This is a genomic window from Sphingobacterium sp. JUb20 (assembly GCF_004342035.1).
Taxonomy (GTDB): domain Bacteria; phylum Bacteroidota; class Bacteroidia; order Sphingobacteriales; family Sphingobacteriaceae; genus Sphingobacterium; species Sphingobacterium anhuiense.
In genome coordinates this window covers 158985-216655 of the sequence record NZ_SLYV01000011.1, presented here as the reverse complement: position 1 = coordinate 216655, position 57671 = coordinate 158985, and the positions used below count along the sequence as shown (strand labels likewise).

The following is a 57671-nucleotide window of genomic DNA, read 5'->3' as shown; positions in this document are numbered from 1 at the left end:
TTAATGACCCGTTTCAATCGTTGGCTAAGCAGTTTGATGCCAAATTCTTCTTTTAATTATAATGAAGAGTTTTTCTATTTCTTAGGAATATTAGGTTTAGCGGTATTGATTTATATCTTTTATAAATTAATTTATTCAAGGGATAGCTTCTTCAGAAAAGACAATAAAGAGCCTGAAACAGAGGGTGTTCAAAATTTGGGGTGTGTAGAGAAGAATTTGATGAATACTGATTTAAAGCCCTATCTCGTTGATTCGATTAAGGATAGAAATTATACACTCGCTATTCGTTATATGCAATTGTTAAATATTCAAAAACTAGCACATGCTCATGTGATCAAGTGGAAGTATAGTAAAACAAATAATGATTTTGCAAATGAAATTTCAGACTCAGTTTTAAAAAATGAGTTTATTAAATGCACGCGGGTGTTTGAATATGTTTGGTTTGGTGATTTTAATTTAACTGCTGCCGATTTTGAGCGTTATCAACAAGATTTTAAAAATTTTCAATCTAAAATCTCATGAAAGGCTCGTTAAAATTTAGCGTATTTATTTTTACAATTGTATTTGGTGCAATTGGTATCATTGATCTAACGAGTAAGAAACCTATTATTTGGGACAGAACATTTGATCAAAAAGATAAAAATCCCTTCGGACTTTATGTGACCCATGAAGAGCTTCCACATATGTTTGACAAACAGGCGAAGGTTATCGATATTAAAGAAGATCTATTTACCTACTTTGAATCAGACAATAGACTTAATGCTCCAAAAGAACAGCTGTTGTTTATTTCAGAAGCGTTTGACCTTGGTGATGCTGTTAATAATCGCATATTAAAATTCGCGACAAATGGCGGCAAAGTTTTTATTGCTGCCGAGCAGATCAATCAAAAATTATTAGATACGTTACAGGTTGATTATGAATACTTCTATGATAATCAAGATGATATTGAGGAAGAAATAAAAGTTGAGCTTACCCAAGATGGGATACCTATTTCTTTTAATAAGAGTACTTTGGATTATTCGTTCACCAAACTACCAAAGTCTGCAACGATCTTAGGTGGTTTGCGCTATAAGGAACATTTGTTGCCGAACTTTATTTCTTTGAAAATAGGTAAAGGGAGCATCATGCTAAATATTACACCCGAGTTATTTGGTAATTATTATTTGTTGAACAATCAAAAGCAATATCAATATGTCGCCAGAGCTTTTAGCTATTTGGATGGACAGACTATTGGGTGGTATGATTTTAAGAGTAAATATAATGAATCGAAAACACCACTTCGTGTTCTGTTAAATCATATGGGATTGAGACAAGCATGGTATTTACTGCTAGTCAGCTTATTATTGTTTTTAATTTTTAAGAGCAGAAGAGAGCAGCGCGCTGTTAAAACAGTTCTTCCAGAACCTAATTTGTCTAAGCAGTTCTGTGAAACCATTGCAACATTATATTATGAAAATGGTTCTCCGGAAAATATGGTTCACAAAAAGATTGATTATTTTTTACATGATATTCGCAAAAAATTTCATGTTGATACATTGCTTATTCATGAAGAAGAATTTTTAGAGAACTTGTCTCAACGCTCTGGTGTCTCAAAAGAAATAACAGCAGAAATGATTCAATTGATAACAGAATGCCAAAAAGGAAGTCATTTTACAGAGCAAGATTTAAGAAATGTCAATACTAAAATAGAAGAATTTAAAGTTAAAGCAGAAATGTAATGAGTGAATTTGAAAAATATATGCCCTTTGAGAATCGGTTAGATTTGACGGTTCTATATGATAAAATGGCAGCTGTAAAAGCTGAAGTAAAGAAAGTGATTGTTGGTCAGGATCAACTCTTGGATATGCTATTGATTTCGATCCTAGCATCAGGTCACTCTTTGATTGAAGGTTTGCCTGGAGTGGCGAAAACATTATCTGCGAAATTGGTTTCAAAAACAATTGCTAGTGATTTCAAACGGATCCAGTTTACACCCGATTTAATGCCTTCAGATGTCACAGGTTCTTCTATTTTGGATTTAAAGACGAATGAATTTATTTTTAAGAGAGGACCTATTTTTGCGAATATCATCTTAATTGATGAAATAAATCGTGCTCCTGCCAAAACTCAGGCATCTTTATTTGAATCTATGGCCGAACGCCAGGTGACAGTTGATGGGGAAACTTATTTTTTACCGACCCCGTTTATTGTATTTGCAACACAAAATCCAATTGAGCACGAAGGAACTTATCGACTTCCAGAGGCACAATTAGATCGTTTTCTTTTTAAAATAGATGTTCATTACCCTGATCAAGAACAGGAGTTGTTGATTTTAAAGGAGCATCACTTACAAAAGGCGCAAGATAAAGAAGCGTTGGTTCAACAGGTCGTGTCTTCGCAAGAAATTGCTGATTTTCAGCGTTTGATCAAATCCATATATGTACATGATGAAATTTTGGTTTATATCGCTCATTTAATCTCTAAGACCAGAAACAATCCTAATTTGACATTAGGTGCATCACCTCGAGCTTCAATTGCTATTTTGGAATCTGCTAAAGCTTCAGCGGCACTAAATGGTCGTGATTTTGTCACCCCTGAAGATATTAAAAAAGTTGCTTTTGCCGTTTTAGGACACCGTGTTATGCTGACTCCTGAGAAGGAAATGGAAGGTTTCACAACAGATTACATTATTGATCAAATCATCGCTAGTATAGAAATTCCGAGATAATGAAGAAGCTTAAACAACTGTATTTCACAAATCGATTTTTTTATGGTCTGCTGACCATAGCAACATTTTTTGTTATTTCATTTTTTGTGAAAGTGTTGTTTATTCCTGTAGCTATTCTTTTTTGGATCTTAACTGCCGTGATGATCTGGGATTTGATATTCTTGTTTTCTGGCAAAGGGAGTGTTTCTGTGATAAGGAATTATCCAGAAAAATTTTCTAATGGTGACGAAAACCCACTTATTATCAGAGCCGAAAGTCGGTATCCCCGTCGGATATTCGTTCGTATATTAGAAGAATTTCCAGTGGAATTACAGGTTCGAGATAAAGATTTTGAAATTACATTATCCCCTTTCTTAGAAAAGGAAATTCATTATAGTCTGAAATTGACACGTCGGGGTATTTATTCTTTTGGAAAATGTTGTGCTATGGCTCGTTTTTTGGGTTTTTTTGAAAGAAGGTTTGCAACAAATGATACCTTAAGCATTCCATGTTATCCTTCTTTTATTCAATTACGTAAATATCAGCTTTTAGCCACGACCAACAGGTTGAATGAAATGGGTGTTAAGCGTATTCGAAGAATTGGTGCAGCCATGGAGTTTGATCATGTGCGTGATTATGTGCAAGGAGATGATTACAGAAGGATGAATTGGAAGGCTTCAGCCAAAGTTAAGAAATTGATGATAAATCAATTTGAAGAAGAAAAATCACAACCCATTTATAGTTTCATTGATACTGGACGAGCGATGCGTATGCCGTTTGAAGAGATGACATTATTGGATTATGCCATTAATGCTACTTTAGTTTTATCAAATGCGGCTATTTTGAAACATGATCGTGCAGGGATGCTTACTTTTTCAAAAGAGATCGGTAATCAGGTTGTTGCAGAGAAACGTAATAATCAAATGATGCGGATTTCAGAGGCACTCTATCATATTCAAACCGAATTTCAAGAGTCTGAATTTGGCAATTTATATACTTACGCGAATAAACATATTAATAAACGTTCTCTTATCTTTATTTACACAAATTTCGAAACTTTGGATGCTCTAAATAGGCAGTTGGCTTATTTAAAAATGCTCAATCGTTCCCATATCTTAGTGGTTATTGTATTTCAAAATACAGAATTGGATGAACTCGCGAAAAGCTCGCCGCACAGGACGATTGAAATATATAACCAAATTATTGCTGAGAAATTCATTTATGAGAAAAATCTCATTATTCAAGAATTGCATAGAAACGGAATTCAAACAATTTATACGGCACCAGAAAATCTAACCATTAATTCGATTAACAAATACTTAGAGATTAAAGCACGAGGTCTTATCTAATCTGTCTGTGGAGATATTAAACTACCATATCATAAAAACACAGCAGGCCCATCATATGATGAGCCTGCTGTGTTTATGCGTGGAATTCAGTTAAATGACTATAAACCAAAAGCTGTCTTTACCTTATCAATAAAATCCAGTTTTTCCCAAGTAAATAGCTCAACTTCAACTGTTTTTTTATCACCGTTAGAATTTTCAAATTCTTTCGTTACAGTTTTAGGGGTTCTACCCATATGTCCATATGCTGCAGTTTCCGAATAGATTGGGTTTCTTAGGCCTAATCTGGTTTCAATACCGTAAGGAGTCATGTCAAAAATTTCAGTGATTTTATCGGCAATTTGACTGTCGTTTAATTCCACTTTGCTTGTTCCATAGGTATTGACATAAATTCCCATTGGATCTTTTACACCAATCGCATAAGAAATCTGAACTAAAATTTCATCTGCAATACCTGCGGCAACTAAGTTTTTAGCAATGTGACGTGTTGCATAGGCAGCAGAACGGTCTACTTTTGACGGATCTTTTCCTGAAAAAGCTCCACCTCCATGTGCACCTTTACCACCGTAGGTATCAACAATAATTTTGCGACCTGTCAAACCTGTGTCACCATGTGGTCCACCAATAACAAATTTTCCTGTTGGGTTAATATGAAACTTGATATCACCATTAAATAATTCTTGCAGTTCTGGTTTTAATTGTGCTTTAACCCTTGGGATTAAGATATTTTTAATATCAGCTGTAATTTTTTCACGCATCTCTTCTTCTGATGAAAAATCATCGTGTTGTGTAGAGATCACGATGGTGTCGATACGTGCTGGTTTATGATCTTCCGTATATTCTAACGTTACTTGTGATTTAGCATCAGGGCGTAAATAAGTAATTTCCTTATTTTCACGACGTAATGCCGCTAATTCATACAGTAAGCGATGCGATAAATCTAAGGCCAGGGGCATATAGTTATCCGTTTCATTGCTTGCATATCCAAACATGATTCCTTGATCGCCGGCACCTTGATCTTGCTTTGCCTTACGGTCTACACCCTGATTAATATCTGCCGATTGTTCATGGATCGCAGATAATACACCACATGAATTTGCTTCAAACATATATTCAGACTTGGTATAACCAATGCGCTCTATAACTGCACGTGTTATTTTTTGAACATCTAAATATATTTTTGATTTCACTTCACCTGCAAGTACAACCTGTCCCGTTGTTACCAAAGTTTCGATTGCAACGCGTGCATCTTCGTCCCAAGCTAAAAAATTGTCAATCAGTGCATCTGAGATTTGATCAGCAATTTTGTCTGGATGTCCTTCTGAAACAGATTCGGACGTAAATAAGTAAGCCATATTACCTTTTTTAATATTATATTATAAGGATTTGCGAGGAGAGGTTGTTTCAATAGAAAAGTACTAAATAGCCTTGCTATATGATGGTTTTAGCACTTTTTTACTGTGGTTGCAATCTCCTGTTATATTCTCATTAAGAATATACTACGCAAATCAGTCCACATTTTTTATTGTCGACACAAAACTACAATACTTTCTGTTAAGTTTAAAGATTTCTTGTAGAATAGTTTAAAATAGCTGGATCAATCTTAATGGTATTTAAGAATTTTGACATTGTTTCAAGAAATTAGTGAATAAGCGTATATTTGATTTATGGGAAAACGTAAACAAATACTGTTTGTTATCAATCCGATTTCGGGAGGGAAGCGCAAAACATCTTTTAAGAAGCAGGTGTTGGATGTGCTTGATTTACAAAAGTTTGATCCTACTTTTCAGGAGACATCCTACGCCAATCATGCGTACGAAATTGGTTTGCGAGCTGTTGAAGAAAAGTACGATGCAGTAATAGCAGTAGGAGGCGATGGAACAATAAATGAGTTAGGATCTGCATTAGCAGAGAGCGGTATACCCTTAGGTATTGTTCCTGAAGGTTCAGGAAATGGGCTTGCCTTATATCTTGGTATTCCCTTAAATGAGACTGCTGCAATTCGTCGCATAAATCGATTTGAATTTGTAGAGGTTGATTGTGGCACGATAAATAATCGAAAATTTTTTAATATTGCTGGATTAGGTTTTGATGCATCCGTTAGCGAGAATTTCGCTAATGAGAATATTCGTGGGCCTTTGGGATATTTGAAATCGGCAATAAACGTACTGAGTAAATATAAACCGTGCGACTATAAACTATGGATTGATGGTAAAGAATACGAACGTAAAGCGTTTATGATTTCTGTCGCCAATTCACCACAATATGGTAATAACGCTTACATCGCACCACAGGCATCTGTTAATGACGGGATATTAGATGTGTGTATTGTTCATCAATTTCCAATGTATATTTTACCAAAAATGTTGTTTCATTTGTTTAATAAGTCTGCGGATCAGTCCGACTACGTCGAAATAATTCCGGGAAGAAATATTAAGATTGAAGCGATTGTAAAATCGGTAGTTCACATTGATGGTGAGCCAGTTGACTTGGGTTCAAGTCTTGATATTGGCATTATTCCTAAGGCATTGAAAGTTATTTGTTAAAAAAAGTTATGAGTAAAAATAAGAAACAGCAGTATGAAGGCGTTGTATATTCAACAGATAACAGTTTTGAATATCAATTTTCAGAATTATTAGAGGACCTAGAAACACTTCCTAATCAACAGCAACAGCTCAAAGTTCAATTGGATCGTAAGATGCGAAAAGGGAAAGTTGTCACACTCGTTACCGGATTTAAAGGTAAACAAGAAGACCTGGAAGCGTTATGTAAATTTTTAAAACAGAAATGCGGTGTTGGAGGAAGTGCTAAAGATGCTGAAATAGTTGTACAGGGAGACTTTAAACAGAAAGTTGCTGATCTGTTACTTTCTGAAGGATACAAAGTAAAATTGGTGGGAGGTTAGTATTCCATTATTTTAGCCCCAAACAGGTCATATTGAACAGGGGTGCGCGTTGTAAATGGTTGAAAATTAATAAGTAATATCCGTTTAAACATAGATTGAAAGTTTTTTGATAGATGCAGATAGGTGAGTGAGCGGTTACTTGAATTTGCAATTAAATCGTTTGTTTTCTTGCATATCAAAAAAAAAATGGTTTTCATTGTAAAAAATTTATTGCTTTCTCCTGATAAAAGGGATTAGTAGCATTAGATTGAAAGTCGGAACCGCTGAGGTGATAACTTAATATTAAGGAATTGTAAAGGGAATTTAAAGTCTCTTTTATATTTCTAATATATTTCGCTTTAAGATTTTAAATATGGCATAAAAGACTATATTTGCTTGACAAATTTTAAAACGAATACATACAACAAGCATATAATTAAAAAAAACATATTATATTTAACAACAGTAAAAAACTAAAAAATTAGAAAAATGGCAAACGCACCTAAAACAAGTCCTGCTGCAAAACAAGAGAGCAATAATTCAGGTTCTTTCTTTGCACAAGCTGCAATTATCATTTGTTTCATTCTCGGTTACCTTTTATGGAAATTTGTGATGGGTAGTCCTTCAAACTTTCTTGATAATAATCCAGAGAACCAACCTTTACCAGGTAACTATTTAGGAATGGTTTATCACGCAGGTGCTGTAGTACCGGTTTTATTAGGTTTATTCTTCATGGTATGGGTATTCTCTATTGAGCGTTTCATTGTAATTGGAAAAGCTTCTGGAACAGGAAATGTTGGTAATTTCGTAAGAAAAGTACAAGTATTAATTAATGGCGGTAATTTAGATTCAGCTATTGCTGAGTGTGACAAACAAAAAGGTTCTGTTGCAAACGTAATCAAAGCTGGTTTAGTAAAATACAAGTCAGTTTCTGCTGATACTGCTGTAGATACAGAGAAAGCAACAATTGCAATTCAAAAAGAGATCGAAGAAACAACAGCATTAGAAATGCCGATGTTAGAGAAAAACTTAAACGTAATCGCTACATTAGTTTCTATCGGTACATTAACAGGTTTATTAGGTACAGTAACAGGTATGATCAAGGCCTTCAGTGCGTTAGCAACAGGTGGTACTCCTGATTCAGCTAAATTAGCAAACGGTATTTCTGAGGCCCTAATCAATACAGCGACAGGTATCGGTACTTCAACAATTGCGATTGTAATGTACAATATCTTAACAGCTAAAATTGATAAATTAACTTATTCAATCGACGAAGCTGGATTCTCAATCGTACAAACATACGCTGCGAACCACAAATAGTAATTATATGATGTTTTTGAAAATTATTTTATGGAATAATTGTTTCATTAGCATCATATAGAAAGAGATTGAATAATTAATTTATAAAGAAGTTTAAAATGGGTAAAGCAAAAATAAAAAGAGCCAGTACATCCATTGATATGACCGCGATGTGTGACGTATCATTCTTGCTTCTTTCATTCTTCGTAATGACATCTACAGCGAAACAACCGGAAGCATTCGAGGTTGATACGCCGGCGTCTACCACGAAAGATAAATTACCAGATTCAAACGTAGGTATTATTACGGTTGGGGATAAAGGTAAAATATTTTTTGGTGCGACAGACCGCGATGTTAGGGTTAAAACTTTAGAGAAAATGTCATCAAGATATGGCGTTAACTTTTCTCAACAAGATTACGACCAGTTTGCGTTGATGGAAAATGTCGGTACTCCTATGAAAGCGATCAAGCAAGTGTTGGCAATGGAGCCAAGCAAACGTCTTGAGCCTGGTGTTCAGAATGGTATTCCTGTCGATAGTACAGAAACATTATCTAATGAATTATACCAATGGATACAAACAGCACGTTTAGCTGCAGAAGAGGTAAATAAGGCAAAAGAAGGGGAAAAGGATTTTGTTTATCCAGGACCATTGAAAATTGCTATCAGAGCTGACGCAACGGAAAAGTATCCTTCAATTAATGCGGTAATCGAAACATTACGTAATCAAAAGCAAAATAAATTCAGTTTCATTACTGGTTTACGTGCTGAAGATAAATAATGTTGATTTAATAAAAAGACATAAATGGCAGAATTAAATCAAGACAGTGGTAAGGGTGGCAAAGGCGGAAAAGTAAGATCTAAGAAAAACGGTGGTAAAGTCGATTTGACAGCCATGGTAGATTTAGCATTCTTATTAATTACCTTCTTCATGTTAACTACGTCTTTAAATAAACCACAAGCAATGGACGTTGCGATGCCTGATAAAAATAAAATTAAGGATGAACAATCTGAAGTACTAACAGCAGATAACCGTTCCGTAACGATTTTATTAGGATCTGACAATAAAGTTTCTTGGTATTATGGACAGGTAAAAGCACCTATTGAAGGTCCAACGGTTACAGGTTTCGGAGCAGATGGAATACGCAAGGTTTTAATTGAGAAAAAAGCTTACGTTCCTCGTGTTTCTGGCGGAAAAGATGTAATCGTGATTATCAGACCTAGCGATATGTCTACACAGAAAGATCTTGTTGATATTCTTGATGAGATGAAGATTGTAGATATTAAGCGTTATATGATTGCGAAGATTAGTCCTGAAGAAATAGATGTTTTAAAACGTGATAATATTTATAATGACTAAGTTAGTTATTATAGAAATCACGAAAACTAGAGAAATATGATTGGGTCAAAATTAGATATTTTTAAAAAGGAATGGCTTGATGTAGTATTTCAAGGCAGAAACAAAGAGTATGGTGCTTACGAGCTTCGTAAACTTGCTCCTAAAGCTACAAACGTAGGTTTGTTGGCTGTGGTTGTTGCCGTGGTACTATTAAGTCTTCTTAGATTATTTGGAGGTAGCTTATTTCCTGATAAACCTGTTGAAGCCCCTCCAGTTGTTACTGAAGTGACTTTAGAAGATTTGGAGGAGATTAAGCCACCTGAACCAGAAGAAGAAGAGCCACTTCCAATTGAGGAAGAGAAGCCTCAGCAAGTGGCGATGGATATACCAAAAGAAGATTTGGTACGTTTTCCAGAACCTAAGGTAGCACCAGCTGCTCAGGTGAAAGAAGAAGTTGCTGCTCAAGAAGAGTTTAAGGACGATAAAAAAACTCCTGCTCGTTTGACTTTAAAAGGTAGCGCAGCGGGGTCTTCAGTAGCGCGCGGTGAGTTCGGTACTAAAAAGCAAGATGGTGCTATTACAGGTGTTAAGAAAGGTGATCCAAATGGTGATCCAGATGGATTAATCTCCTTCAACGCCGTAGAGGTTCAACCATTACCTCCTGGAGGTATGGCTGCTTTTATGAGGTGGGTAGGAGAAACATATGAATATCCTTCTGGAGCTTTAGAAAATGGCATCATGGGTGTTGTTGAAGTATCTTTCGTTGTTGAAAAAGATGGTAGTTTAACAGATATTTCTGTAAAACGCGATCTTAAATACGGAACTGGTGATGCCGCAGTTAGAATGTTGAAAAAAGCTAAGAAATGGAAACCAGGTATTCAAAATGGTCGTCCTGTTCGTGTAGCTTATACATTACCTATTCGCTTAAACACACAAAATCAGTAATTAGTGGCGAACTTTAATTCGAATAATACAAATTACAGACAGAAATCGCCTATAAAGCGATTTCTGTCTATTTTAGGACTATTTATGTTTGGCCTGTATTTTGGGCTGGGCTTACTGGTTATTTTTTGGAAAGATTTACCCTTGGACATCAACCCAACTTATAGAACATTGTTTGGAGTTGTTCTGATTGTTTATTCTTTCCTTCGTTTCGTTAGATTGTGGCAAAGTAATTTTAACTAGCCTCATTACGAAATTAGAATTGCCTTAATTTTTGCAACCTATTTATTAAATGATTGCCCTATGAAAAACAGCTTAAAAATAATTTTATTTTCAATTTCTGGAGTTTTTATGTTGATGAGTTGTAATCGTAATGGCAAGCAAGCTCCAACAGCTCCCAGTGAGGATATTCTACGAGGTAAAGTAAATGTACTTGTTGATGAGACCTTGTATCCAATCATTAAAGAACAGGTTGATGTATTTCAAAGTTCATACTCAGATGCTACCATACAATTGTTGGCCAAACCTGAAATTAAAGCCATAAATGCGTTATTGGCGGACACTTCAAATGTGATTATTTTAACACGTAAGTTGACAGCTGCTGAGGGGAAAAATTTTAAGGACCGAAAAATTGTTCCAAAGGAATATCAAATAGGGAGTGATGCAATCGCTTTGATAAATAATGTTAGTGATGCAGATACTATCATCACACTTTCTGACGTTAAATCATTGTTAAACGGCACACTTAAAGGTAAGTACAAAGTAGTTTTTGATAATGCAAACTCAAGTACTTTACGATTTTTAAAGGAATATCTATCTATCGATAAAATTGATCCAACAGCGATTTCTGCCTTAGAGAATAATACTGATGTCATCAAATATGTGAGTGAGAATAAAGGAAGTATCGGAATTGTAGGTTTCAACTGGATATTGGATATGACTCAAAAAAAATCTGAATTATTGAATAAAATTCGTACATTGAGCGTAGAAAATGCTTTAGGAGCTAAGAAAGACGGTTTGTTCTACAAACCTTCGCAATCCAATATATCTTTAGGTGTATATCCTTTTACAAGACCTATATATGTATTGAATTATCAGCCGAACATGGGCTTAGGCCTGGGCTTTAGTGCCTTTTTGACAGGAGATAGAGGTCAGCGTATTTTTTTAAAAGCTGGACTTTTACCTGCAACAATGCCAGGACGTGATATTATTATTAGAGAAGAAAACAGTTTAAATTAGAGTATAAAATAGTACAACAATAGATTATGACAAACAGTAAATTATTATTTAGTCTGTTATTAGCAGGTTCTGTTGGCACAGCAAGTGCACAAAGTTTAAAGGATGCTAGAGCGGCTATTGAAACAGAAAACTACGGTAAAGCAAAAACAATTTTGCAACAATTAGTAAGTAAACAAGCTAAGGTTGGTGATAATTACTTCTATTTAGGTCAGATTTATTTAGTCAATGATAAGCCTGATTCTGCGGCAATTTTCTTCAATCAAGGTTTAACTGCTGATCCAAAATCACAGATTAATAACGTTGGTTTAGGCTACATTGATTTGTTGAAAAAAGATAAGGCTTCGGCTGAAGCTAAATTTTCTGCAGCTAGTGCAAACTTAAAGAAAAAAGATTACGAAGAATTGTTGGAAATTGGTCGTGCTTATATTAAGGCGCCAGAGCCAGACTATGCAAAAGCCTTGGATTATTTAACACAAGCTAAAGCAAAGAATGCTAAAGATGCCGCTATTCCGTTGGCATTAGGAGATGCTTATAGAGGATTGAAGGAAGCAAGTAGCGCTTACTCAAGTTATAGTGAAGCAACTGATTTGGATCCGAATTCAACTCGCGCTAAAATTGGACTTGCAGTAATTGTTCGTGGTGCACAAGCTTTTGATGAGGCTGTTGCTCAATTGACAGAGATTACTACAGCGTCACCTACTTATGCTCCGACTTACCGTGAATTAGCGGAGACTTACAATATGTGGTCAAAAGCACCTGGTACATCTGACGAGAAGTATGTGGAATTAAATAAAAAAGGTGTTGAGCAATATAAAAAGTATTTAGAAGTTAATGGTGATAACTCTTTGGAAGCAAAGATTCGTTATGCCGATTTCTTGGTTTATGCTAGACAATATGATGAGTTAGGAGCAGTTTCTGAAGAATTAGCGAAAAATCCAGATGTAGATCCTAAGATCTATCGTTATTTAGCATACAATGCTTTTAGAAATAAAGACTACGCTAAAGCATCTGAGAATATCCAAAAGATGTTTGCAAAAATGGATCCTCTACGTGTAATTCCTTTGGATAATATGTATGCAGGTTTATCTGATGTCGCTAATAATAAAGTTGAATCGGGTATTGTATTTATTCAAAAAGCAATTGATCAAGATAAAGAATTGTTAGCAGAAGTTGCTGAAACAGCATTTGCAAAATATCAAGATCAAGAGACTGCAACTGCAGTAGCATTATTTGAAATTATTGCTAAATATCCTGATACTGATTATTACTTCGATTCTAATTATTATGCTGGAGAAGGTAATTACCAAATTGGCTTTAAAAAGGATCAGGAAAGTAAGGATGAGGAAGGTAATGTAACTGATCAAGCTTTAAAAGATCAAGCTGTTGCCGCTTTTGTAAAATCGCAAGCACAGTTAACCGTTATCGAAAATGCGAATAAACCTGAGATATTAGAAAAATACTTGGTTCCAGCGCTATACTACAAAGCTTTCTCTGCTTTAGGTACGGATAATTTGGAAACTCCAAAAGGTGATTTTGTGGCTCCTTTCGAAAAATTAATTAAAGTTATCAACGAAAGAGGCACACAAGAGAAAAATAAAGCATATTTAATCGATGCTTACACTTATATTGGTTTCTTCCAATACAGTAAAAATGAAATGGCTAAAGCAAAAGCTAGTTTCCAAGAAGTATTGAAATTAGATCCTGAAAATGAGAATGCTAAATCTTATTTAGAAGGTATTAAATAGACTTAGTATTTTAAAATAAAAAGGGGAGAACATTTGTTCTCCCCTTTTTTGATTTTAGGCTATTTTTTCTTAAATTTAGGTTTTACCAATATAAACATTTTTGATATGGAGCAAGTTAGTGCGAATGCACCTATTGACTATCTGCCAATTTTATTTCAGCTCATTGTTGCTGCTGGATTTGGTATTGGAACGATCATCATCACACATCTCATTGGCCCAAAAGTAAGAACTGCAAATAAGCTGAGTTCATTTGAGTCGGGTATTGAAGTTGTTGGAAATGCAAGACAGCCTTTCTCGATTAAGTATTTTCTTGTTGCTATTCTGTTTGTCATTTTTGATGTCGAAGTAATCTTTATGTATCCGTGGGCAGTTAATTTTCGAGAATTCGGATTTGAAGGTTTGATCCAGATGTTTATTTTTATGGCCATGTTGCTTTTAGGCTTCATTTATGTCATTAAAAAGAAAGCTTTGAGCTGGGATTAGAATAGTTCTAAATTGCGCTAACAGCTTGATTTTTATCTAGAAAATGTTAGTTTTGATATGTGCGATAGCACACAACTGTAAACCACTTTAAATTATATTTCCATGAGCGATATTAAGTTGGCCAAAGCACCTCCGGGAGTTGAGGGCGCTGGTTTTTTTGCCACGAGTTTGGATAAAGCGATTGGTTTGGCGCGTTCAAATTCTTTATGGCCTTTGCCTTTTGCTACTTCTTGTTGTGGGATCGAATTTATGGCTACAATGGGTTCAACATATGATCTTGCTCGTTTTGGCGCAGAAAGACCAAGTTTCTCTCCTCGCCAAGCCGATATGTTATTGGTGATGGGAACCATTGCTAAAAAGATGGCTCCTGTTTTAAAGCAGGTGTATATGCAAATGGCTGAACCTCGTTGGGTGATTGCGGTTGGTGCATGCGCCTCAAGCGGAGGGATTTTTGATACTTATTCTGTCTTACAGGGAATCGATGAAATTATTCCTGTTGATGTATATGTGCCTGGATGTCCGCCGAGGCCAGAAGCAATATTAGACGGCGTTTTACGCTTGCAGGATATTGTTAAAAATGAATCATTGAATAGGAGAAATACACCTGAATACCGCGCTTTATTAGAAAAATACGGAATTGAAACTTATGAATAAGATAGATAATACCTATTTGTGGGAGAAGTTAGGGTCTACATTCGGTGCTGATGTGTCACAATTGGCTGATGACTATGATCTATTAACAGTGAATGTACATATTGATGCTATTTATGCTGTGTTGACTTTTTTGAAACATGATGCGGAATTGCAGTTTATTCACTTGACAGATATTACGGCAGTTCATTATCCGCAGCAGAAACAGTCATTTGAAGTGGTATATCATCTCAATAGCCTCGTGCATAATATTCGGATTCGGATTAAAGTGGCGATAGACGGACAAAATCCGGAAATTCCTACGGCAACTACCATTTGGAAAGGTGCAAATTGGATGGAGCGAGAAACGTATGATTTTTATGGTATACAGTTTTTAGGACATCCAGATTTAAGGAGGATATTAAATGTAGATGAGATGGAGGTTTATCCTATGCGGAAGGAATACCCTTTAGAAGACCCCAACCGTGTAGACAAGAAAGATCTCTATTTTGGACGTTAACGTTAGAAAGGAAACCAGTTATGAACGATTATATTACCAAGATATCCCCAAATAAACCTGTTTACGATGATAATGATCCCCAGGATGAGTTAATAACCTTAAATATTGGTCCTACACATCCTGCGACTCATGGTGTATTTCAAAATGTAGTTCAAATTGATGGTGAACGTATTGTTAGCGGTGTTTCAACAATCGGTTATATCCATCGGGCATTTGAAAAAATTGCTGAACATCGACCATTTTATCAGATTACGCCTCTCACCGATAGATTGAATTATTGTTCTGCCCCCATTAATAATATGGGCTGGCATATGACCGTTGAGAAGTTATTAAAAATTGAGATTCCAAAGCGAGTCCAGTATATGCGGGTTATCGTAATGGAATTGGCTCGTATTGCTGACCATATTATCTGTAATGGTATTCTCGGTGTTGATACCGGGGCATTTTCAGGCTTTTTGTATGTTATGCAGGAGCGGGAGTTTATATATGAAATTTTTGAAGAAATATGTGGAGCCCGTTTAACGACTAACATTGGTCGTATCGGTGGTTTTGAAAGAGACTTTAATGCCATTGCATTTGCAAAGATTGAAGAGTTTTTAAAAAGATTTCCTCCGGTTCTGACAGAATTTATGGAGCTATTTGACCGAAACCGAATTTTTATAGAGCGAACATCTGGAATTGCGGCCGTTACGCCGGAAGAAGCTTTAGATTATAGCTGGTCTGGCCCTATTTTACGTGCTACAGGTGTGGATTATGATATTCGGGTTCAAAACCCCTATTGTTCCTATGATGAATTCGATTTTGATATTCCTGTAGGTACAAAAGGAGATGTTTATGATCGCTACATGGTACGTAATGAAGAAATGTGGCAATCTTTACGCATTATTGAACAGGCTTTAGCTAAAATAGAGAAAGAACCTAAGGGAGTTTTTCACGCTGATGTACCGGAGTTTTATTTACCTCCAAAAGAACAGGTGTACACCAATATGGAAGCATTAATCTATCATTTTAAAATTGTGATGGGAGAAGTTGATACCCCTAAGGCTGAAGTTTACCATGCTGTCGAAGGTGCCAATGGAGAATTGGGATTTTATCTGGTACACGATGGTGGTCGTACCCCTTATCGTTTACATTTCAGAAGGCCTTCCTTTGTCAATTACCAAATGTTTGCTCCGATGAGTGCAGGAATGTTGCTTTCGGATGCGATTCTTAATATGAGTAGTCTTAACGTTATTGCAGGAGAATTAGATGCTTAGTATAAAAAATAATGAATATGTTGAGTTTTCTTCAACATTGCTAAATCAATTTGCTGAAGTAGTGGGACGTTTTCCGGAAGGGAGACAAAAATCGGCATTGCTTCCTATACTGCATTTAGTACAAGCGGAGTTTGGGTGGTTAAGTCCTGATGCTATGGATAAGATCGCTCATTATTTAAGTATTGAGCCTATCGAAGTTTATGAAGTTGCTTCTTTTTATACGATGTATCTATTGCAACCACAAGGGAAGTATGTTTTGGAAATATGCAGAACTGGTCCCTGTTGCCTGGTCGGAGCGGAACGTATTATGAGCCATCTTGAACATAAATTGGGTGTTAAAGAAGGAGAAGTGACGGCCGATGGATTGTTTTCATGGAGAGGAGTCGAGTGTTTAGCAGCCTGTGGCTATGGACCTGTCTTACAGATCGGACCTGAATACACTTTCTACGAAAACTTAACTGAAGATCGTGTTGATCAATTAATAGATGATTTAAGCTCAAAAACTAAATAATATGGCGCGTAAACTTTTGTTAACACATATTGATGTTCCAGGGATTCAAACTTTTGATGTTTATCGTCAACATGGCGGATATCGGGCGGTTGAAAAAGCACTCAAAACGATGTCCCCTGATGATGTTGTTGAAGAAGTTAAGAAATCAGGCCTTCGTGGAAGAGGTGGAGCTGGTTTTCCTACTGGGATGAAGTGGAGTTTCTTAGCAAAACCGGAAGGTGTTCCTCGTTATTTAGTGTGTAATGGAGATGAATCTGAGCCAGGTACTTTCAAGGACCGTTATTTGATGACACATATTCCTCACGCTTTGTTGGAGGGAATGATTGTCTCTAGCTATGCTTTAGGAGCTAAGACTTCTTATATCTATGTTCGAGGTGAAATGATGCCTCAGATCCGTATTCTTGAACGTGCCATTGAGGAGGCGAAAGCTGCAGGGTTTTTGGGTAAGAATATTTTGGGGTCAGGTTATGATTTAGAAATTTATGTACAGCCGGGAGCTGGAGCTTATATCTGTGGTGAAGAGACTGCCTTATTGGAGTCTTTGGAAGGTAAAAGAGGAAATCCGAGGATAAAGCCTCCTTTTCCCGCGATAGCAGGATTATACGGCTGTCCTACAGTAGTCAATAATGTTGAATCGATTGCCGCTACTGTTCCGATTATTAATGATGGTGGAGAAGAATATGCGAAGATAGGTATAGAGCGGAGTACAGGAACAAAATTAATTTCGGCCAGTGGAAATTTAGTAAAGCCAGGTGTATATGAGATTGATTTAGGCTTATCTGTAGAAGAATTTATTTATTCAGATGAGTATTGTGGTGGCATCGCAAATGGGAAAAGGTTAAAGGCGGTAGTCCCCGGTGGCTCATCAGTTCCTATTTTACCAACGAATTTAATTTTAAAAACAGCAAATGGCAATAACCGCTTAATGACTTATGAATCATTGGCTGATGGAGGTTTCCAAACAGGAAGTTCCATGGGATCAGGCGGTTTTATTGCTTTCGATGAGGATCAGTGTATTGTGCGCAATACGTGGAATTTTAGTCGTTTTTATCATCACGAGAGTTGTGGGCAGTGCTCTCCTTGTAGAGAAGGAACAGGATGGATGGAGAAAGTGTTGCACAAGATCGAGATGGGACATGGCAATTTATCTGATATTGAATTGCTTTGGGATATTCAGAGACGTATTGAAGGAAATACGATCTGTCCGTTAGGTGATGCTGCGGCATGGCCAGTGGCTGCGGCCATACGGCATTTTAGAGATGAGTTTGAATGGCATATCAATCATCCGGAGGATGCATTGACTCGTAATTTTGGATTGGCGCATTATGCAGATCCTTTAGTACCGATTGTTTCTTAATTAGATTGTGATAAACGCGATACGAAGATGGCAGAAGAGGTAAAATTGAAAGTTATTATAGATGGTATTCCTGTAGAAGTAGCGCCAGGAACAACAATTTTGAATGCAGCACGTGAAATTGGTGGCGATATCGTTCCTCCAGCTATGTGCTATTATTCTAAGTTGGAAGGTACAGGTGGTAAATGCCGTACCTGCTTAGTTAAAGTTTCGAAGGGATCTGAAAAAGATCCACGTCCCATGCCTAAGTTGGTCGCATCCTGCCGTACGACTGTGATGGATGGAATGGAAGTAGAGAATATCACTTCTCCAGATGTTGTGGAAGCAAGAAAAGCGATTGTGGAGATGTTACTGATTAATCATCCTCTAGATTGTCCTGTTTGTGATCAGGCTGGAGAATGTAAATTGCAAGATTTAGGTTTTGAGCACGGCTCTGCGCAGACGCGATACGAGTTTGATCGAAGAACATTTGAACGTATTGATATAGGAGATAAAATTCAACTCCATATGAATCGATGCATTTTGTGCTATCGATGTGTGTTTGTTGCAGATCAGATTACTGATAAACGCGTGCACGGTATCATTGGCCGCGGAGATCATTCCGAAATCTCAACTTATATTCAAAATGTTGTAGAGAATGATTTTTCAGGAAATGTAATTGACGTTTGTCCTGTGGGGGCTTTAACAGATAAAACATTCCGCTTTAAAAATAGGGTTTGGTTTACAAAACCGGTAGATGCTCATCGCGATTGCCCAACTTGTTCGGGCAAGGTGACTTTATGGTATAAAGGACCGGACGTGATACGTGTCACTGCACGCAAAGATGAGTTTGGAGAGGTAGAAGAATTTATTTGTAATACCTGTCGGTATGATAAAAAAGAAACCATCGATTGGAAGTTAGAGGAACCTACCCCAATTAGTGACCAGTCCGTGATTGCATCTAATCATTATACACGCTTTAATCCACCAGCTGTTATCAAAATAGATCCTGTACTGCAGGAACAAAATTTAGAACAGTTGGCTAGAACAGAAAAATTGAAATAATATGGAGTTGTCATTTGTCATAGAAAAATTCGTCCTTGTTACTTTAGTTTTTGTGATCACGCTTGTGATTGCGATGTACTCAACATTGGCAGAACGTAAGATCGCCGGCTTTATGCAGGATCGTTATGGTCCTGATCGAGCGGGAATATTTGGTTTATTACAACCTTTATGTGATGGTGGTAAGTTTTTCTTTAAAGAGGAAATAATTCCCGCCGGAGCGCACAAAGCCTTGTTTATTCTTGGACCCACGATCGCTATTATTACTGCCTGCATTAGTTCTGCTGTGATACCTTGGGGGCAATCGTTAACGATCGGTGATCGCGTTATTTCACTGCAGGTTGCCGATGTCAATGTGGGCATTCTTTATATGTTTGGTGTTATTGCACTTGGCGTGTATGGTATTATGTTAGGTGGCTGGGCTTCCAATAATAAGTTTTCGCTTATGGGAGCTGTTAGAGCGGCTTCACAAAGTATCAGTTATGAGATTGCTATGGGGCTTTCGATTATAGCACTTTTAATGGTGACGCAATCGCTATCTTTAAGAGATATTGTTGCCCAGCAATCAGGTTTTTTGAATTGGAACATTTGGTCGCAACCTTTAGGATTTATCATTTTTATGGTTTGTGCTTTTGCTGAGTGTAACCGGGTTCCTTTTGATTTGCCAGAATGTGAGACCGAATTGGTCGGAGGTTATCATACCGAATATTCTTCCATGAAACTGGGACTGTACATGTTTTCAGAATATATCAATATGTTTGTGTCTTCAGCATTGATGGCCTCATTATATTTCGGAGGATATAACTTCCCTTTCATGCACGACTTAGGACTGTCTGAGAATTGGATAACGATTATAGGCGTTCTCGCATTTTTCGTCAAAATATTTGCATTTATCTTCTTCTTTATGTGGGTGCGTTGGACTTTGCCACGATTCCGATACGATCAACTGATGAATTTAGGGTGGAAAATGCTGATTCCTTTAGCAATTGCAAATATTGTGTTGACGGGAATAATTACATTGATTAAGGATACATATTTTTCATAGAAAGGAACCGTTATGCAACCATTAAGTAATAGAAAAAAAGTTTTGGCACAACAACCAATGAATTTTATGGAGCGGATCTATTTTCCAGCTATTATAAAAGGTTTGTCCATTACTCTAAAGCATTTTTTTAAGAAAATACCAACTGTTAAATATCCAGAGGAACAGCGTCCTTATTCTAAGAACTTTCGAGGGCAACATTCTTTAAAGCGAGATGAAGAGGGACGTGAAAGATGTACAGCATGTGGTTTATGTGCCCTATCTTGTCCTGCGGAGGCCATTACTATGACTGCTGCCGAGAGAACTAACGAAGAAAAGGATTTGTACCGTGAAGAAAAATATGCCGCCGTGTATGAGATTAATATGTTGCGCTGTATTTTTTGTGGTCTATGTGAAGAAGCGTGTCCTAAAGAAGCCATTTATTTGGATGGTCCACATGTTACTGCCGATTATCTTCGTAAAGATTTTATTTATGGTAAGGATAAATTGGTAGAGCCAAAATTTGATATTACAAAATTGAATAGTTAACCACAAACCTATGACTGTTTTTTATTTAGTTGCTTTCTTATCGATTTTTTTCGCGCTGATGACCATCTTCACGAAAAATCCTGTGCATAGTGTTTTATATCTTGTGATTACGTTTTTCACGTTTACCATTCATTATATTTTACTTAATGCACAATTCCTTGCTGCGGTTAATTTTATCGTCTATATGGGGGCTATTATGGTTCTTTTTCTATTCGTGTTGATGTTACTGAATCTGAATAAGGATACGGAACCCATGAAATCAAATCTTGTAAAAATGATGGGTGTTATTGCAGGTTGTTGTCTTGTTGTTGTTCTTTTTGGTGCATTACGAGTTTTTGACATCTCCAATCCATTGGTCGCTAAAGATCCTGATATTGGGCTAGTGAAAAATTTGGGAAAAGTATTATTTAAAGAGTTTTTGCTCCCGTTTGAATTGTCTTCAATTCTTTTGTTAACGGCTATTATTGGAGCAGTATTATTGGGGAAAAAAGAACCAAAAAAAATATAATGGAAACAGCAGTTCAACAATTACAAGGTGTTCCTATAAATCATTATTTGATTTTTTGTGGATTGATTTTCGCCATTGGCGTGATCGGAGTATTGATACGTCGTAATGTTATCATTATGATGATGTCAATTGAATTGATGTTAAATGCAGTAAATCTCTTATTAGCGGCATTCTCTGTTCATCATGGTGATGCTTCGGGACAGGTTTTTGTATTTTTTATTATGGCTCTGGCAGCAGCCGAAGTGGCGGTGGGTCTAGCTATTATTATTATGGTGTATCGCAATACGAAGTCGATAGACATTGAATCACTACATAAACTTCGTTGGTAATTTAAAGCATTAAAAAAAGAAAGATATTAGCTATGCGTGATTTAATTTGGTTAATTCCTTTATTGCCGTTGATTGGTTTTGTCATCAATGGAATAGGACGACAGGTGCTTTCAAAAAGTTTAGTTGGATTTATCGGTAGTGGTACCGTATTTATTTCGTTTTTATTGAGCTGTACTCTTTTTGTATCCATTTATGAGGCGCGTGCACTTGGTGAAACAGGTAGGATTAGCCAACATATTTTTGATTGGATTAAAATCGGGAATTTAGAAGTTTCACTTTCCTTTTTAGTGGATCCTCTAAGTGCGATTATGTTATTGGTAGTAACAGGAATTGGCTTTTTGATACATATCTATTCGATAGGTTATATGCAACATGATGAAGGATTTGCAAAGTATTTTGCTTATTTAAATCTCTTTATCTTTTTCATGTTGATCTTAGTCATGGGATCCAATTATTTGGTCATGTTTATTGGTTGGGAAGGTGTTGGACTTTGTTCTTATTTACTGATCGGGTTTTGGTATAAAAACAGTGATTATGGTGCAGCGGCTAAGAAAGCCTTTGTGATGAATCGTATCGGAGATTTAGGTTTCCTAATTGCGATCTTTTTTATCTTAAATACTTTTGGATCTTTGGAATTTTCCACCGTGTTTGAGTCAGCAAAAAGTTTTCCTGTAGGAGATGTGACGATCTTAACCATTACGCTATTACTCTTTGTAGCAGCAACCGGTAAATCGGCTCAGATTCCTTTATTTACCTGGTTGCCCGATGCGATGGCTGGTCCAACTCCCGTTTCTGCTTTAATACACGCAGCAACGATGGTCACCGCAGGGATTTACATGATTGCCCGTTCAAATATCTTATTTGTATTATCACCTTTGACGCTTCAGATCATTGCGATAATAGGCGTTTGTACCGCTCTATTTGCTGCAGCAACTGCACTGACACAGAATGATATTAAAAAAGTGTTAGCCTATTCTACAGTTTCACAATTGGGTTATATGTTCTTAGGATTAGGAGTTGGTGCATTTACAGGTGCTTTCTTTCATGTTTTAACACATGCCTTTTTTAAGGCTTTACTCTTCTTGGGTGCAGGCTCGGTGATACATGGCATGAGTGATGAGCAAGACATGCGAAAAATGGGAGGTCTTAAAAAGGCTTTACCCATCACTTATATGACCATGCTGATCGGGACTATCGCCATTTCCGGTATACCTCCATTTTCTGGTTTTTTCTCTAAAGATGAAATTTTAGCTCATGCTTTTGCTGCTAATCCAGTTTATTGGGTATTGGGATTTATTGGGGCATTGATGACTGCCTTCTACATGTTTAGGTTGATTTATTTAACTTTCTTTGGTTCTTTTAGAGGTACGGACGAGCAGAAACATCATCTTCATGAATCGCCTAAATCCATGACTTTACCATTAATCGTGTTGGCTGTACTGTCTATATTTGGTGGTATGCTTAATCTTCCTGAGGCATTGGGAGGTCAGGCTTGGCTAGCAACATTTCTGTCTCCTGTCTTTGCTGATGGAGCAAGTTTGCAAGAAATGCATACAATAACCCACAGTACTGAATATATGTTAATGGGAGTCTCTGTAGTAGGGGTTTTGGTTATGGCATTTGTTGCCTATAACAAATATGTGAAGCAGGGATCGGTGCCTGAACATGATCAAGTGAGCAGAACAGGCCTTGCAAAACTTTCTTACCATAAGTTTTATGTGGATGAGATTTATGAATTATTAATTATAAAACCGATTAATTGGCTTTCCGTATTTCTAGCAAGAATAGTTGATGGCTTAGGAATAGACGGTTTAGTAAATGGAATTGGTAAATCGTCCTTTATGACTGGAAAAGGAGTTCGCCTTTTACAAAGTGGAAATGTAGGTTTCTATCTTTTACTGATGGTCGTTGGAGCGATAGCCATCTTTTTATACGGTTTATTGAGTTTTTAACATTGTAATAGCTATTTGATCATCAATGGATAACCTATTTTTACTTATTCTAACTCCTATTATCGGTGCTATTTTTTTGTCCTTTGTATGTGAACATACACTAGCGAAAAGAGGGGCACTGGTACTGTCTTTGATTACGCTGGGTCTGACTATTCCTTTTATCTGTCAATTCAATCCTGAAGGCGACTTTAATTATGAACAGTCTTATCCTTGGATAACTGCTTTTGGTGTTAACTTCCATATTGGGGTTGATGGTATTAGCTTGCCTTTGTTAGTCCTGACTAATTTTTTAGTGCCACTCATTGTTCTCACAACTTTTAAGAAAGCCTTTAAAGGCAATTTCTATGCTTTAATGTTTTTTATGCAAAGTGGTTTGATGTTGGTTTTTTCTGCTATGGATGCTTTCACATTTTATGTGGGCTGGGAAGTTGCATTGATTCCGATCTATTTTATATGTGCTCTTTGGGGAGACGGTGACCGTATCCGGGTCAATTTGAAATTCTTTATCTATACTTTCTTTGGCAGTTTATTGATGCTGGTTGCGATTTTATATCTACACCAGCAAGTCGCGACTAATGATTTTGAATGGCATTCATTTGTTTCCCTAGATTTAGAAGCATCTACACAACGGTGGATATTTTGGGCTTTCTTTATTGCTTTTGCAATAAAAATTCCAATTTTCCCTTTTCATACATGGCAACCATCAACGTATACACATGCTCCTGCGGCGGGAACGATGCTTTTGGCCGGAATTATGTTAAAAATGGGTGTCTATGGTTTAATGCGCTGGCTTTTGCCTGTTGTACCTGAAGCGGTTGCTATATACGGTCAGCTTGCTATGATTTTATGTGTTTTTGCAGTTGTGTACGCGTCGATTATTGCGATACAGCAACAAGATTCGAAACGACTTATTGCTTATTCTTCTATTGCTCACGTTGGACTAATTAGTGCTGGGGTATTTACTTGGAATGTCACCGGAATGAGTGGTGCCATGATCCAAATGATCAACCATGGAGTTTCTGTTGTCGGATTATTTTTTGTACTGGATATTATTCAGGATCGTACCGGATCAAGAGATTTACGAGAATTGGGCGGTATAGCTAAGAAAGCGCCGCGCTTAGCCATCGTATTTTTAATTATTATCATGGGAGCTATCGGTTTACCATTGACAAATGGTTTTATTGGAGAGTTTTTGCTTTTGAAGGGGATCTATGAATATAGTGTTTGGTTTGCTGTTTTTGGTGGATTGACACTAATTCTTGGAGCTGTTTACATGCTTCGTTTATATCAAAAAACAATGCTTGGCACCACGTCCGAAAGAACAGCGCATTTTGTTGATATTTCTGGTGTCGAATTGTATACTTTGATCATCATTTCAGCAGTGATTATTTATTTAGGAATTTTTCCAAACAGCTTATTGCATATTTCTTCAGCGTCTGTATCCGTTTTGGCTACGTTTCTAGGGAGATAATTTTAGACTTAAACTTTACGAATAATAGATTCGATTATGGGGGCGATTATTACATTATCAATATTAGCATTATTGGTACTTTACTTAGGATTATTTAAGGCAAATAAATCATTATTACCGGTAGGTTTAGTGGGCCTGCTTGTTGTCATTGGACTATTAATTAAAGATTGGAAAATAGATGCATCTCCATTATACAATGGGATGATCTTATTTGATCACTATGCTATTGCTTTTTCAATATTATGTACTTTCGTGACAATATTGGTTTTTATACTATCTAAAGGATATTTCACGTCTTCAAGTGATCATGTGGCTGAATATTATACTTTATTGTTGTTCTCATTGCTTGGGGCTGTTCTGGTTAGTAGTTATCACAATTTAGCCTTATTGTTTCTAGGGATAGAGATCATGTCTGTTGCGCTTTATATCTTGGTCGGAATACGTAAGAAAGATCCAGCTTCCAATGAAGCGGCGATCAAATATTTTATCATGGGGGCATTCTCTACGGGATTTTTATTATTGGGAATAACCCTCTTGTATGGCGCATCCGGATCTTTTGATCTGATGATGATCAGAGACTATGTAACAGCGCATCCGGGTGCCATATCACCTTTATTTTACGGAGGAGTGTTGTTGATGATTATCGGTCTGACTTTTAAAGTTGGTGCAGCTCCCTTTCACTTCTGGACGGCAGATGTATATGATGGGGCACCGATCTTAATTACGAGCTTTATGAGCACAGTGGTTAAAGTAGCATCCTTCGCGGGCCTATTAAGATTATTTACCTTTTCGCTTTTGCCACTGCAAGATTTTTGGACACCTATATTTTTAGGAATTGTCGTGCTTACATTATTTATTGGTAATCTTTCAGCTTTAATGCAATCCTCATTTAAGAGGATGTTAGCTTACTCAAGTATTTCACATGCTGGTTATATGCTTTTTGCGGTGATTGGTATTGGAGCTAGCTCTGCGAATTCAATTTTTGTTTATGGAGCTTCTTATTCTTTGGCTACTGTTACTGCCTTTGCAGCTTTGATTTTAGTAAAACGAGCTGTTGGCTCAGATCATTTCGAATCATTCAATGGGTTGGCGAAAAAGAATCCTTATTTAGCAGCAATCCTCACTATTGCCATGTTGTCTTTAGCCGGTATTCCGTTAACAGCAGGTTTCATCGGCAAATTTATGATGTTCAGTTCAGTGATGGCTCAATACCATATTGTATTACTACTAATTGCGGTTTTAAATGCTGCGATTGCGGTGTATTATTATTTAAAAGTGGTTGTAGCGATGTATTTCAGGACTGCAGAGGGGAAAACTATACTAATAAATGCCAATTACGTTATTCTATTTATTGTTACTACTGTTTTAACGATTTTAATCGGAGTCTATCCGAATTGCTTTATGGAGTTAATTTAAAGGGAGGTTAATTAATATACTTAATGCATAGTTTGTAAAAACTATGCATTTTTTATTTTGATTTCATGCCTTATAATTTAAAGACAAATTGTATATTGTCAGTAGGAATAAGTAATTGCTGATATTCATGAAGTTTTTAATACCGATTATAACTATAATAAAAAGACTTTTTATTATTGCTGTTGTGCTGGGTATTTTAACAAGCCTAGGATTTGCGCAGCGAAATGTTAAAGGTCGTGTCATTGACGGTAAAACTGGAAAAGGAATCCCTTTAGCTAGTATCTCCTGGAGCGGTCATAGTGGAGGCACTTCGGCAGATACACTTGGTAATTTCAATATTGTGCTCCGGAATGAATATGACCAGATTGCCTTTCGGGCAGTTGGTTATGAGATTAAATTAATTGATCTTAATGAGGTTCAAGATTCGGTATTAAATGTATTACTTTTTGGCAAAGACAATAAAATTGGAGAGGTGGTTGTCAATGCCAAAGGTCGTAAGTATAAAGATCCTGCCTTAGCACTAATTGAAAATGTCATTTCTCATAAGGATGAAAATCATATCTCTAGATTAAATCATATTCAATATGAGGAATATGAAAAATCACAATTTGGTACGGTAGATTTTAAAGTAAAGCCAGGAAGATTGCCGGGTAAATTAAGATTTTTGTTTGAAAATAAAGATACAGTTAGTATACCTGGTAGTTCTATTTTACCTTTTTTCTTAGAAGAAAGTGTCTCGGAAGTCTATTCTACATTTAAACCTTCGCGGAAGAAAAAAATTATTACTGGACATAAGGTTACAGAATTAAACAAGCGTTATATCAATAATGCCAATATCCAAAGTTATTTTCAAGATCAATTTCGAAATATTGATCTCTACGAGAATAATATCCAGCTGATAAGTAAAGCCTTTTTAAGTCCGATAGCCGGTAATGCTCCTTCTTATTATAAGTATACAATTAGGGATACGTTAGTTAAAGATGGTGTACGCTATATCGAATTACATTTTGAAGCAAAATCAAAGATGGACGTGTTGTTTAAGGGATCAATATGGGTCTCCGATGATGACCGTTATGCCGTTTATTACGCAGAAATGGAACTTGGTGAAGAGGCCAATATTAATTGGGTCAATGGAATTAATATAGGTCTTGAGTTTGAAAAGCATCCTGCAGGACAAATGTTGCCAAAACGCGCTAACCTACAGATCTTATTCGGTACAGATAAGGGGAATGCCCTGTACGGGAAAAAGGAGACTTATTTCTCAAAATATAAAGATGAAGCGATAAATGATGAGCTATTTAAAGGCATTCCGATTGAGAAGCGCTATCTGGAACAAAAAGATTCTGTACAATGGGATCGGGTGAGAGTAGTGCCGCTTACAGAAACTGAAGCTAAGACTTACGTCAATATTGATTCTCTTTCAGAAATGAAATCGATTAATCGATTAATCTCAATTGGATATTTTTTAGTAAGAAGTTATTATAATGTTGGAAAATTTGAGTTTGGTCCTTTAGAATATACCTACAGTTTTAATGAAATAGAAGGAAGTAGAATTCGATTAGGGGGTAGAACAACGGAATTGCTTTCGAATAAATTCTTTTTTGAGGGTTATGTTGCCTATGGTACACGAGATCAGGAATTTAAATATTACCTCAATGTAGCGCAGTCTTTAAATGGAAAATCTATCGTACAGTTTCCTGCCCATTATCTATCGGCAACGATTCAACATGATGTTATGGAACCTGGTCGAGGTTTAAGTTATCTGAAAGGCGATGGTTTTTTTCAGTCCTTTCGAAAGAATAAACCGACTAAATGGTTATGGAATGATATCTACCGTCTTGAGCATTTAATTGAATTTGGAAATCATTTTAGTGTGAGTACCATGTTGACAAGACATGAAAGACAGGCCGCTGGGACCTTGTCTTTTGTGACAGGAAACGCTTCGCCAGATACGATTGCAGCGATCAACACAAATGATATACAGATCAAGTTACGTTGGGCACCTGGAGAACAGTTTTATTATAGAAATTTAGAGCGAACGCAGATCCGGAATAAATTTCCGATTCTGACTTTGCAATATAACAAAGGACTAGATGGTTTCTGGAATGCAAATCAACGTTATGATGCTTTGAGGTTTAAGATCTTTAAAAAGATATTTATGTCTCCTGCAGGAACAGCTGATATCGAATTTAGTGCTGGTAAGATATGGGGCACGGTCTATTATCCACTATTAGAGATGCCAGATATTCAAACGGATAAATCGGGTCCTTTGCAAAATTTTGATTTGATATCAAATATGGAATTTGTTGCAGATCGTTTTGTAAAGCTTGCTTATTATCACCATTGGGATGGCTACATATTCAACAGGATACCTTTATTGCAACGTTTAAAGTGGCGCGAAGTAACAGGTTTCAAGTTTTACTATGGACAAATCAGTGATCGAAATAATCCGGAATTTAATGAAAATCAGATTCAGTTTGACCGTGATGACGATGGTCTTGTTAAAACGCGGGTTATGGGCAATCAACCTTACATGGAAGGAATAGTAGGCATTGACAATATTTTTAAAATTTTTCGAGTTGAATATAAAAGAAGATTAACGTATTTAAATTATCCAAATGTATCCCGTGATACCTATGGTGTATCACTTCATTTAAATTTTTAGAAATTATGGAATATCAACATCTCTTATATCAAGTGGATAAGCATATTGCTTATATTACAATCAACAGAGCATCAGCGTTGAATGCTTTGAACCAACAAACATTGAGAGAGCTAGAAGCAACGCTTGTCGAAGCAAAGAAGGATCATGATGTCAAAGGAATTATTATTACCGGCGCAGGTGAAAAAGCATTTGTAGCAGGAGCTGATATTAAAGAATTTATAGATTTAAGTGAGGCCGAAGCGAAACTTCTATCACAAAAGGGGCATTATATTTTTACGGAATTGATCGAACAATCACCGAAACCTGTCATCGCCGCAATAAATGGATTTGCGCTAGGCGGTGGTTTAGAATTAGCGCTTGCCTGTCATATGCGCTTTGCTTCAGCAAACGCAAAATTGGGTCTTCCAGAAGTTTCTTTAGGTCTTCTTCCAGGTTATGGCGGCACACAAAGATTGACGCAATTGGTAGGACGTGGACGTGCATTACAGATGATCCTGACAGCCGATATGATCAGTGCTGAAGAAGGACTGAGAATCGGGCTTATTAATGAAGTACTGGATGCTGCTCATTTAATGAATCGAGTGGAAGAGGTTTTGGAACGTATATTTTCAAGATCAGCAACGGCGGTAACAGCAGCAATAGATGCGGTTAATGCATCAAACGAACAAACAAGGGATGGCTTTCAGGTGGAGATTAATCATTTTGCTGAACTTTTTGTAACGCGTGATTTTAAAGAAGGTGTTGATGCCTTTTTAACCAAGAGAAAGCCAAACTTCTAGTTATTATTTGCTTCTTCATATCGCGTTTTAAGTTATTATATTTATTGATCATCGTCTCACATCATTCTATCCATCCGGTCTGTTACCAGACTAATCATTGCCTTGCCTGTAGTTCATAAAACGTTTGCTTGGATGATCAGTCTTTGTTTGATGGATAACTGAATGATGATAGCTGGGGCAGTATTTTTCTTCTCTTCTGTGGACATTTGTTTTATAGGCATATAGCGTCGCGGTATCGCGTATTGACAGGTGTGACCATGATGACCATGCTGTCGTATCTCAACAAATAGAAGCCAAGGTAATTTAAAAGATGCAAGGATCGCAAGTTGGCGCCAAGGTAGAGATGGCCGATAGCGTCTTGAAGGTGGTCGAGATCGATGTTGATCTAAACATTATTGCGCAACGGGAGCGTGTCTTCGCACTATGGCGGCAAGCTTTCGGCATAGGACGAAATGATGCCGCTACGTGGGGAAATGATACAGACGTAGGTCGAAACGATTTCGCCACCTGGGGAACTGATGCAGACAGAGGTCGAAGCGATTCTGCCATGTGGGGAACTGACACAGCCGGTTGTCGAAATGATTTTGCAACGCGGGGAAATGAATCAGCCGTAGGTCGAAACGATTTCGCCTCTCAGGGGAATGAACCAGGCACTCGGGAGATTCGTTCCGCCACAGCGCGAAATGAAAGTTACATGAAATTAAATGCGTTCTTAATATATACTTATAGTTTCTTTTCTAGGAATGGTAACATGGTTTTATGGTATAATACTAGTGATGAAATTTGTCCCAAAAAATTAAATAACCTATTTTACATGCTGTATATTTAGAGATGATAAACTGTGATGAACCCTAAAATGGCTAAAGTGACCAAATTAAATCAAAAATAATTAAAATGGAAGCTCATAAAACACTTAAAAATATACATCCTGATCTTTTCTACAAGGTCGATATTATTGTTATTGGTGCAGGGCAGGCGGGTTTATCTGCGGCCTATTATCTCAAAAAGTTGGGAATCGAGCCAGGGAAGGGGTTTGTCGTATTGGATGATGAGTTTGCCGCAGGTGGAGCTTGGCAACATCGTTGGGATTCATTAACGCTTGATAATGTCAATGGGATTAATGATTTGCCGGGAATGGGATTTTCGGATGCCGTGGATACCACGGATACTACACTGCAAGCGAATACCGCTATTCCGAAATATTACGAACTATATGAAAAAAAGTTTGAACTTCCGATTATTCGTCCTGTTCGGGTGAGTGAAGTAACAGCGCGTAATGGACGATTTATGATACATACGAATGGTATTCAATTTAGTGCTCGCGGATTGATAAATGCAACCGGAACCTGGAAAACTCCCAATTGTCCTAAGTATCCGGGGTGGGAAAAGTTTAAAGGAAGACAGTTGCACACTGGAGAATATATAAATTCGGATGAGTTTGTTGGAAAGCATGTTATCGTTATAGGTGGTGGAATTTCAGCCATTCAACTACTGGGTGAAATTTCTCAGGTTACCCAGACCACATGGGTAACCCGTAAACCCGTAAATTTTAGAAAAGATGAATTCACTCCCGATGCGGGAAGGGAGGCTGTTGCTCTCGTAGAAAAAAGAGTACGTGAAGGTTTGGCTCCAAACTCGGTTGTATCGGTCACAGGCTTGCCTCTTACACCAGCTATTGAAAAAATGTTACGTGATGGTGTTCTTGATCGTAAGCCAATGTTTAAAGAGATTACCGAAACAGGTGTAAGATGGGAAGATGGGACGACTTTAGATGCTGCTGTTATTTTTTGGAATACAGGTTTTAAGCATACTCTGGATCACCTTGCTCCACTAAGTCTGATCAACGATAAGGGCGGTATCGAGCTATCAGGAAGACTGGCCACGCAGGTTACAAAGGATCCACGCATTCACTTAACAGGGTATGGTCCGTCAGCTTCTACAATTGGAGCTAATCGTGCTGGAGGGGCAGCCGCAAGAGAGTTAATTGCATATTTAAAGTTGTGAACGAATATTTGACTTAGCAAAGAGTAATACAAAATGTTATGAAAGTATATACCATCTAAAAAAAGCGACGGTTAGGTCGCTTTTTTTAGATGGAGAAGTTGAAGATTGTAACTACTTTCCTACTATTATCTTTTGTTGATGCGGCCTTTAAATTGGCTAATTCCATCCATAAAGACTTCCACAATTATTCTTCCTGCAGGGAGGTGTTTAAGATCATAGTCGAATGTGGCATTTTTAATAGCTTTATACTCATGTTTCTGCCATACGGTGCCATCCACAGTGATCTGAACGGTCATATCGCTTGCTTTATTCGATACGACATTCAATTGCGTGTGGTCCACTACTGATCGTGGATAGAGAGAGAATGCGTATCTGCCTGTTGTGGTATTGAATTCTAACCCCTTCACAGCATTGAAACTGAACATTTCACCGGTCCCACAATCGCTTTCGAATGCATGGATCAAATTTCCTTTCAGATCAAATATGCGAAGATGACCATCTCCATTTGCCGGCTGTGCCCAGAATTGTAACCCATTGCCTGCAGTATCGACAAGACGTAGTGAATGTTTACCTTCCGAGAGGCGTATCGTATCAGTGTATAGGGTTACAGGTTCTAATTGCGCCGCGGTTTTTTGAAAGATCGTATCTTGTTTAGCATTTAAAAGGAAAATACTGTTGTCTTTAGGCTTATTATTCGTTAATAATTGTAGGACAAAAGTTGCTGGAAATTTCTGTGCAGCAGTAAAGGTCGTTTGCATGTTATTGTCTCCGGACCAAGCATCTTTCTTTCCGTTGGGTTGATTAAGCGTGACAAGAAATAGATTTTCGCCATCTTTTTCCTGAATCTCACCGGGGAGTATCACTTCGGCAACTTGATTGAAAGGAAGATTTCCTTTCCAATGGAATGTTTTAGTCGGAAAACCCTGTGTTCCATATACAATAGTTAGTGAACGAACAGGGTCTGATCCTAAGTTTCTAAACATTATACGAGGGTCTGAGCTAGCCGGATTTAAACGGGAAAATCGTTGTTCATCATTGGGGACCATTATAGCTTCCACAGCGACATCTGTTTTTTGATTCGGGGCGCTGTACTCAAACAAATATGCCGCTATATTTTCAGCAGCCTGTATGTTGTCGGTGGCTGTATAAGGTTCCATTAATAAAGAGACTTGATGACTACCTGGCTTTGTCCATACATCGATCACATCAGGTTGTTGTAGGTCTCCGGGACACCAGTACGCGCGGTCAAATATCCAGGTACCACCTTGTGGGTAGAGCGGGTTGTCGCCACATTTTTTCCACATATCACGTTTATCAACGATTTTTCCGTCCACAGAAATTTCGCGCCAGCGGCTGCAAAACTCACTACATCCACGTGGTTTGTCCATACCGTGACCGGTGTGCTGTATGCGTATTCTGCTTAATGCCGCTCCAGCTGTAGAATTATAATTTACCGGTAAAAGATTATCCTCAATCTTCTCGTTGGGATCTCCGTATTTATAGGCCTTATTCCATAAAGGTTTTATACCAAGTGGTGTAACAACAGGAGGACCTGATAAGATTTCAAAATCTATCGTAAGCGCCCAACCGACTGTTTTATCTTCAAAGCCTGAATGCACATATACAATTTCCACACTATCTCGGAGAAACGGGGCGAAGTCTGTGACATCGACCTGCCATTTCCAATTCCATCCTTTGTTGTAAATACTTCCATATGGCGTGAGCATTCTACCCAGTTCATAGGAAAGTTCAGGAGCGTTTGCACCGCCTTTGCGACGCAATATAATATGATCCAAATAATCCCAGTGGGCAGTATGAAGGCTATCGGGGCTTCCCAGAGTAACGTGCATGGTTATTTTTCTGATGGAGGCATCTGTTTTGGGAAATAGACCCCATGCAGGGTATGGTTTTTCTCCTTTAATAGGATCGCAAATAATAGTTGCACGGTTATGCGTAACAATGTGGCTTATCGCTGGTTTTTGAGCAACTGCTCGACAACAGATGATGAGCGCAAATAGGGTTAGGATAGATTTTATGTTCATTAATTTGAAAAAATATTATTTAAGAAACTGCATAAAGATAAGATGTTTTACGCAATCTTATAATGAGGTAGGTGTGGCATTATTTGCATCTCAAATTTTGATCAATAAAAAAAGCGACTCTTTTGAAGTCGCTTTTCGTAGCCCGTAGGGGAATCGAACCCCTGTTTCTAGAATGAAAATCTAACGTCCTAACCCCTAGACGAACGGGCCATTTGTTTATTAATGTGATGCAAAGATAAGCGCATTTTTTACTCTTGCAAAATAAATGTGGCAACTTTTACGTAACTCTTTGAATTTGAATAAAATTATTTTTTTACAAGGTCTTTATTTGATAATAAATCAAGCTTATTCGACCACATAAGCTAGTAAATACGCATTGAACTTCTCATAATGAACATCGAAGTGACAATCGTGATACTCACTTTTTAAATGTAATTTCAAAATTCCTTCATCCTGATATTGAAAAGGAGCAATGGTCATATTATGTAGAAAGGAGACGCCACTATTACCCTGCAATTTATACACAGCCTCTTTAGCACTCCAACAAGCATAGAGCTGCGCTATACGGTTTTCGCCTGAAGTGATAAAGTCCAGTTCTTCTTCTTTTAAGAATTTATGTGCAATGCGTTCCACTTTGGATTTGATAAGCTCCATATCAATACCTACCTCGCCCACCGAACTGATGATCGCTCCTGCATAATCAAAAGAATGAGTGAGTGATATTTTTTGAGGAAAATTAGCTAGGTATGGTTTTCCATTTGCATCAGAAGGACAATCAATATACGCAGTCGTGTTTAATAACGTGCGTAAAAGGACGCGTGTAGCGAGCCAATGTAAACGACGTTTACCATTGGATAGGCTGATGAGTTTCTGTTCTTCTAGCGCGTCTAATTGCAATTGATTAGACAATGTTTGTTCATCTTCTTCAATACGCCAAATTGCAAATTTGGTATGCTGATCCAATTCTCGTAGGTATACTAAGCTCATAATCAAACTTAGTTAAATTTGTTTTCATTTAAAAGGAGCTTCGTCTGTAAATAAGCGGTTTTTCAGCTTTATTTTTTGATATGAACTTACTACGACCTGAAGAAGTATGATAAAAATTAATTCCTAATATTTCCATAAGAAATATTAGGAAATGCTGTAAAATATCAACGATTACCGTATTTTTGAAAAAAATGGTTGCTGTTCACTTTTCTAAACGATTGGGAGTCAGCTTTAACCTATACAAATATTGAATAATCATGATTTTATCGGATAAACGTATACTAGAAGAAATAGAAAATGGCAATATTGTTATTGAACCATATGATCGTAAATGCTTGGGGACAAACTCGTACGATGTTCACTTAGGTAAACATCTGGCGACCTATAAAAACCGTGTTTTGGATGCGAAACATCATAATGAGATTGATCATTTTGAAATTCCGGAAGAGGGATTTGTTTTAGAGCCCAATACATTATACCTCGGGGTTACGTTAGAATATACCGAAACACATAAACATGTTCCCTTCTTAGAAGGAAAATCGAGTACGGGTCGTTTAGGTATCGATATTCATGCTACTGCCGGAAAGGGTGATGTTGGATTTTGTAATACGTGGACATTGGAAATTTCCTGTGCACAGCCTGTTCGCATCTACGCGGGAATGCCGATAGGACAACTTATTTATTTCGTAGTTGAGGGAGAGGTGGAAACTCTGTATAATACAAAGGGTAATGCAAAATATAATACCAAGACGACCAAGCCTGTGGAGTCTATGATGTGGAAAAACTCATTTTAAAATAAAAAAGAGCAAAGACTTTAAAATCTTTGCTCTTTTCGTTTGAAATCTGCTTAACCTCCAAATTCCATTAAATAGGCTTTTAAGAATTCGTCCAAGTCACCATCTAGCATAGATTGTGTATTAGAGGTTTCGTAATTGGTTCTTAAATCTTTAATTAATTTATAGGGGTGTAATACATAGTTTCTTATTTGAGATCCCCACTCGATTTTCTTTTTATTACCTTCGATTGCGTCGGTTGCCTCTTGGCGTTTCCGCATTTCGATTTCATACAGTTGTGATTTCAAAAGGCGAAAGGCATTTTCTTTATTTTGTAATTGTGATCTAGATTCTTGATTCTTAATGATAATACCAGTTGGCTTATGGTGTAATCGTACTGCAGTTTCTACTTTATTTACGTTTTGACCTCCAGCACCACCTGCACGGAAAGTATCCCACTCAATTTCGGAATCTTTGACCTCGATTTCAATGTTGTTGTCAATTAATGGATAGACATATACAGAGGCAAATGAAGTATGACGCTTGCCGTTTGAATCAAAGGGTGAAATACGAACTAAACGGTGGACACCATTTTCACCCTTTAGATAACCATATGCAAAATCTCCGGAAATTTGGAGTGTGACAGTTTTTATTCCTGCAACTTCTCCCTCTTGCGAATCCTGTTCAGTTACTTTATAACCATTTTTCTCACCCCACATGATATACATACGCATCAACATGGCCGCCCAGTCACAACTTTCTGTTCCGCCGGCTCCAGCAGTAATCTGCAGAATGGCGTCTAGCTGATCTTCTTCGGCGCTTAGCATGTTCTTGAATTCTAATTCTTCCACCGCTTCTAAAGCAATATGATACTGTTCATTGAGCTCCGCTTCCGTAGCGTCGCCGGCTTGATAGAATTCATATAATACACCGGTATCATCGACAGCTGCCGCGACCGAATCAAAGTGATCCGTCCATACCTTCTGTACTTTGATAGACTGTAATATTTTTTCTGCAGCTTTTGAGTCGTCCCAAAAATTAGGCTGTAAGGTAATTTCTTGGTCTTTTTCTAGCAGTTCTTTTTTGACATCGATGTCAAAGATGCCTCCTCAGGGAAGTTACACGATCCCTCAAATCTTGAATTTGTTCTTTGGTCATAATAACAAAGATACGGCTTTCTATAGGAAATGCCCAAAAAGCTGCGATATGAACTTCGGTAATCGGGATAAATTTTTATATTTCCTCAATAGTATAGTTTTTATTGGAAGAGGAGAAATCGATAACTTTGTTTATAGATATGGTACAATTAACATTGTAAATAAAACAAATTTATCTAAGTTTGATTAAAATAGAAAAATATGTTACCAAAAATAGATTTTACTGAGACAGCGGCTTACCGCTATTTAGCCGATCATTATATTCGCATAAACGAGCATAGCTTGAAAGATTTATTTGCTGCAGATGACTTTAGATTTGAGAAATATAGTATTGAATTTAATGATTTGCTCTTAGATTATTCAAAAAATAGAGTGAACGATGAGACGTTAGCTTTGTTACGTCAGTTGGCAAAAGAATGCCAATTAAGCGAAGCTATAGAAGCAATGTTTCAGGGTGAAAAAATCAATGAAACGGAAGGGCGTCAGGTATTGCATACGGCTTTGCGTAATCAATCTGGTAAAGCAATATTTGTTGACGGTCAAGACGTGATGAAAGATGTGAATGCTGTTTTGGCACAGATGGAGTCATTTACGAACCGCATTTTATCAGGTGAATGGAAAGGCTATACTGGAAAAACGATTACCGATGTGGTGAATGTAGGTATCGGAGGATCTGATCTAGGTCCAGTAATGGTGACAGAGGCTTTAAAGGCTTATCGCACACATTTAAATATGCATTTTGTATCTAACGTGGATGGAACGCATATTGCAGAGGCTATTAAAAACCTTGATCCAGAGACAACCTTGTTCCTGATTGCATCAAAAACTTTTACAACACAGGAAACGATGGCAAATGCAAATACTGCTCGGGATTGGTTCTTAGAGAGTGGGGCACAACAGACTGATGTTGCGAAGCATTTTGCAGCGTTGAGTACGAATACCGCTGCTGTTGCCGCATTTGGTATCGATACTAAAAACATGTTCCAATTTTGGGATTGGGTTGGTGGACGTTACTCGCTATGGTCTGCGATCGGTTTATCGATCAGTTTAGCTGTTGGTTTTGATCATTTCAAAGAATTATTAACGGGCGCATTTGAGGCCGATGAGCATTTTAGAACAGCTGCATTTGAAGAGAATATTCCGGTTACTTTGGCATTGTTAGGTATTTGGTATAATAATTTTTTTGAAGCAGAAAGTCACGCAATCTTACCATATGATCAATATTTACATCGCTTTGCAGCGTATTTTCAACAGGGAGATATGGAGAGTAATGGTAAGTGTGTGGACCGTAACGGTAATGCTGTGGATTATCAAACAGGTCCAATTATCTGGGGTGAACCTGGTACAAATGGACAGCATGCTTTTTATCAATTAATACATCAAGGAACTAAATTAATCCCTTGTGATTTCATTGCACCTGCTATTAGCTTAAATCCGATAGGCAAGCATCATCAGATGTTACTTTCGAATTTTTTCGCCCAGACAGAAGCATTAATGAATGGAAAATCTGAAGAAGTTGTTGTTGCTGAACTAAGAGCCGCGGGTAAATCGGAAGAAGAAATTGAAAAGCTGAAAGCATTTAAAGTGTTTGAAGGAAACAGACCTAGTAATTCTATTTTACTTAAAAAAGTAACACCACGTTCTTTGGGTACTTTGGTTGCGTTCTATGAGCATAAAATATTTGTACAGGGGATTATCTGGAATGTCTTTAGTTTCGATCAATGGGGAGTAGAATTAGGGAAGCAGCTTGCCGGTCAAATTTTACCTGAATTAGAGTCAGAAGATATCATTACGACACATGATTCGTCGACAAATGGTTTGATAAATCAATATAAAGCTTGGCGCGTATCATGCTAACAACATAAAAAAACCGGGGTAAATATTTTAACCCCGGTTTTTTTTATGTTGTTAGCTTTTATAAAGATAGAATTTCAACTATTCTTAATAAATCCTGATTGATTGAATCAATGTGTTTAATTGCTTTGTTGAAAGATATAAATTGTACTTCGCCATGAACTAAACCTGCCATTTCACCTTTGCGTCCCTCTAGCAGGGCCTCCACAGCGGCAACTCCTAATCTGCTGGCCAATACTCTATCCATACATGTTGGGCTTCCACCACGTTGTATATGACCTAATATCGATAAACGAACATCATATTTAGGAAAGTTCGCTTTGATTCTTTCTGACACAACCATGCCACCTTCCGAATCGCCTTCGGCAACAATGATGATACGTGAAGATTTGCTTTTGCGTGTTTTATCTAAGCGTTTCATGATGGCGTCGTAATCCACATTAAACTCAGGGATTAAAACGGCTTCAGCACCTGTGCTGATACCCGATCTTAGCGCAATCAATCCTGAGTCTCTACCCATCACTTCAATTACAAAAAGACGGTCATGAGATTCTGCTGTATCTCTAATTTTGTCAACAGCCTGTATAACGGTATTTATAGCCGTGTCGTAACCTATTGTAAAGTCAGTACCAGCAAGGTCATTGTCAATTGTACCTGGTAGACCAATGATAGGAATATCAAATTCCTCTAGAAATTTGGATGCACCTGTAAAAGTTCCATCGCCACCAATAACGACTAAAGCATCGATACCAGCCGCTTTTACATTTTCATAAGCTTTCTGACGACCTTCAATAGTTCTGAATTCATCACTTCTTGCTGTTTTTAAAATGGTGCCACCGCGTTGTATAATGTTCGCGACAGATTTAACGTCCATGGCATACATATCACCACTGACCAGGCCGTCATAACCTCTTTTAACACCAAAAACATTTAAACCATTATATATACCTGCTCTAACTACCGCGCGAATGGCAGCATTCATTCCTGGAGCATCTCCTCCAGAAGTTAATACTGCTATATTTTTAATATTACTCATAATTCAAACTTAATAAATCTTATTTCGATTTGCAATATAAACCAGTTGAATGAAAAAAACAACTTATTTGGGTTATCTATTTGTAAATTGATCACCCAAATAAGTTGCGATTGCGTTTATTCTTTGCTCGTACTGCGGGCGATTCAACAAAATCAACGCCCCATAGAGTCTTTATTTTTTTGCATGGAATGCATCAATACCACTTTGTAAAAAAGCTTTATATTCAGCAATATTTCTATTGGCACCTGACTGCGGGACTAATACTTTGCCTGATGCATCTACAATAACATATAGAGGCTGAGAATTACTATTGAAAGCCGAAGCTTGAAAATCACTATTTTTATTGCCAATTGTTTTAATTTTCTTGCCACTATATTTAGATACAAATTGCTCGTTTGCCGGTAGATCTGTCTTATCATCAACAAACAACTCCGCCATAACAAATTCCTCTTTCAATAATTTTGCAACTCCGGGGTCGGTCCAAACATTTGCTTCCATTTCACGGCAATTGACACAACCCCAACCTGTAAAATCAATTAGAACAGGTTTATTCAATTCTTTAGCGGCTTCTAAGGCTTGATCATAGTCATAGTAAGGATCAAATCCTTTGGGAGTACCGCGTTTGTGGAATATCTCTGCATATTTTTTCACTTTACCGTCCGAGTGCGTTGGCGTACTTGCTACTCCAGCAGATAAATCAAAATCCTGAGTTGCTGATGGTGGTAAAAATGCGGATATGGATTTCAAAGGAGCTCCCCATAGTCCTGGTATCATGTACATCACAAAAGCAAAGACTATTATCGCTAAAAATGTACGTGGTACGGATAAGAATTTGAGCTCACTATCATGAGAAAACTTAATTTTACCAATAAGGTAGAGACCCATTAAACCGAATATAACGATCCATAAAGAAAGGAATACTTCACGATCAAACCAATTCCAATGGTAGGCAAGATCAACATTTGATAGGAATTTTAATGCTAAGGCTAACTCCAGAAATCCGAGGACTACTTTGACACTATTTAACCAGCCTCCTGATTTTGGAAGGGATTTTAATAATGAAGGGAACATTGCGAATAATGCAAAAGGAATTGCTAATGAAATAGAAAAACCAAGCATACCGATTGCTGGTCCTAAGCGCTCGCCTTTAGAGGCTGCTTCTACCAACAACGTACCTATAATAGGTCCTGTACAGGAAAAGGAAACTAAAGAAAGGCTAAATGCCATGAAAAATAGACCTACCAAACCACCTTTGTCTGATTTTGCATCCATTTTATTGACAAATGAACTTGGTAGTGTGATTTCAAATGCGCCAAAAAATGATGCTGCAAAGACGACTAGTAGTAGGAAGAATAAGAAATTAAAGATACCATTTGTAGAAAGTGCATTAAGAGCATCAGAACCAAATAAAATGGTAATGATCATGCCCAGTGCAACGTAGATGATGATGATAAATAATCCATATAGTAAAGCTTTACTTATTCCACTGGCTCTTGATCCTGATTGTTTTGTAAAGAAACTGACGGTCAACGGTAACATCGGAAAGATACAAGGCATCAATAATGCCATAAAACCTCCAACTAAACCTGCGATGAAAATACCCCAGAGTGATTTTTTTTCTTCGGGAGCTTGATCAATTGCTGATTGCGTCAGGGCTTTAGTTGTATCCTGACTGAGGGTATCAGGACTTTCAGAGAAAACCAAATCCTCTGTCACTTCCACAGGGGATGTTGTATCAGCTGATTCTGAAAATTCGATTCCTTCTACACTAAGTAATGAGTCTTGTGCTGTTGCAAAAGAAAGAACAGGAATAAATAAACTGAAAATAACGAAGTAGATTAAAAATAGTTTCTTTTTAGCCATTATATATAGAGTTCTAAGATAATTTGTAAAATTAAAAAAAGACATTGAGAATCACCTTATTGTTTAGTAGTTGTAAAGTCAATTTTACTATCTAAAGGTAATCTTACAGGCATTTATCCTTCATCACAGGCGTACTTATAATAAATCTCAGAAAATTAACATTTCATGAAGTGATTTGGATTTCCACGCTAATAAGAAAACGCTATTCAACTAACCATACTGAGGTTCGCTGAATAGCGTTTTGTGCAAATATTTGTTGTTATATTTTTACTTGATCACTACAGAAAATGCGTAATCTGTTGGTGGAAGACATTGGGTCTTATCGCATGCTTGGTACTCTACACTTCCTTTTACAGTTGTTGCTCCTTTATTTAATTTTACTTTTTGCTGAAAAATTACTTCTTTTTTAAAGTAGCCTACATTCATTTTAAATACCTCTTCGTATTTTGTTGCAGCTTTAGGTTCAGCCGTTTTACCGTTTAGCGTATAATCTTTAGATGCAGGGAACGTAAATGAGGTAGGTATAGGACCATTTTCACCCACATTTTGAGAATAAATGTGCCAACCGTCCTGAATAGTGGCTTTGATAAAGATAACTGCTTCCTTATCATTTAATTTTTTTGAAGCAACAGTCCATTTAACAGGATCGTGGATTTGAGCTACTGCTCCTGAAATAGCAAAAAATAATACTGCTATTAATAATGTTAATTTTTTCATGGAATATATTTGTTTTTTTATTGTTACAAAGCTATCATTAGCATATTGATTGTTTTTAGTAAACGATAGGCATTGATGGTTTCATCAGAATATTTTAATATTAAAAACTTTCTATACAAATCATGCTCTTGCTATAAGACCGTCGAAAATAGCTAAAGTTTAATTTCTTTTAGCAAATTTACTTTTTTGGTATAATATATTTATCGGAGCAGGGTAAATATTTTGTTGCTTAAAGGACATATTTAATCTCCTGGAGATTGAACTCTTTTATTTCATTTGCGATTTGAATCTGTAATAGGCCATTTGAAAGTACTTGTATTATTTTCCCTTCAATTTCTGTTTCATTGATCAGATATTTTTTCATCTCATTTCTTCTAAAAAGATTTTGATTGAATGCTAATAGTTGCTGATCTTGATCCAGATTTTTTAAGCGATTGTACTCTGTATCTAAAAATTGATAAAGTTCTGTCGCTAGCGATCGTATGTGATAGGGTTCTTCTTGTTTGGTGATAGATTTTAGTGAGGTAATATGTTGCGTATCGCCAAATGAAGTCTGATTTATATTAATACCGATCCCAATAATACTTGTTGCGATTTTATTTCCTTTTATCGTGTTCTCAATTAGTACACCCACTATTTTTTGGTCATTTATATAAATATCATTTGGCCATTTGATTTGCACTTTTTGGTTGGTTTTTGTTTTTAACCAGTTAAATATTCCGAGACATATGGCGCACGATAAGGTAAATTGTTGATCTATTCTTAAAAAATGCGGGTAGATGAGGATTGATGTAATGATATTTTTACCAGGTTCGCTTTTCCAAATGTTACCCCTCTGCCCCTTCCCCGCGAATTGTTCTACTGCTAAAATGGCAGAACCTTCGTCCTGTGGCTTGAATTTTGACAAGTTTTCTTTAAAATAATCATTTGTGGATGCCACTCGATCGACAGTAATTACATTTTGACCGATAATAAGTCCTGAAAATGTGTTATTTTGCAAGGTGATAATTTTTTAATTGTATACAATAGTCAAAACTATAATTTTTTTTAATGGATAAAAATAAAAGTTCAGAATTGTCAACACGACTGTCAGAGGTGGTGGTATATGGAATGCAAGAGAAGAAAGCAAATGAAATAGTGCGATTGGATTTGAGAAATATTAACAGTTCTGTTTCCGATTATTTTGTAATTTGTCATGCAGATTCCCATATTCAAGCGCAAGCAATTGCGAAAAGTGTAGAAGATGAAGTCTATAAGACATTTGGTCAAGACCCACAATATAAAGAAGGCCAGAGTCTTGGCGAATGGTTGATCCTTGACTTTGTAGATGTAGTTGTTCATATCTTCAAGAAAGAAAAAAGGGCACTCTATGCGATCGAGGATCTATGGGGCGACGCTCAAATTCAAGACTTTCAAAGTGCTTAATTAAGATAGAAAAAATAGAATTAAAACGATATAAATAAGAAAGAATGAAGAAAATACCAACTGGTAAAATAACCCCAAAACCGCCCAAGTTTAATGTCATGTGGCTTAGTTTTGCTTTGATATTGGTTTTTTTTGCCCTACAATACGTTTTTAGTGATAATTCGGCTAAAAAAATCACGTACAGTGAATTTGAATCTACCATTTTACCAACAGGTGATGTAGAAAGATTAGAAGGTACTAAGAAAAATGATCTCGTACATATTGATGTTTATATCAAGAAAGATCGTTTAAAAGATGAAAAATATAAAAATGTTGCTCCAGGAGCTAATGCATTGTCTTTGAACCCTGAAGTAGGCCCTCAATATTACTTTACTGAAGCTTCCGCTGATATTTTGGCTTCAAATTTAAAAGCGGCGCAAGAAAATCTTCCTACAGGTACACCGCGATTGAGTGTAAGTTATGAAGATCGTTCTAACCCATGGGCTAATTATTTTGTGACCTTTATTTTACCTCTTGTTGTGATGGTATTATTATGGTTATTCTTGATGCGCCGTATGAATGGTGGTGGCGCTGGCGGTGGTGGTCAGATATTTAATATTGGTAAATCTAAAGCACAGCTGTTTGATAAAGAGTCTTCTATTAATATTACTTTTAATGATGTTGCAGGTTTAGAAGAAGCCAAACAAGAAGTAATGGAAATTGTGGATTTCTTGAAAAACCCACGCAAATACACAAACCTAGGGGGTAAAATTCCTAAAGGGGCATTATTAGTAGGCCCTCCGGGAACCGGTAAAACGTTACTTGCGAAAGCTGTGGCAGGTGAAGCACAAGTTCCTTTCTTCTCTTTATCAGGTTCTGATTTTGTTGAGATGTTTGTGGGTGTTGGTGCTTCTCGTGTTCGTGATTTGTTTAAGCAGGCAAAAGAAAAAGCACCATGTATCATCTTTATCGATGAGATTGATGCTATAGGCCGTGCACGCGGTAAAAACTCCATGATGGGTGGTAATGATGAACGTGAAAATACTCTAAATCAGCTTCTTGTTGAGATGGATGGTTTTGGAACGGATTCAGGTGTTATTATTTTAGCCGCAACCAACCGTATTGATGTATTAGATAGTGCACTGTTACGTCCGGGACGTTTTGATAGACAGGTTTCTATTGATAAACCCGATTTAATCGGTCGTGAGCATATTTTTAAAGTTCACTTGAAACCGCTAAAGTTATCGGAAGAAGTTGATGCTAAAAAACTGTCGGCACAAACTCCGGGATTTGCTGGAGCAGAGATTGCCAATGTTTGTAATGAGGCTGCCTTAATTGCTGCACGTAAGAATAAGACAGAAATTGATATGCAAGATTTTCAAGATGCGGTAGATCGTGTTATTGGAGGTCTTGAGAAGAAAAATAAAATCATTTCACCAGAAGAGAAGAAAATTGTTGCTTACCATGAGGCTGGTCATGCGATTGCAGGTTGGTTTTTAGAGCATGCAGATCCATTAGTGAAAGTATCTATCGTGCCTCGCGGCGTCGCTGCACTGGGTTATGCGCAGTATTTACCTAGAGAGCAGTTCTTATATACGACCGAACAGTTAGTTGATAGTCTGTGTATGACAATGGGTGGACGTGTAGCTGAAGATATCACATTTGGACGTATCTCGACGGGTGCGCAAAATGATTTGGAAAGAATCACAAAATTAGCATACGCGATGGTTGCTATCTATGGTATGAATGATAAAGTTGGGAATGTTTCGTTCCGAGATGGATCTGAACAATTTCATAAACCTTATTCTGACAAAACGGCAGAGTTAATTGATTCTGAGGTACGTAATTTAATTACTGACGTTTATGCAAGAACAAAACAATTATTGTTAGATAAACAAGAAGGTTTGATTGCGATCGCCGAAAAACTATTAGAGAAGGAAATCTTATTTCAAAGTGACCTGGAAGAAATTTTGGGAAAACGCCCTTTTGATACAAAAACAACGTATGATGAGTTTGTGAATAGTGGAGATGGTGGCGGTGTTCCGCAAACAGATCTTCCGTTAGATGTGTTACCTGAAGAGGCGAGCAGCGCAGAACCCAAAGTAGGTATTAAAGAAGAGGATAATCCAAACGTATAAATTTTAATTCTACAGCGCTTCTGAAAAGAAGCGCTGTATTTTTTATCAGTTCCACCGTATGAATGTTAAAAATAGCAGCAGCAAAGAGCAAATGCTTAGTAAAATAAGAAAAGCTCTGGTAGAAAAGACAGAAAATCCACACCCCAAATTTCAGAAAACACCTTTATATCAGGAGGAAGATGAGCTTGTTGATGTGACCTTTGCACGCGAATTAACAGCAGTAGGGGGTAAGTTTTTGTATTGTGATGGCGAGATTGAACTGATTGAGAATTTGATTAACCTGACGGAGGAAAATAATATTAAAAAAATATTTACCTGGGAAAAAGGTGTGCAAGACCTTTTAAACCCTTACGGTTTTCCTATACATACTGATGAAACTGAATTTGATGCCGCGGATGCAGGGATAACTTCTTGTGAAGTTATGATTGCGCGTAACGGTAGTATCATGGTCAGCAATGCTAATGCATCAGGACGTAGATTGGGAATTTATCCGCCCATCCATATTGTTATTGCAAAAGCTTCGCAGATGGTATGGGATATTAAAGATGCATTATCCTATATGCAACGACGCTATGGCAATGAAATGCCCACAATGGTTTCTACAGTTACAGGACCTTCCCGTACGGCAGATATCGAAAAACGCCTGGTCCTGGGGGCTCATGGGCCAAAAGAATTATATGTTTTATTATTAGAGGATCGTTTTTAATTATATGATACAGGAATACCTTTTTTTAACTCCAGTTGCGAGTATTATCTTTGCTTTGACAGTGGCTTCAAGTATCTATAGTTTTTCCAATCCCCAAGTATTGGGAGAGATGATGTTACATCCTTACAGTATATATCGTAAAAAACGCATTTATACTATTTTAACCAGCGGCATGGTTCATAAAGATTGGGGACATCTCCTTTTTAATATGATCACATTTTATTATTTTGGATTTGGCTTAGAAAAAATATTGATACAGGTCAGTGATTGGGGACACCTTCAGTTTGCAATCATTTATATTTCCAGTTTAATATTGAGTGATATCCCTACCATTTTCCAGCACAAAAATAATCCGGGCTATTATAGTTTAGGTGCATCAGGTGCAATCTGTGCTGTTTTATTTAGCTATATCATGTTTGATCCTAAAATGATGCTCGGTATCTTTATGATCATTCCAATGCCTGCTTACATATTTGCTGTACTTTTTCTTGGTTACTGTATTTGGGCATCTAAAAATTCAAGAGACGGTGTCAACCACGATGCACATTTATTTGGAGCAATCTCGGGAGTGATTATAACCTTGTTACTCTATCCATGGATTTTTAAGCATTTTATAAGTCAATTTTAGCACTATCCTGCCCAGTTTTCGCGGTCTAAGCTTCTATATTGTATTGCTTCAGCAAGATGATGATTCTGGATGTTGGTTTCTTGTTCCATATCGGCGATTGTTCTAGCTACTTTTAAGATTCGATCATATGCTCTTGCCGATAAACCTAATTTCTCCATGGCGACCTTAAGGAGCTGTGTTCCCTGATGATCTATCTGACAGCGTTCACGAACCTGGATACTGCTCATTTGAGCATTACTATGAATTTCACTATACTGTTTAAAACGTTCGTTTTGAATTTTTCTAGCAGCAATGACCCGTTGTCGCACCACTATGCTTTTTTCTGATGTTTCATTAGAGACAAGCTCTTTAAATGCCACAGGTGTCACTTCCACATGGAGGTCGATTCGATCCAGTAGTGGTCCTGATATTTTGCTTAAATAACGTTGCACGGCATTGCTACCACATATGCATTCTTTTTCGGGATGATTGTAATATCCACATGGACATGGATTCATGGCAGCAATTAACATAAAGCTTGCTGGATAATCGACCGAAAATTTTGCTCTTGAGATTGTAATATTCCGTGACTCTAATGGTTGTCGCATCACTTCCAATACAGTTCTTTTAAACTCCGGAAGTTCGTCCAGAAATAAAACACCATTATGTGATAATGAGATTTCTCCAGGTTGAGGAGTTGCGCCACCCCCGACCAGAGCAACATCAGAAATGGTGTGATGGGGAGACCGAAAGGGTCTAGTTGTCATCAAAGATTCCTTGGCCGACAGCTGTCCAGCCACAGAGTGGATTTTAGTAGTTTCTAATGATTCTTCTATTGTTAATGGGGGTAAGATCGTCGCTAATCGCTTCGCTAGCATTGTTTTGCCAGCTCCTGGCGGGCCTATTAAAATGACGTTGTGACCGCCTGACGCCGCAATTTCTAAAGCTCTTTTAATGTTTTCCTGACCTCTAACATCACCAAAATCAGTTTCAGCCTGATCGATTTTTTTTAAAAATTCTTCTTCAATATTAATAACGGTTGGCATAAGATCATGCTTATCGTTAAAAAAATCCACAACTTCCGTCAGATTATCAACGCCGAAGATTTGTAAATTAGAAACAATTGCGGCTTCTCTTGCATTTGTATTCGGAAGAATAATTCCTTTGAAATTATCTTTAAGCGCCTGAATAGCGATGGGTAGCACTCCCTTTATAGCTTGAATCTTACCATCTAGCGAGAGCTCACCCAATATGAGGTAATCCGTTAATTTGTCGACATTAATTTGATTAGATGAAGCCAGTATTGCTGTCGCAATTGCAAGATCATAAGCTGAGCCTTCTTTGCGAATATCTGCTGGGGCAAGATTGACAACGATTTTTTGTCTGGGCATGCGAAGACCGCAAGACACAATGGCACTTTCTATACGCTGTAAGCTTTCTTTGACAGCATTATCGGGCAATCCAACAATATAATATCTTGTTCCAGCTGTTATATTTACTTCAACAGCTACACTAGTTGCTTCAATGCCATATACTGCACTACTATAGGTCTTTGTTAACATATAATTGGTCTAACTGATCATTAAAGTTAATAAAAAGGTTTAACTATTTCTTGAGAATTATTTTTTTCCTTTGAGGAACAGCATGAAGTTGTGGTTTTAGATAAAATACATTATATTGTAGTAATTGATATTTATCATATGTCAAAAAATAATTGGTTTTGGCAAACGATTTGCTACTCTATTTGTATTATTAATGAATAGAACGGATTGCAAAGAATTAACATTTAAAGTTTAAGAATATGAATGATACTAGTAAAGTAGTAGTGGCATTATTGGCAGGGTTAGCTGCAGGAACCGCTTTAGGAATTTTATTCGCACCTGATAAAGGAACAGAGACAAGAGACAAGTTAAATGAATCATTAGCAGATTTGGGAGATGCTATCCGTGAACGCGCAGAAGAGCAGTTTGATCAGCTTAATGACTTCAAAGAAAAAATAGTTTCAACCCTCAAAACAAAAATCAATAAAGGGGAAGAAATCTTCGAAGACGAAATAACAGAACACGCGTAAGTGGCTGTTGGTTTTAGAGCTTAAAAAAATATTATAGACCATATTATCAGAGGCTAAAAAGCCTCTGATTGTTAAAATAAAAATAAATGGAAGAAGAAAAATTCTCGCTTAGTGGAACATTCCAAAAGACAAAGGAATATTTAGATTCGCAATTAAATTTAATTCGGCTAAAGACCGTTGAGCGATCTTCCCGTTTGATCGCAAGCTTGATTGTCGATGGAGCAAAAATTATTTTAACCTTATTTATTATATTTTTCCTTTGTCTTGCCCTTGGTTTTTATTTGGGAGAAGTACTAGGTAGTAATTCTTTAGGATTTTTAGCGACAGCAGTAATATTTTTGGTGATACTGTTATTGATTCGTGTATTAGAACCAAAATTGGAGACTAAATTTATGGATTTGTCTATCCGCAGATTCTCTGCAAAATGGGATGATGAAGCAGATGAAGAAGAAAATAATTTGAAACAAGAAAACTTAGAAGATGACGAAAAAAAGCAAAATTCATAACCTCGCAGAGCTTAAGGCTGAAATCGCGCGTCTCAAGATTTTAAAAAACGAACAGGAAGCATATTTAAAGTCTCAAGTTAAATTACTGAATCATAAAATAGAGACGCCTGTACGTATTTTTAATGCGCTTAAATCTAACATTCCAGGTGCAAATATCATAACAGGTCTTTTTGCTTCGAATAAAAGTAGTGGAAATCCTAACTCAGATTGGGTAACAAAAGCCCTGCGCATTGGTGTACCTTTTGTTATGAATAGATTTTTCTTTAAAAAAGCTGGTGTTTTAAAGAAAGCTCTTCTTCTATTAGCTTCAGAAAAAGCTCTTGGTCAGGTTAATCAAGATAAAATTTCAAGTATTATCGAGAAGGTGACAGATTTTATCAAACCTAAAAAGAAGAAGAAAAAGCAGGTCGATGTGGAGAAGCTTCCCGTAGTTGAAGATCAGGTGAATGAATATGGTATACCTTCCTACAGTGAAACCTATTAGTACGATACCAGTTTCCCAGAGTCGGTGTAGCCAAGGTTGCCATTTACTTTATTAACGAACTGTTGGCGATAGCTATCTTACTTTGGCCCCATATAGTGCTGCTAATACTTAGTTATTTCGTTGAAAATAGTAATTCTTATTTTATGAGATGAACTTTCGAATGTTGCACTGGCATCTAAGATTTCATGACCCCTGGCTAAACTTTGATCGGTTATACTCCCCACTTAATTTTAGTATACTATTGATTACTGCAAGAATAAGATTATTTTTGCAGGATATTTTATTATAATGGGTAAAGACAAACTTAGAAAATTTGCAGAAATTGGTACTTTTGACAATGTCGTAGAACTTGATGCAGGTAAAGCGCTTAAAGGTCAATGGGCTAAAACGCATTTTAAAAATGATAATCCAATTGTTGTAGAGTTGGCTTGTGGAAAAGGTGAATATACTGTTAATTTGGCCAAGCTTTTCCCTGAAAAGAATTTTATTGGTGTTGACTATAAGGGTAACAGGATTTGGAGAGGAGCAAAAACTGCTATTGAAGAAGGTATTAGTAATGTTGGATTTCTACGTATTCAGATTGAAACGATTTTGGAATATTTTGCAGAGAATGAAGTTTCTGAAATCTGGATTACATTCCCAGACCCACAACCGCAGGATAGCCGTGAGAAAAAAAGACTGACCAATCCAACTTTCTTAGGCCGTTATAAGTTTGTTTTAAATGATGGTGGATTTATGAACCTGAAAACTGACAACGATGGTTTTTATAATTACACTTTAGAACAGATTGAAATCTTAGGACTGCCTAAACATGTCGAAACAGCAGATTTGTATCATTCTGATTTAGTAGATGAGGTGTTGTCTATTAAAACATATTATGAGAAGAAATATTTGGCTGTTGATAAAAATATAAACTATGTTAAATGGTCATTCGATCAGATATAATTCTTTTCTGAAATGCATTTCATAAATAAGAAGGCTCCATCCGATTAGGATGGAGCCTTCTTATTTATGCCTCTACTTGCGCTTTAGGAGGAAAGTTTTTATGTTTTCTTTTGCTTATTTTTTCGATATTGACCGGTTGAGGGATCTTGACATAGTATCCAGTACCATCATATGTACGCTTCAACGGATCTTCTTGGCAAGCTGTTGAGCAACAGCCTTCAAGTTTTTCACCACATGCATCACATTGTGTGAAATGCTCATTGCAGATCGGGCTGGCACAATTAATCATCTTCGGTGTTTCTTTTCCGCAGTTTTTACATTTTGAAACTACTACGGGGTTTACAGAGTTGACATCAACAGTAACCCTGTTATCAAAGACGTAACATTTACCATCGAAGTCTTTACCTCCGGCCTCTTTACCATATTTGATAATACCGCCATGTAGTTGATAGACATCTTCAAAACCTTCTGCCAGTAATAATGCTGATGCCTTTTCACATTTGATACCACCAGTACAGTAGGTTAAGATTTTTTTACCTTTATATTTTTCGAGTTCTTTAACTTTTTCAGGGAATTCTCTGAAATTTTCAATGTCTAAAGTAACTGCATTTCTAAAGTGACCAACATTATGTTCATAATTAGAGCGTACATCAAGAACAACAACATCATCTCGGTCTTTCATTTCCATGAAGTCTTTAGGTTCAAGATGTATTCCTGTTTTCTGAGTGGGGTCAATAATTTTTGGATCCCGTAACCCCGAGTGAACAATTTCAGTTTTGTAACGGCAGTGCATCTTTATAAAAGATGGTTCCGTAACATCGTCTATTTTAAACTCCGTATGATTGAATCTTCCATCGGCATAAATGGCATCCATATATACTTGGCATGACTCTGGTGAGCCCGAAACCGTTCCATTAAGACCTTCGTCAGCAACGATAATACGTCCAACTAAATTTAATGATTTACAAAATTCTAAATGATCTGCCGCGAATTTTTCAGCGTCAGCGATAGGACTGTAGCAATAGTACAGTAAAGTTTGATATTGTGCCATAGTTTTCATTGATACCGCTGCAAACGGCGTTTAATGCAAATGAATTATAGGGCAAATTTAGTTAAAAATTGGAAATTATACAATTTTTAACTTTTTCACATCGGCCTTCGAAGGACGATCATTGGTATGGAACATAAAAAACTACAACCGTTACATCAATGATATTCGTCATTTTTTCTTTAGGGGCTCTAGTAAATACTCGAGTCCGTTTAATTTTATTTCATATAATGTACCCAGCTGAATCCCCAGCTTTCCTGGTGGAAAACCCTTCTGGTGGAACCATACGAGATAAGGTTCGGGTAAGTTACAGAGCGTATAGCCTTGGTATTTTCCAAAAGGCATTTTAACGGTTACAAGTTCAGTAAGTATTTCAGGGTTCATCATTAGTCTTCAGGATTACCATTTTTGATACGGTATACAATCATTTTCAATGCTATTATAACGTGGTTGAACAGATTGGGAATTGTACCGTAGTATTTTTGAAAAATGTCATAGCGTTCTTTCAAAGATTCGCGATGTCTTTGTTTCGACATTCCACCAACTAAATAACGTGCAACATGCTGATGGGCATTAACAGCGATAGATGATTTTTTTGCGGCCTTAATGACCCAATCTATATCTGCACACAATTTGTACTGTAAGTCATAAGGTTCTGCAATAGTGCGTTTGATATAGATTGCCTGATGACAGATATTCATACCATAGCGAAAGCTTTTCCAGTTAAAATATGCAGGAACCTTATGCCGGCGTTCACCAATTATTTCTCGCTGTTCGTTTATTAAGAAAGTTTCACCATAAATAATATCAGCTCCTTCACTTACTTCTGCTAGGCTTGCTAACGTTTCCTTACTGTACAACTCATCTCCAGAATTCAAAAATAGGACATAATCACCTGTGGCCAGCGCTAGACCTTTGTTCATTGCATCGTAAATCCCGTTATCCTTTTCGGATAAAATAACGGATATTTCTGGTCTATATTTTTCGATCACATCCAATGTTCCATCTGTAGATAAACCGTCAATAACAATGTACTCTACATGTTTGTAGGTTTGACTCACAACAGATTTTAAGGTATATTCAATATCCCGCACATTATTGTAAACGACTGTAATGATGGAAAACGTGGGATTATTATACATGTTATTTTTTTAATTCGTTGAGTTTCTTTTTTGCAAAACGGATCCCTCTTTGTAAAAGTGAACCTTTTCTATTGGCATAAAAATACTTAATTGATTGATAAGCTTGTGCATGCTCTTGAATTTCTTGCGGAAATTGTGTTATTTTTTTATTTGCAAGTACAACTTGGTAGGTCGTCTCTGCGGCTGTATGTGTTCCGGATCCATCATTACCGATATTCTGTGTCAATGAATTGCGGGGATAAAGCACTAACCCGTTGTTTTTAAAAACAGATGCATACCAGCGGATGGCCCAAGAGTTGATTTTTCCAGCTTTAAATTCTTTCACCTGCTTCCAAAAATTCTCCTTGCCTTCTATACTAAATTGGTGAATTTGCTCAGCAGTAAAATCATCTGTTAAGGCATTAATATCGCTATTGAAATGATTCCAAGCGCGATCCCATGTTGCCCAGCCCCAACTATTTGCTACTCTAAAGAAAAACGTTTCAGGTAGAGTTTCAATATCTTTTACGGGATAACCATAGCCAGATATCTGCATGACCTGATCTTGATGTCGGTAAAGTTCTAGAGCATCATTAAAGTATTCCAAAGCAAATGGGGAGGTTACTAAATCATCTTCTAGAACAATCACTTGACCATATTGTTCTACAATTTTAGTGACACCGTCGATGACATTTGCTGCTAATCCGCAATTTGACTCCCTTAAAGTAAGGGTTACAGCTTTAAATCTCCAATTTCTATTGATAATTTCCCGCACTTGTTCTACTGCAGCCTTTGATTGCTCATTTTTAGCAGCATCCGCATAAATAAATAATTCAGACTCGGAAGCCAGATTATTATTTTCCAGTGCCTTTAACGTGCGTAAAGTGTGATCTGGTCGATTGTAAACAAATAAGATAATGGGAGCTGTTGACATTATGGTTATATTCCTAAGCAGTTATTTTCTTTGTAAAATAGGGATGTGGCTTTTCGATGTATAGCACCGATTGCTATACCTGAAAATGGGATATGTTTAAATCCTTGCTGTAAAAGAAAGTCAATAGCAGGTTGGTAGTGTGCCCTTTCAGAATCGTCCAATATCAATACGCCACCAGTACTTAATTTTTCAATGGCACTTTTACAACAGGAAACGCGCTTTCTGCCATCTACAATAACAATATCAAAAAGTTGCTCTTCTTGTTTTATTGCGTTGATATAGTCATCCTTTTCTAGTGAAATGTTTTTAATGGCAACATTGGCTGGCATTTGATTTTTAATACGTTCAAACCAATTTTTATCATGTTCTACAGCAGTAACTTTTTTGACATGTTTGGCATAGAATAAGGTTGAATTTCCTGCTCCGTATTCAAAAAGTAATAAGTTCTTATTTAAACGGCCATCAATAAAATCTAAAAAGGAGTAAGTGAGCCAAGGGATCGGATTCCCATTCGGATCTAATGATTCTTTGTTTAAATAGGAGTTGATCCAGCCTGTCTGAACGAAATATCCCTTAAAGGCCAAGGATAATAACCCCTTAATTAATTTACTATTGAATAATGATTGATAGCTACCTGTTTTTTCCATTTTTTAGATTTTATTAGTGGAAATAAACTTAGCGATTTATTTTCAAAAATCTTTCTTTTATCGTAGATAAAAGCCCTAAAAGAAAAAGTGATTTGATCATTAAAATAGCATTTGGGCGAGTTCTTTTAATGAAAAGAAGGAAAAAAGTCGAAGCAAAATAGGCGATCAGCGTTGCGTAAGCAGCTCCAATAATTCCAAATTTTGGTATGAAGAAATAATTCAGCACGACATTAACAATCGCACCAAAAGCTGTTCGGTATAAGGTGATCTTTGTCAGGCCTTCAGCAATGAGATATTGCGCACTTGCTGTTCCTAAGAACGTAAAAACCCCTGCCCAAATATGTACTTGAAGTGTATGCAGTCCAGGTGCGTACTCTGGCTTATAATATTTAAATATAAAGGGAGCAAGGAATGTAACAACCAAAGCAACAGATACGCTAACAAAAACCATAAGCTCATATAAGTTTCCTAGTCTTTTTTGATATAACTCAGGACTCCCTTTTCGCGCATTCATTATGGCGGGGAATAATGATGTGGAAATAGCAACAGGTATAAAATACCAACTTTCGCTAAAATTTACGACAACCGTATAAACACCTAATGCTGATTTACCCAATATCGCATCGATCATCAATTGGTCGATCTTCATGTAAAAGGTAATAAACAAAGAAGAGAAGGCCAATGGCCAGCCCTGTTTGATCAATTCTTTAGCGGTAGTGGCGTCATATTTCCATTTGGAAATATGATGCCCCAGTTTACGGTAGAGTGCTAAATACCCGATTTGTAAAATAAGAACATCAATCACTAAAGTCCAGATGAAGGCATCTAGTGGGGCTTTTAAAAGAATTAATATCAGCTTTATAGCCGCAGAAAGAATGTTTCCTCCTACCTGTACGATCATAATCATCTTACCTTTCACCTTGGCCTGAAAGAAGCTGTCGATGATCTGAACGGCCTGTATAATACAGATAAAGGAGACTAGTACAATTTGTTTGAAGGTAGCAGCTGGGGCTTCTGGTGCGTATTGAGCGATGAAAAAGTAAGTGATGTAAATAAGTGGCAAGACGAGTAAACCCGTTATGATACGAATGCGTAATGCCGAACCTAAAAGCTCATTTTCCTTTTCAGGATGTTGAATGATTTGTCGGGTGATGAGGCCATCGGTACCCATTGTGGAGATGCCTGTAAAGAAAGCAAGCAAAACTAAGGGATAACTGTAAGTACCGAAATTTGCACTACCTAAATAGGAAGGTAATGCAACAGTTGTGACCAACATCTTGATAAACAGGGATCCTACACGGGCCATTAAAAGCCAACCCGTGTTTTTGAAATATTTTTCGAATGCCTCTGGATTAAATCCTGGTAATGCCGGTATTTTCATTATGATGCAAACCTACTGATTTTTTTTAGAGGTTTGTATGAGAATCCTTCCGTAATATTACAATACATTAATCGTATTGGAGAATTCGGATAAGCTGGGGTGTGTTGGATTAAGGTCTGTTACAAGGTAATTGACATCATGAATTGGAACAACTTTCATTTTCTGAACCGAGTTTAATTTTTCGGCAATGCTTAAGATAACTAGTTTGCTTGAACATTTAATCATGGCTTTTTTAATTTGGACAACTTCCCAATCAGAATCTGTAACGCCATCTTGAGTGGAAAGACTATTTGTTCCTAATAAACAAAGATCTACTTTGATATCAGAGAGCTCATTGGTTACTTGAGATCCAGATACGATATTTGTATTTCTAGAAAGTTTTCCACCAATTAAAATAACCTCTAAGTTAGGTTTTTCAGCTAATTCTAATGCAACAAGGGGGCTGATCGTAAATATGGTACATTGAAGACTGTCCGGTACTAGTCGAGCAAGTTCAATCATTGTTGTTCCACCACCAGCAAGAATGGTCATGCCATTTTGAAGTAAAGTAATTGCTTTTTTAGCAATTTCCTTTTTAGCTTCTTTCGCATATACATTTCCATCTTGAAAAGGAAATTGAAAAGATTTGGATAAGGCTCCACCGTAAACCTTTAGTACTTTGCCATTTTCCGCTAATTCATTTAAATCACGACGTATGGTGTCTTCAGAAACATTGAGCTGAATGCTTAAATCTGAAGATAATACTTTATTGTGCAGATTTATTTGGTGTATAATAAAAGCTTGTCTTTCCTCTTTTAACATGACAGATAGTTTATATAGTCGAAATAATTTATATACAAATGTAATTAAATGAAGGTATAAAAAATAAAAGTATTTTAACCGTTATCTTTATTTTTTATCTGCGTTACTCCCGCTTTAAATCGCGGTTTAAAACCAGTCGGTTTGCTAGCTGGTTCAAGTGGATCCTCTTTAACAGTTTGATCCTTTTGCTCTTCTGATTTATGTTCCGTATTTATCGGTTCTGTTGCAGTAGCTTGTTTTGTTAGTCCTGCTTTAAATCTAGGTTTAAATCCAGCAGGTTTGTTTGCTGTTTCAGCAGGCGTGTCCTGTTGATCCGTTTTTTCAAGCTGTACATCTGCTTTTTGTTCCGCATCTGTCGGTTCTACTGCAGTCGCCGGTTTTGTTACTCCAGCCTTAAATCTGGGTTTAAATCCAGCAGGTTTATTTGCCGTTTCAGCAGGCGTGTTCTGTTGATCCGTTTGATCAAGCTGTGCATCTACTTT

56 protein-coding genes and 1 tRNA gene (1 of these 57 only partly in view) are annotated in these 57671 nt (G+C 37.0%); 40 read left to right on the top strand and 17 right to left on the bottom strand.

The features are described from left to right. The 4 genes in view from EDF66_RS19175 to EDF66_RS19160 are tightly spaced (each overlapping or abutting the next) and all read left to right on the top strand, a layout consistent with a single transcriptional unit that may run on beyond the window. Window positions 1-522 carry the 3' portion of a DUF4129 domain-containing protein gene (locus tag EDF66_RS19175; protein ID WP_132844373.1) on the top strand. It extends 273 nt beyond the left edge of the window, so 522 of the gene's 795 nt are visible here — the last part of the coding sequence; its start codon lies beyond the left edge, outside the window; its stop codon occupies window positions 520-522. Beyond that, window positions 519-1718, top strand: a complete 1200-nt coding sequence (locus tag EDF66_RS19170) for a DUF4350 domain-containing protein (protein WP_132844371.1) — start codon at window positions 519-521, stop codon at window positions 1716-1718. Before EDF66_RS19175 ends, EDF66_RS19170 begins: the two co-directional genes overlap by 4 nt. Further along, window positions 1718-2707: an AAA family ATPase gene (locus EDF66_RS19165; RefSeq protein WP_021190716.1), complete on the top strand. Its 990-nt coding sequence runs from the start codon at window positions 1718-1720 to the stop codon at window positions 2705-2707. The genes EDF66_RS19170 and EDF66_RS19165 overlap by 1 nt, the downstream gene beginning before the upstream one ends. Beyond that, window positions 2707-4035: a DUF58 domain-containing protein gene (locus EDF66_RS19160; RefSeq protein ID WP_165902473.1), complete on the top strand. Its 1329-nt coding sequence runs from the start codon at window positions 2707-2709 to the stop codon at window positions 4033-4035. Before EDF66_RS19165 ends, EDF66_RS19160 begins: the two co-directional genes overlap by 1 nt. A 98-nt stretch (window positions 4036-4133) precedes the next feature. On the opposite strand, the gene metK is transcribed toward EDF66_RS19160, so the two are convergent. Continuing rightward, the gene (gene metK, locus EDF66_RS19155; RefSeq protein ID WP_021190713.1) at window positions 4134-5387 is read right to left on the bottom strand and encodes a methionine adenosyltransferase; all 1254 of its coding nucleotides are present in this window, start codon (window positions 5385-5387) and stop codon (window positions 4134-4136) included. Window positions 5388-5699: 312 nt separating this feature from the next. On the opposite strand from metK, the gene EDF66_RS19150 reads away from it, so the two are divergent. The 26 genes from EDF66_RS19150 (at window position 5700) to EDF66_RS19020 (ending at window position 31967) form a co-directional block, all read left to right on the top strand. Continuing rightward, the gene (locus tag EDF66_RS19150) at window positions 5700-6578 is read left to right on the top strand and encodes a diacylglycerol/lipid kinase family protein (protein ID WP_132844369.1); all 879 of its coding nucleotides are present in this window, start codon (window positions 5700-5702) and stop codon (window positions 6576-6578) included. An 8-nt stretch (window positions 6579-6586) separates the two neighbouring features. Further along, a complete protein-coding gene (locus tag EDF66_RS19145; RefSeq protein ID WP_031288702.1) occupies window positions 6587-6937 on the top strand; it encodes a translation initiation factor in 351 nt (116 codons plus the stop codon). 468 nt (window positions 6938-7405) lie between these two features. Beyond that, the gene (locus EDF66_RS19140; protein WP_132769984.1) at window positions 7406-8236 is read left to right on the top strand and encodes a MotA/TolQ/ExbB proton channel family protein; all 831 of its coding nucleotides are present in this window, start codon (window positions 7406-7408) and stop codon (window positions 8234-8236) included. Window positions 8237-8334: 98 nt separating this feature from the next. After that, window positions 8335-8994 carry an ExbD/TolR family protein gene (locus tag EDF66_RS19135; protein ID WP_021190709.1) on the top strand — a complete coding sequence of 220 codons (660 nt, stop codon included), beginning with the start codon at window positions 8335-8337 and terminating at the stop codon, window positions 8992-8994. Window positions 8995-9018: 24 nt separating this feature from the next. Continuing rightward, entirely contained in the window at window positions 9019-9573 is a 555-nt protein-coding gene (locus EDF66_RS19130; protein ID WP_021190708.1) for an ExbD/TolR family protein, read from the top strand. A 36-nt stretch (window positions 9574-9609) separates the two neighbouring features. Continuing rightward, window positions 9610-10497 carry an energy transducer TonB gene (locus EDF66_RS19125; RefSeq protein ID WP_132844368.1) on the top strand — a complete coding sequence of 296 codons (888 nt, stop codon included), beginning with the start codon at window positions 9610-9612 and terminating at the stop codon, window positions 10495-10497. A gap of 300 nt (window positions 10498-10797) precedes the next feature. Continuing rightward, window positions 10798-11733, top strand: coding sequence for a PstS family phosphate ABC transporter substrate-binding protein (locus tag EDF66_RS19115; protein WP_132769980.1), 936 nt, complete (start codon window positions 10798-10800; stop codon window positions 11731-11733). Window positions 11734-11759: 26 nt separating this feature from the next. Then, the gene (locus EDF66_RS19110; protein WP_132844366.1) at window positions 11760-13478 is read left to right on the top strand and encodes a tetratricopeptide repeat protein; all 1719 of its coding nucleotides are present in this window, start codon (window positions 11760-11762) and stop codon (window positions 13476-13478) included. Window positions 13479-13583: 105 nt separating this feature from the next. Next, window positions 13584-13961 carry an NADH-quinone oxidoreductase subunit A gene (locus tag EDF66_RS19105; protein WP_031288696.1) on the top strand — a complete coding sequence of 126 codons (378 nt, stop codon included), beginning with the start codon at window positions 13584-13586 and terminating at the stop codon, window positions 13959-13961. A gap of 102 nt (window positions 13962-14063) precedes the next feature. Next, on the top strand, window positions 14064-14615 hold the full coding sequence (locus EDF66_RS19100) for an NADH-quinone oxidoreductase subunit B (RefSeq protein ID WP_132769974.1): 552 nt from the start codon (window positions 14064-14066) through the stop codon (window positions 14613-14615). Beyond that, window positions 14608-15111, top strand: coding sequence for an NADH-quinone oxidoreductase subunit C (locus EDF66_RS19095; protein WP_132844364.1), 504 nt, complete (start codon window positions 14608-14610; stop codon window positions 15109-15111). Before EDF66_RS19100 ends, EDF66_RS19095 begins: the two co-directional genes overlap by 8 nt. A 20-nt stretch (window positions 15112-15131) precedes the next feature. Further along, window positions 15132-16367 (top strand): NADH-quinone oxidoreductase subunit D, encoded by a 1236-nt coding sequence (locus tag EDF66_RS19090; protein WP_021190702.1) that lies wholly within the window; start codon window positions 15132-15134, stop codon window positions 16365-16367. Further along, window positions 16360-16878 (top strand): complex I 24 kDa subunit family protein, encoded by a 519-nt coding sequence (nuoE, locus tag EDF66_RS19085; RefSeq protein WP_132844363.1) that lies wholly within the window; start codon window positions 16360-16362, stop codon window positions 16876-16878. Before EDF66_RS19090 ends, nuoE begins: the two co-directional genes overlap by 8 nt. A 1-nt stretch (window position 16879) precedes the next feature. Beyond that, the gene (nuoF, locus tag EDF66_RS19080; RefSeq protein ID WP_132844361.1) at window positions 16880-18235 is read left to right on the top strand and encodes an NADH-quinone oxidoreductase subunit NuoF; all 1356 of its coding nucleotides are present in this window, start codon (window positions 16880-16882) and stop codon (window positions 18233-18235) included. 27 nt (window positions 18236-18262) lie between these two features. After that, window positions 18263-19276, top strand: coding sequence for a 2Fe-2S iron-sulfur cluster-binding protein (locus tag EDF66_RS19075; protein WP_132769966.1), 1014 nt, complete (start codon window positions 18263-18265; stop codon window positions 19274-19276). 1 nt (window position 19277) lies between these two features. Beyond that, complete coding sequence (nuoH, locus tag EDF66_RS19070; protein WP_132844360.1) at window positions 19278-20318, top strand: NADH-quinone oxidoreductase subunit NuoH; 1041 nt, start codon at window positions 19278-19280, stop codon at window positions 20316-20318. A gap of 12 nt (window positions 20319-20330) precedes the next feature. Beyond that, complete coding sequence (locus EDF66_RS19065) at window positions 20331-20843, top strand: NuoI/complex I 23 kDa subunit family protein (RefSeq protein WP_021190697.1); 513 nt, start codon at window positions 20331-20333, stop codon at window positions 20841-20843. Window positions 20844-20853: 10 nt separating this feature from the next. Next, the gene (locus tag EDF66_RS19060; RefSeq protein WP_132769965.1) at window positions 20854-21351 is read left to right on the top strand and encodes an NADH-quinone oxidoreductase subunit J; all 498 of its coding nucleotides are present in this window, start codon (window positions 20854-20856) and stop codon (window positions 21349-21351) included. After that, the gene (gene nuoK, locus EDF66_RS19055) at window positions 21351-21680 is read left to right on the top strand and encodes an NADH-quinone oxidoreductase subunit NuoK (RefSeq protein ID WP_132769964.1); all 330 of its coding nucleotides are present in this window, start codon (window positions 21351-21353) and stop codon (window positions 21678-21680) included. The genes EDF66_RS19060 and nuoK overlap by 1 nt, the downstream gene beginning before the upstream one ends. Window positions 21681-21712: 32 nt before the next feature. Further along, a complete protein-coding gene (gene nuoL, locus EDF66_RS19050) occupies window positions 21713-23632 on the top strand; it encodes an NADH-quinone oxidoreductase subunit L (protein WP_132844358.1) in 1920 nt (639 codons plus the stop codon). Between the two features lie 25 nt (window positions 23633-23657). Next, window positions 23658-25103, top strand: coding sequence for a NuoM family protein (locus tag EDF66_RS19045; protein ID WP_132769961.1), 1446 nt, complete (start codon window positions 23658-23660; stop codon window positions 25101-25103). 36 nt (window positions 25104-25139) lie between these two features. Further along, window positions 25140-26519 (top strand): NADH-quinone oxidoreductase subunit N, encoded by a 1380-nt coding sequence (locus tag EDF66_RS19040; protein ID WP_132769959.1) that lies wholly within the window; start codon window positions 25140-25142, stop codon window positions 26517-26519. A 127-nt stretch (window positions 26520-26646) separates the two neighbouring features. Then, complete coding sequence (locus tag EDF66_RS19035) at window positions 26647-29184, top strand: DUF5686 family protein (protein WP_132844356.1); 2538 nt, start codon at window positions 26647-26649, stop codon at window positions 29182-29184. A 5-nt stretch (window positions 29185-29189) separates the two neighbouring features. Beyond that, window positions 29190-29963 (top strand): enoyl-CoA hydratase/isomerase family protein, encoded by a 774-nt coding sequence (locus EDF66_RS19030; protein ID WP_132844354.1) that lies wholly within the window; start codon window positions 29190-29192, stop codon window positions 29961-29963. Window positions 29964-30273: 310 nt separating this feature from the next. Continuing rightward, complete coding sequence (locus tag EDF66_RS19025) at window positions 30274-30792, top strand: hypothetical protein (RefSeq protein ID WP_132844352.1); 519 nt, start codon at window positions 30274-30276, stop codon at window positions 30790-30792. 65 nt (window positions 30793-30857) lie between these two features. Beyond that, window positions 30858-31967: an NAD(P)-binding domain-containing protein gene (locus EDF66_RS19020; RefSeq protein ID WP_132844350.1), complete on the top strand. Its 1110-nt coding sequence runs from the start codon at window positions 30858-30860 to the stop codon at window positions 31965-31967. Window positions 31968-32092: 125 nt separating this feature from the next. Here the strand turns inward: EDF66_RS19020 and EDF66_RS19015 are convergent, their stop codons facing one another. The 3 genes from EDF66_RS19015 to EDF66_RS19005 form a co-directional block, all read right to left on the bottom strand. Beyond that, window positions 32093-34009: a peptide-N-glycosidase F-related protein gene (locus tag EDF66_RS19015; RefSeq protein WP_132844349.1), complete on the bottom strand. Its 1917-nt coding sequence runs from the start codon at window positions 34007-34009 to the stop codon at window positions 32093-32095. 138 nt (window positions 34010-34147) lie between these two features. Further along, window positions 34148-34219: transfer RNA gene (locus tag EDF66_RS19010), tRNA-Glu, on the bottom strand. Window positions 34220-34354: 135 nt separating this feature from the next. Then, the gene (locus tag EDF66_RS19005) at window positions 34355-34996 is read right to left on the bottom strand and encodes a 4'-phosphopantetheinyl transferase family protein (RefSeq protein WP_021191394.1); all 642 of its coding nucleotides are present in this window, start codon (window positions 34994-34996) and stop codon (window positions 34355-34357) included. A 257-nt stretch (window positions 34997-35253) separates the two neighbouring features. Here EDF66_RS19005 and dcd point away from each other — a divergent pair, with 257 nt between their 5' ends. Next, entirely contained in the window at window positions 35254-35790 is a 537-nt protein-coding gene (gene dcd / locus EDF66_RS19000) for a dCTP deaminase (RefSeq protein WP_021191395.1), read from the top strand. Between the two features lie 53 nt (window positions 35791-35843). Here dcd and prfB read toward each other — a convergent pair. Beyond that, window positions 35844-36927, bottom strand: a protein-coding gene (gene prfB, locus EDF66_RS18995; RefSeq protein WP_132844347.1) for a peptide chain release factor 2 whose coding sequence is annotated in 2 segments (ribosomal slippage) — window positions 35844-36866 and window positions 36868-36927 — 1083 coding nt in all. Because the reading frame shifts where the segments join, the coding sequence is not laid out codon by codon here. Window positions 36928-37127: 200 nt separating this feature from the next. Here prfB and pgi point away from each other — a divergent pair. Beyond that, a complete protein-coding gene (gene pgi, locus EDF66_RS18990; RefSeq protein ID WP_132844345.1) occupies window positions 37128-38783 on the top strand; it encodes a glucose-6-phosphate isomerase in 1656 nt (551 codons plus the stop codon). 58 nt (window positions 38784-38841) lie between these two features. Here pgi and pfkA read toward each other — a convergent pair whose 3' ends face one another. From pfkA to EDF66_RS18970, 4 genes are all read right to left on the bottom strand, one after another. Then, complete coding sequence (pfkA, locus tag EDF66_RS18985; protein ID WP_132844344.1) at window positions 38842-39816, bottom strand: 6-phosphofructokinase; 975 nt, start codon at window positions 39814-39816, stop codon at window positions 38842-38844. 171 nt (window positions 39817-39987) lie between these two features. Continuing rightward, window positions 39988-41679, bottom strand: a complete 1692-nt coding sequence (locus EDF66_RS18980; protein ID WP_132844342.1) for a protein-disulfide reductase DsbD family protein — start codon at window positions 41677-41679, stop codon at window positions 39988-39990. 267 nt (window positions 41680-41946) lie between these two features. Continuing rightward, complete coding sequence (locus tag EDF66_RS18975) at window positions 41947-42396, bottom strand: protein-disulfide reductase DsbD domain-containing protein (protein WP_132844341.1); 450 nt, start codon at window positions 42394-42396, stop codon at window positions 41947-41949. 229 nt (window positions 42397-42625) lie between these two features. Next, window positions 42626-43396 (bottom strand): biotin--[acetyl-CoA-carboxylase] ligase, encoded by a 771-nt coding sequence (locus EDF66_RS18970; RefSeq protein ID WP_243656090.1) that lies wholly within the window; start codon window positions 43394-43396, stop codon window positions 42626-42628. Between the two features lie 50 nt (window positions 43397-43446). On the opposite strand from EDF66_RS18970, the gene rsfS reads away from it, so the two are divergent. The 4 genes from rsfS to EDF66_RS18950 are packed head-to-tail and all read left to right on the top strand — an operon-like array spanning window position 43447 to window position 47272. Next, complete coding sequence (rsfS, locus tag EDF66_RS18965) at window positions 43447-43821, top strand: ribosome silencing factor (protein WP_021191401.1); 375 nt, start codon at window positions 43447-43449, stop codon at window positions 43819-43821. A gap of 44 nt (window positions 43822-43865) precedes the next feature. Beyond that, a complete protein-coding gene (gene ftsH, locus EDF66_RS18960) occupies window positions 43866-45938 on the top strand; it encodes an ATP-dependent zinc metalloprotease FtsH (protein WP_132844339.1) in 2073 nt (690 codons plus the stop codon). Between the two features lie 58 nt (window positions 45939-45996). Continuing rightward, a complete protein-coding gene (locus EDF66_RS18955; protein ID WP_132844337.1) occupies window positions 45997-46644 on the top strand; it encodes a lactate utilization protein C in 648 nt (215 codons plus the stop codon). A 4-nt stretch (window positions 46645-46648) separates the two neighbouring features. Next, a complete protein-coding gene (locus EDF66_RS18950) occupies window positions 46649-47272 on the top strand; it encodes a rhomboid family intramembrane serine protease (protein WP_132844336.1) in 624 nt (207 codons plus the stop codon). A gap of 2 nt (window positions 47273-47274) precedes the next feature. Here EDF66_RS18950 and EDF66_RS18945 read toward each other — a convergent pair whose 3' ends face one another. Beyond that, window positions 47275-48813, bottom strand: coding sequence for a YifB family Mg chelatase-like AAA ATPase (locus tag EDF66_RS18945; protein ID WP_132844334.1), 1539 nt, complete (start codon window positions 48811-48813; stop codon window positions 47275-47277). Between the two features lie 239 nt (window positions 48814-49052). Between EDF66_RS18945 and EDF66_RS18940 the strand changes: the two genes are divergently transcribed. The 4 genes from EDF66_RS18940 to trmB all read left to right on the top strand — a co-directional run bounded on the left by EDF66_RS18940 (window position 49053) and on the right by trmB (window position 51257). After that, window positions 49053-49322 (top strand): YtxH domain-containing protein, encoded by a 270-nt coding sequence (locus tag EDF66_RS18940; protein ID WP_021191406.1) that lies wholly within the window; start codon window positions 49053-49055, stop codon window positions 49320-49322. Window positions 49323-49408: 86 nt separating this feature from the next. Then, window positions 49409-49828 carry a hypothetical protein gene (locus EDF66_RS18935; protein WP_132844332.1) on the top strand — a complete coding sequence of 140 codons (420 nt, stop codon included), beginning with the start codon at window positions 49409-49411 and terminating at the stop codon, window positions 49826-49828. Continuing rightward, complete coding sequence (locus EDF66_RS18930) at window positions 49803-50312, top strand: hypothetical protein (protein ID WP_132844330.1); 510 nt, start codon at window positions 49803-49805, stop codon at window positions 50310-50312. Before EDF66_RS18935 ends, EDF66_RS18930 begins: the two co-directional genes overlap by 26 nt. Window positions 50313-50600: 288 nt before the next feature. Beyond that, a complete protein-coding gene (trmB, locus tag EDF66_RS18925; protein ID WP_132844328.1) occupies window positions 50601-51257 on the top strand; it encodes a tRNA (guanosine(46)-N7)-methyltransferase TrmB in 657 nt (218 codons plus the stop codon). Window positions 51258-51321: 64 nt separating this feature from the next. Here trmB and EDF66_RS18920 read toward each other — a convergent pair whose 3' ends face one another. From EDF66_RS18920 to EDF66_RS18890, 7 genes are all read right to left on the bottom strand, one after another. Then, entirely contained in the window at window positions 51322-52308 is a 987-nt protein-coding gene (locus EDF66_RS18920) for a rhodanese-related sulfurtransferase (protein WP_132844327.1), read from the bottom strand. 168 nt (window positions 52309-52476) lie between these two features. Further along, entirely contained in the window at window positions 52477-52689 is a 213-nt protein-coding gene (locus EDF66_RS18915; protein WP_197086434.1) for a DUF3820 family protein, read from the bottom strand. 2 nt (window positions 52690-52691) lie between these two features. After that, window positions 52692-53447, bottom strand: a complete 756-nt coding sequence (locus tag EDF66_RS18910) for a glycosyltransferase family 2 protein (RefSeq protein WP_132844325.1) — start codon at window positions 53445-53447, stop codon at window positions 52692-52694. Window position 53448: 1 nt separating this feature from the next. After that, on the bottom strand, window positions 53449-54360 hold the full coding sequence (locus tag EDF66_RS18905) for a glycosyltransferase (protein WP_132844324.1): 912 nt from the start codon (window positions 54358-54360) through the stop codon (window positions 53449-53451). Window positions 54361-54365: 5 nt separating this feature from the next. Then, a complete protein-coding gene (locus tag EDF66_RS18900) occupies window positions 54366-55007 on the bottom strand; it encodes an FkbM family methyltransferase (RefSeq protein ID WP_132844322.1) in 642 nt (213 codons plus the stop codon). A 28-nt stretch (window positions 55008-55035) separates the two neighbouring features. Beyond that, entirely contained in the window at window positions 55036-56388 is a 1353-nt protein-coding gene (locus EDF66_RS18895; RefSeq protein WP_021191413.1) for a flippase, read from the bottom strand. A 57-nt stretch (window positions 56389-56445) separates the two neighbouring features. Beyond that, window positions 56446-57189, bottom strand: coding sequence for a DeoR/GlpR family DNA-binding transcription regulator (locus EDF66_RS18890; protein WP_132844321.1), 744 nt, complete (start codon window positions 57187-57189; stop codon window positions 56446-56448). Between the last annotated feature and the right edge of the window lie 482 nt (window positions 57190-57671).

What these genes read in the sequence shown, in the direction of transcription:
- EDF66_RS19170 (WP_132844371.1), top strand. Translation starts at nt 519, where the DNA reads ATGAAAGGCTCGTTAAAATTTAGCGTATTTATTTTTACAATTGTATTT.
- EDF66_RS19165 (WP_021190716.1), top strand. Translation starts at nt 1,718, where the DNA reads ATGAGTGAATTTGAAAAATATATGCCCTTTGAGAATCGGTTAGATTTG.
- EDF66_RS19160 (WP_165902473.1), top strand. Translation starts at nt 2,707, where the DNA reads ATGAAGAAGCTTAAACAACTGTATTTCACAAATCGATTTTTTTATGGT.
- metK (WP_021190713.1), bottom strand. Translation starts at nt 5,387, where the DNA reads ATGGCTTACTTATTTACGTCCGAATCTGTTTCAGAAGGACATCCAGAC.
- EDF66_RS19150 (WP_132844369.1), top strand. Translation starts at nt 5,700, where the DNA reads ATGGGAAAACGTAAACAAATACTGTTTGTTATCAATCCGATTTCGGGA.
- EDF66_RS19145 (WP_031288702.1), top strand. Translation starts at nt 6,587, where the DNA reads ATGAGTAAAAATAAGAAACAGCAGTATGAAGGCGTTGTATATTCAACA.
- EDF66_RS19140 (WP_132769984.1), top strand. Translation starts at nt 7,406, where the DNA reads ATGGCAAACGCACCTAAAACAAGTCCTGCTGCAAAACAAGAGAGCAAT.
- EDF66_RS19135 (WP_021190709.1), top strand. Translation starts at nt 8,335, where the DNA reads ATGGGTAAAGCAAAAATAAAAAGAGCCAGTACATCCATTGATATGACC.
- EDF66_RS19130 (WP_021190708.1), top strand. Translation starts at nt 9,019, where the DNA reads ATGGCAGAATTAAATCAAGACAGTGGTAAGGGTGGCAAAGGCGGAAAA.
- EDF66_RS19125 (WP_132844368.1), top strand. Translation starts at nt 9,610, where the DNA reads ATGATTGGGTCAAAATTAGATATTTTTAAAAAGGAATGGCTTGATGTA.
- EDF66_RS19115 (WP_132769980.1), top strand. Translation starts at nt 10,798, where the DNA reads ATGAAAAACAGCTTAAAAATAATTTTATTTTCAATTTCTGGAGTTTTT.
- EDF66_RS19110 (WP_132844366.1), top strand. Translation starts at nt 11,760, where the DNA reads ATGACAAACAGTAAATTATTATTTAGTCTGTTATTAGCAGGTTCTGTT.
- EDF66_RS19105 (WP_031288696.1), top strand. Translation starts at nt 13,584, where the DNA reads ATGGAGCAAGTTAGTGCGAATGCACCTATTGACTATCTGCCAATTTTA.
- EDF66_RS19100 (WP_132769974.1), top strand. Translation starts at nt 14,064, where the DNA reads ATGAGCGATATTAAGTTGGCCAAAGCACCTCCGGGAGTTGAGGGCGCT.
- EDF66_RS19095 (WP_132844364.1), top strand. Translation starts at nt 14,608, where the DNA reads ATGAATAAGATAGATAATACCTATTTGTGGGAGAAGTTAGGGTCTACA.
- EDF66_RS19090 (WP_021190702.1), top strand. Translation starts at nt 15,132, where the DNA reads ATGAACGATTATATTACCAAGATATCCCCAAATAAACCTGTTTACGAT.
- nuoE (WP_132844363.1), top strand. Translation starts at nt 16,360, where the DNA reads ATGCTTAGTATAAAAAATAATGAATATGTTGAGTTTTCTTCAACATTG.
- nuoF (WP_132844361.1), top strand. Translation starts at nt 16,880, where the DNA reads ATGGCGCGTAAACTTTTGTTAACACATATTGATGTTCCAGGGATTCAA.
- EDF66_RS19075 (WP_132769966.1), top strand. Translation starts at nt 18,263, where the DNA reads ATGGCAGAAGAGGTAAAATTGAAAGTTATTATAGATGGTATTCCTGTA.
- nuoH (WP_132844360.1), top strand. Translation starts at nt 19,278, where the DNA reads ATGGAGTTGTCATTTGTCATAGAAAAATTCGTCCTTGTTACTTTAGTT.
- EDF66_RS19065 (WP_021190697.1), top strand. Translation starts at nt 20,331, where the DNA reads ATGCAACCATTAAGTAATAGAAAAAAAGTTTTGGCACAACAACCAATG.
- EDF66_RS19060 (WP_132769965.1), top strand. Translation starts at nt 20,854, where the DNA reads ATGACTGTTTTTTATTTAGTTGCTTTCTTATCGATTTTTTTCGCGCTG.
- nuoK (WP_132769964.1), top strand. Translation starts at nt 21,351, where the DNA reads ATGGAAACAGCAGTTCAACAATTACAAGGTGTTCCTATAAATCATTAT.
- nuoL (WP_132844358.1), top strand. Translation starts at nt 21,713, where the DNA reads ATGCGTGATTTAATTTGGTTAATTCCTTTATTGCCGTTGATTGGTTTT.
- EDF66_RS19045 (WP_132769961.1), top strand. Translation starts at nt 23,658, where the DNA reads ATGGATAACCTATTTTTACTTATTCTAACTCCTATTATCGGTGCTATT.
- EDF66_RS19040 (WP_132769959.1), top strand. Translation starts at nt 25,140, where the DNA reads ATGGGGGCGATTATTACATTATCAATATTAGCATTATTGGTACTTTAC.
- EDF66_RS19035 (WP_132844356.1), top strand. Translation starts at nt 26,647, where the DNA reads ATGAAGTTTTTAATACCGATTATAACTATAATAAAAAGACTTTTTATT.
- EDF66_RS19030 (WP_132844354.1), top strand. Translation starts at nt 29,190, where the DNA reads ATGGAATATCAACATCTCTTATATCAAGTGGATAAGCATATTGCTTAT.
- EDF66_RS19025 (WP_132844352.1), top strand. Translation starts at nt 30,274, where the DNA reads ATGCAAGGATCGCAAGTTGGCGCCAAGGTAGAGATGGCCGATAGCGTC.
- EDF66_RS19020 (WP_132844350.1), top strand. Translation starts at nt 30,858, where the DNA reads ATGGAAGCTCATAAAACACTTAAAAATATACATCCTGATCTTTTCTAC.
- EDF66_RS19015 (WP_132844349.1), bottom strand. Translation starts at nt 34,009, where the DNA reads ATGAACATAAAATCTATCCTAACCCTATTTGCGCTCATCATCTGTTGT.
- EDF66_RS19005 (WP_021191394.1), bottom strand. Translation starts at nt 34,996, where the DNA reads ATGAGCTTAGTATACCTACGAGAATTGGATCAGCATACCAAATTTGCA.
- dcd (WP_021191395.1), top strand. Translation starts at nt 35,254, where the DNA reads ATGATTTTATCGGATAAACGTATACTAGAAGAAATAGAAAATGGCAAT.
- pgi (WP_132844345.1), top strand. Translation starts at nt 37,128, where the DNA reads ATGTTACCAAAAATAGATTTTACTGAGACAGCGGCTTACCGCTATTTA.
- pfkA (WP_132844344.1), bottom strand. Translation starts at nt 39,816, where the DNA reads ATGAGTAATATTAAAAATATAGCAGTATTAACTTCTGGAGGAGATGCT.
- EDF66_RS18980 (WP_132844342.1), bottom strand. Translation starts at nt 41,679, where the DNA reads ATGGCTAAAAAGAAACTATTTTTAATCTACTTCGTTATTTTCAGTTTA.
- EDF66_RS18975 (WP_132844341.1), bottom strand. Translation starts at nt 42,396, where the DNA reads ATGAAAAAATTAACATTATTAATAGCAGTATTATTTTTTGCTATTTCA.
- rsfS (WP_021191401.1), top strand. Translation starts at nt 43,447, where the DNA reads ATGGATAAAAATAAAAGTTCAGAATTGTCAACACGACTGTCAGAGGTG.
- ftsH (WP_132844339.1), top strand. Translation starts at nt 43,866, where the DNA reads ATGAAGAAAATACCAACTGGTAAAATAACCCCAAAACCGCCCAAGTTT.
- EDF66_RS18955 (WP_132844337.1), top strand. Translation starts at nt 45,997, where the DNA reads ATGAATGTTAAAAATAGCAGCAGCAAAGAGCAAATGCTTAGTAAAATA.
- EDF66_RS18950 (WP_132844336.1), top strand. Translation starts at nt 46,649, where the DNA reads ATGATACAGGAATACCTTTTTTTAACTCCAGTTGCGAGTATTATCTTT.
- EDF66_RS18945 (WP_132844334.1), bottom strand. Translation starts at nt 48,813, where the DNA reads ATGTTAACAAAGACCTATAGTAGTGCAGTATATGGCATTGAAGCAACT.
- EDF66_RS18940 (WP_021191406.1), top strand. Translation starts at nt 49,053, where the DNA reads ATGAATGATACTAGTAAAGTAGTAGTGGCATTATTGGCAGGGTTAGCT.
- EDF66_RS18935 (WP_132844332.1), top strand. Translation starts at nt 49,409, where the DNA reads ATGGAAGAAGAAAAATTCTCGCTTAGTGGAACATTCCAAAAGACAAAG.
- EDF66_RS18930 (WP_132844330.1), top strand. Translation starts at nt 49,803, where the DNA reads ATGACGAAAAAAAGCAAAATTCATAACCTCGCAGAGCTTAAGGCTGAA.
- trmB (WP_132844328.1), top strand. Translation starts at nt 50,601, where the DNA reads ATGGGTAAAGACAAACTTAGAAAATTTGCAGAAATTGGTACTTTTGAC.
- EDF66_RS18920 (WP_132844327.1), bottom strand. Translation starts at nt 52,308, where the DNA reads ATGGCACAATATCAAACTTTACTGTACTATTGCTACAGTCCTATCGCT.
- EDF66_RS18915 (WP_197086434.1), bottom strand. Translation starts at nt 52,689, where the DNA reads ATGAACCCTGAAATACTTACTGAACTTGTAACCGTTAAAATGCCTTTT.
- EDF66_RS18910 (WP_132844325.1), bottom strand. Translation starts at nt 53,447, where the DNA reads ATGTATAATAATCCCACGTTTTCCATCATTACAGTCGTTTACAATAAT.
- EDF66_RS18905 (WP_132844324.1), bottom strand. Translation starts at nt 54,360, where the DNA reads ATGTCAACAGCTCCCATTATCTTATTTGTTTACAATCGACCAGATCAC.
- EDF66_RS18900 (WP_132844322.1), bottom strand. Translation starts at nt 55,007, where the DNA reads ATGGAAAAAACAGGTAGCTATCAATCATTATTCAATAGTAAATTAATT.
- EDF66_RS18895 (WP_021191413.1), bottom strand. Translation starts at nt 56,388, where the DNA reads ATGAAAATACCGGCATTACCAGGATTTAATCCAGAGGCATTCGAAAAA.
- EDF66_RS18890 (WP_132844321.1), bottom strand. Translation starts at nt 57,189, where the DNA reads ATGTTAAAAGAGGAAAGACAAGCTTTTATTATACACCAAATAAATCTG.